The sequence below is a fragment of the Antarcticimicrobium luteum genome (assembly GCF_004358185.1).
Taxonomy (GTDB): Bacteria; Pseudomonadota; Alphaproteobacteria; order Rhodobacterales; family Rhodobacteraceae; genus Antarcticimicrobium; species Antarcticimicrobium luteum.
In genome coordinates this window covers 332708-387841 of sequence record NZ_SMUV01000074.1, presented here as the reverse complement: position 1 = coordinate 387841, position 55134 = coordinate 332708, and the positions used below count along the sequence as shown (strand labels likewise).

At 66.9% G+C, this 55134-nt stretch carries 54 protein-coding genes and 1 pseudogene (2 of these 55 only partly in view); 33 read left to right on the top strand and 22 right to left on the bottom strand.

Features of this window, described 5'->3' with window-relative positions:
- A protein-coding gene (locus tag E1832_RS21960; RefSeq protein ID WP_133361920.1) for a MarR family winged helix-turn-helix transcriptional regulator crosses the window boundary here: on the top strand, positions 1–192 show its 3' end. Its footprint begins 285 nt before the window's first position; only the last 192 of its 477 coding nucleotides appear in the window; the start codon falls outside the window, past its left edge; its stop codon occupies positions 190–192.
- A 10-nt stretch (positions 193–202) separates the two neighbouring features.
- Here E1832_RS21960 and arsJ read toward each other — a convergent pair whose 3' ends face one another.
- From arsJ to E1832_RS21945, 3 genes are all read right to left on the bottom strand, one after another.
- Positions 203–1393 (bottom strand): organoarsenical effux MFS transporter ArsJ, encoded by a 1191-nt coding sequence (arsJ, locus tag E1832_RS21955; RefSeq protein ID WP_425358991.1) that lies wholly within the window; start codon positions 1391–1393, stop codon positions 203–205.
- Positions 1394–1458: 65 nt separating this feature from the next.
- Positions 1459–2457 carry an ArsJ-associated glyceraldehyde-3-phosphate dehydrogenase gene (locus E1832_RS21950; RefSeq protein ID WP_133361918.1) on the bottom strand — a complete coding sequence of 333 codons (999 nt, stop codon included), beginning with the start codon at positions 2455–2457 and terminating at the stop codon, positions 1459–1461.
- Positions 2454–3302, bottom strand: coding sequence for an arsenate reductase/protein-tyrosine-phosphatase family protein (locus tag E1832_RS21945; RefSeq protein ID WP_133361917.1), 849 nt, complete (start codon positions 3300–3302; stop codon positions 2454–2456). Before E1832_RS21945 ends, E1832_RS21950 begins: the two co-directional genes overlap by 4 nt.
- 232 nt (positions 3303–3534) lie before the next feature.
- Here E1832_RS21945 and E1832_RS21940 point away from each other — a divergent pair, with 232 nt between their 5' ends.
- The 7 genes from E1832_RS21940 (at position 3535) to E1832_RS21910 (ending at position 12138) form a co-directional block, all read left to right on the top strand.
- Entirely contained in the window at positions 3535–4470 is a 936-nt protein-coding gene (locus E1832_RS21940) for a LysR family transcriptional regulator (protein WP_133361916.1), read from the top strand.
- 98 nt (positions 4471–4568) lie between these two features.
- On the top strand, positions 4569–5045 hold the full coding sequence (locus E1832_RS21935; protein ID WP_206021088.1) for a formate dehydrogenase subunit gamma: 477 nt from the start codon (positions 4569–4571) through the stop codon (positions 5043–5045).
- On the top strand, positions 5042–6559 hold the full coding sequence (locus E1832_RS21930; protein ID WP_133361915.1) for a formate dehydrogenase beta subunit: 1518 nt from the start codon (positions 5042–5044) through the stop codon (positions 6557–6559). The genes E1832_RS21935 and E1832_RS21930 overlap by 4 nt, the downstream gene beginning before the upstream one ends.
- 139 nt (positions 6560–6698) lie before the next feature.
- Complete coding sequence (fdhF, locus tag E1832_RS21925) at positions 6699–9599, top strand: formate dehydrogenase subunit alpha (protein ID WP_133361914.1); 2901 nt, start codon at positions 6699–6701, stop codon at positions 9597–9599.
- 2 nt (positions 9600–9601) lie between these two features.
- The gene (gene fdhD, locus E1832_RS21920) at positions 9602–10420 is read left to right on the top strand and encodes a formate dehydrogenase accessory sulfurtransferase FdhD (RefSeq protein WP_133361913.1); all 819 of its coding nucleotides are present in this window, start codon (positions 9602–9604) and stop codon (positions 10418–10420) included.
- Complete coding sequence (locus E1832_RS21915; RefSeq protein WP_133361912.1) at positions 10410–10628, top strand: formate dehydrogenase subunit delta; 219 nt, start codon at positions 10410–10412, stop codon at positions 10626–10628. Before fdhD ends, E1832_RS21915 begins: the two co-directional genes overlap by 11 nt.
- A 112-nt stretch (positions 10629–10740) precedes the next feature.
- Entirely contained in the window at positions 10741–12138 is a 1398-nt protein-coding gene (locus tag E1832_RS21910; protein WP_133361911.1) for a hypothetical protein, read from the top strand.
- A gap of 159 nt (positions 12139–12297) precedes the next feature.
- On the opposite strand, the gene E1832_RS21905 is transcribed toward E1832_RS21910, so the two are convergent.
- Positions 12298–13161, bottom strand: a complete 864-nt coding sequence (locus tag E1832_RS21905) for a MurR/RpiR family transcriptional regulator (protein ID WP_133361910.1) — start codon at positions 13159–13161, stop codon at positions 12298–12300.
- Positions 13162–13328: 167 nt separating this feature from the next.
- On the opposite strand from E1832_RS21905, the gene E1832_RS21900 reads away from it, so the two are divergent.
- The 7 genes from E1832_RS21900 (at position 13329) to E1832_RS21870 (ending at position 21219) form a co-directional block, all read left to right on the top strand.
- The gene (locus E1832_RS21900) at positions 13329–14120 is read left to right on the top strand and encodes an N-formylglutamate amidohydrolase (RefSeq protein ID WP_133361909.1); all 792 of its coding nucleotides are present in this window, start codon (positions 13329–13331) and stop codon (positions 14118–14120) included.
- The gene (locus E1832_RS21895) at positions 14113–14709 is read left to right on the top strand and encodes a TRAP transporter small permease subunit (protein WP_133361908.1); all 597 of its coding nucleotides are present in this window, start codon (positions 14113–14115) and stop codon (positions 14707–14709) included. The genes E1832_RS21900 and E1832_RS21895 overlap by 8 nt, the downstream gene beginning before the upstream one ends.
- Complete coding sequence (locus tag E1832_RS21890; RefSeq protein ID WP_133361907.1) at positions 14709–16031, top strand: TRAP transporter large permease; 1323 nt, start codon at positions 14709–14711, stop codon at positions 16029–16031. Before E1832_RS21895 ends, E1832_RS21890 begins: the two co-directional genes overlap by 1 nt.
- Positions 16032–16086: 55 nt before the next feature.
- Positions 16087–17121, top strand: a complete 1035-nt coding sequence (locus tag E1832_RS21885) for a TRAP transporter substrate-binding protein (RefSeq protein ID WP_133361906.1) — start codon at positions 16087–16089, stop codon at positions 17119–17121.
- Positions 17122–17195: 74 nt separating this feature from the next.
- A complete protein-coding gene (locus E1832_RS21880) occupies positions 17196–18557 on the top strand; it encodes a glutamine synthetase family protein (RefSeq protein ID WP_133361905.1) in 1362 nt (453 codons plus the stop codon).
- Between the two features lie 8 nt (positions 18558–18565).
- Entirely contained in the window at positions 18566–19948 is a 1383-nt protein-coding gene (locus tag E1832_RS21875) for an aldehyde dehydrogenase family protein (protein ID WP_133361904.1), read from the top strand.
- Positions 19949–20073: 125 nt separating this feature from the next.
- Positions 20074–21219, top strand: coding sequence for an iron-containing alcohol dehydrogenase (locus E1832_RS21870; protein ID WP_133361903.1), 1146 nt, complete (start codon positions 20074–20076; stop codon positions 21217–21219).
- A gap of 69 nt (positions 21220–21288) precedes the next feature.
- Here the strand turns inward: E1832_RS21870 and ubiV are convergent, their stop codons facing one another.
- The 5 genes from ubiV to E1832_RS21845 form a co-directional block, all read right to left on the bottom strand.
- Positions 21289–22200: a ubiquinone anaerobic biosynthesis protein UbiV gene (ubiV, locus tag E1832_RS21865; RefSeq protein WP_245514081.1), complete on the bottom strand. Its 912-nt coding sequence runs from the start codon at positions 22198–22200 to the stop codon at positions 21289–21291.
- A 5-nt stretch (positions 22201–22205) separates the two neighbouring features.
- The gene (gene ubiU / locus E1832_RS21860) at positions 22206–23207 is read right to left on the bottom strand and encodes a ubiquinone anaerobic biosynthesis protein UbiU (protein WP_133361901.1); all 1002 of its coding nucleotides are present in this window, start codon (positions 23205–23207) and stop codon (positions 22206–22208) included.
- On the bottom strand, positions 23207–23734 hold the full coding sequence (gene ubiT / locus E1832_RS21855; protein ID WP_133361900.1) for a ubiquinone anaerobic biosynthesis accessory factor UbiT: 528 nt from the start codon (positions 23732–23734) through the stop codon (positions 23207–23209). The genes ubiU and ubiT overlap by 1 nt, the downstream gene beginning before the upstream one ends.
- On the bottom strand, positions 23731–24432 hold the full coding sequence (locus E1832_RS21850; protein ID WP_133361899.1) for a 5-formyltetrahydrofolate cyclo-ligase: 702 nt from the start codon (positions 24430–24432) through the stop codon (positions 23731–23733). The genes ubiT and E1832_RS21850 overlap by 4 nt, the downstream gene beginning before the upstream one ends.
- A gap of 78 nt (positions 24433–24510) precedes the next feature.
- A complete protein-coding gene (locus E1832_RS21845; RefSeq protein WP_133361898.1) occupies positions 24511–24969 on the bottom strand; it encodes a group III truncated hemoglobin in 459 nt (152 codons plus the stop codon).
- Positions 24970–25056: 87 nt separating this feature from the next.
- Between E1832_RS21845 and E1832_RS21840 the strand changes: the two genes are divergently transcribed.
- Both E1832_RS21840 and E1832_RS21835 read left to right on the top strand, forming a co-directional pair.
- Entirely contained in the window at positions 25057–25473 is a 417-nt protein-coding gene (locus tag E1832_RS21840) for an RrF2 family transcriptional regulator (protein WP_133361897.1), read from the top strand.
- Between the two features lie 61 nt (positions 25474–25534).
- Complete coding sequence (locus E1832_RS21835) at positions 25535–25843, top strand: DUF6522 family protein (protein WP_206021087.1); 309 nt, start codon at positions 25535–25537, stop codon at positions 25841–25843.
- A gap of 110 nt (positions 25844–25953) precedes the next feature.
- Here E1832_RS21835 and E1832_RS21830 read toward each other — a convergent pair whose 3' ends face one another.
- Positions 25954–26535, bottom strand: a complete 582-nt coding sequence (locus E1832_RS21830; RefSeq protein ID WP_245514080.1) for a phospholipase D-like domain-containing protein — start codon at positions 26533–26535, stop codon at positions 25954–25956.
- A gap of 60 nt (positions 26536–26595) precedes the next feature.
- Positions 26596–26727, bottom strand: a pseudogene (locus E1832_RS23295) (XRE family transcriptional regulator); the annotation flags it as partial.
- Between the two features lie 136 nt (positions 26728–26863).
- Here E1832_RS23295 and E1832_RS21825 point away from each other — a divergent pair.
- Complete coding sequence (locus E1832_RS21825) at positions 26864–28903, top strand: amidohydrolase (RefSeq protein WP_280960213.1); 2040 nt, start codon at positions 26864–26866, stop codon at positions 28901–28903.
- Between the two features lie 105 nt (positions 28904–29008).
- Here the strand turns inward: E1832_RS21825 and E1832_RS21820 are convergent, their stop codons facing one another.
- The 6 genes from E1832_RS21820 to E1832_RS21795 all read right to left on the bottom strand — a co-directional run bounded on the left by E1832_RS21820 (position 29009) and on the right by E1832_RS21795 (position 34210).
- Positions 29009–29977, bottom strand: a complete 969-nt coding sequence (locus E1832_RS21820) for an FAD:protein FMN transferase (RefSeq protein WP_133361895.1) — start codon at positions 29975–29977, stop codon at positions 29009–29011.
- On the bottom strand, positions 29958–32165 hold the full coding sequence (locus E1832_RS21815; RefSeq protein ID WP_133361894.1) for a PepSY domain-containing protein: 2208 nt from the start codon (positions 32163–32165) through the stop codon (positions 29958–29960). The genes E1832_RS21820 and E1832_RS21815 overlap by 20 nt, the downstream gene beginning before the upstream one ends.
- A 12-nt stretch (positions 32166–32177) precedes the next feature.
- A complete protein-coding gene (locus tag E1832_RS21810; RefSeq protein ID WP_133361893.1) occupies positions 32178–32648 on the bottom strand; it encodes a DUF2271 domain-containing protein in 471 nt (156 codons plus the stop codon).
- A 58-nt stretch (positions 32649–32706) separates the two neighbouring features.
- On the bottom strand, positions 32707–33087 hold the full coding sequence (locus E1832_RS21805; RefSeq protein ID WP_133361892.1) for a hypothetical protein: 381 nt from the start codon (positions 33085–33087) through the stop codon (positions 32707–32709).
- Between the two features lie 177 nt (positions 33088–33264).
- Positions 33265–33900: a cytochrome b/b6 domain-containing protein gene (locus tag E1832_RS21800; protein WP_133361891.1), complete on the bottom strand. Its 636-nt coding sequence runs from the start codon at positions 33898–33900 to the stop codon at positions 33265–33267.
- Positions 33893–34210 carry a PepSY domain-containing protein gene (locus E1832_RS21795; protein ID WP_133361890.1) on the bottom strand — a complete coding sequence of 106 codons (318 nt, stop codon included), beginning with the start codon at positions 34208–34210 and terminating at the stop codon, positions 33893–33895. Before E1832_RS21795 ends, E1832_RS21800 begins: the two co-directional genes overlap by 8 nt.
- A 163-nt stretch (positions 34211–34373) precedes the next feature.
- Here E1832_RS21795 and E1832_RS21790 point away from each other — a divergent pair, with 163 nt between their 5' ends.
- The 3 genes from E1832_RS21790 to E1832_RS21780 all read left to right on the top strand — a co-directional run bounded on the left by E1832_RS21790 (position 34374) and on the right by E1832_RS21780 (position 37576).
- Positions 34374–35033 (top strand): response regulator transcription factor, encoded by a 660-nt coding sequence (locus tag E1832_RS21790; protein ID WP_133361889.1) that lies wholly within the window; start codon positions 34374–34376, stop codon positions 35031–35033.
- Positions 35030–36367 (top strand): ATP-binding protein, encoded by a 1338-nt coding sequence (locus E1832_RS21785; RefSeq protein WP_133361888.1) that lies wholly within the window; start codon positions 35030–35032, stop codon positions 36365–36367. The genes E1832_RS21790 and E1832_RS21785 overlap by 4 nt, the downstream gene beginning before the upstream one ends.
- Before the next feature lie 144 nt (positions 36368–36511).
- Complete coding sequence (locus E1832_RS21780; RefSeq protein WP_133361887.1) at positions 36512–37576, top strand: Hint domain-containing protein; 1065 nt, start codon at positions 36512–36514, stop codon at positions 37574–37576.
- Positions 37577–37607: 31 nt separating this feature from the next.
- Here the strand turns inward: E1832_RS21780 and E1832_RS21775 are convergent, their stop codons facing one another.
- Positions 37608–37895 carry a DUF1330 domain-containing protein gene (locus E1832_RS21775; protein ID WP_133361886.1) on the bottom strand — a complete coding sequence of 96 codons (288 nt, stop codon included), beginning with the start codon at positions 37893–37895 and terminating at the stop codon, positions 37608–37610.
- A 295-nt stretch (positions 37896–38190) separates the two neighbouring features.
- On the opposite strand from E1832_RS21775, the gene rpsD reads away from it, so the two are divergent.
- Positions 38191–38811 (top strand): 30S ribosomal protein S4, encoded by a 621-nt coding sequence (gene rpsD / locus E1832_RS21770; protein WP_133361885.1) that lies wholly within the window; start codon positions 38191–38193, stop codon positions 38809–38811.
- A gap of 85 nt (positions 38812–38896) precedes the next feature.
- On the opposite strand, the gene E1832_RS21765 is transcribed toward rpsD, so the two are convergent.
- Positions 38897–39358 carry an Lrp/AsnC family transcriptional regulator gene (locus E1832_RS21765; RefSeq protein ID WP_133361884.1) on the bottom strand — a complete coding sequence of 154 codons (462 nt, stop codon included), beginning with the start codon at positions 39356–39358 and terminating at the stop codon, positions 38897–38899.
- Between the two features lie 103 nt (positions 39359–39461).
- Here E1832_RS21765 and E1832_RS21760 point away from each other — a divergent pair, with 103 nt between their 5' ends.
- From E1832_RS21760 to E1832_RS21730, 7 genes are all read left to right on the top strand, one after another.
- Positions 39462–40895 carry an aminotransferase class V-fold PLP-dependent enzyme gene (locus tag E1832_RS21760; protein WP_133361883.1) on the top strand — a complete coding sequence of 478 codons (1434 nt, stop codon included), beginning with the start codon at positions 39462–39464 and terminating at the stop codon, positions 40893–40895.
- A 63-nt stretch (positions 40896–40958) separates the two neighbouring features.
- The gene (hisC, locus tag E1832_RS21755; RefSeq protein WP_133361882.1) at positions 40959–42041 is read left to right on the top strand and encodes a histidinol-phosphate transaminase; all 1083 of its coding nucleotides are present in this window, start codon (positions 40959–40961) and stop codon (positions 42039–42041) included.
- The gene (locus tag E1832_RS21750) at positions 42038–42964 is read left to right on the top strand and encodes a prephenate/arogenate dehydrogenase family protein (RefSeq protein WP_133361881.1); all 927 of its coding nucleotides are present in this window, start codon (positions 42038–42040) and stop codon (positions 42962–42964) included. The genes hisC and E1832_RS21750 overlap by 4 nt, the downstream gene beginning before the upstream one ends.
- Positions 42961–43884 carry an extensin-like domain-containing protein gene (locus E1832_RS21745; protein ID WP_133361880.1) on the top strand — a complete coding sequence of 308 codons (924 nt, stop codon included), beginning with the start codon at positions 42961–42963 and terminating at the stop codon, positions 43882–43884. The genes E1832_RS21750 and E1832_RS21745 overlap by 4 nt, the downstream gene beginning before the upstream one ends.
- Positions 43885–43963: 79 nt before the next feature.
- Positions 43964–44494, top strand: coding sequence for a gamma-glutamylcyclotransferase (locus tag E1832_RS21740; protein ID WP_133361879.1), 531 nt, complete (start codon positions 43964–43966; stop codon positions 44492–44494).
- A gap of 69 nt (positions 44495–44563) precedes the next feature.
- Positions 44564–45772: a biopolymer transporter ExbB gene (locus E1832_RS21735; protein WP_133361878.1), complete on the top strand. Its 1209-nt coding sequence runs from the start codon at positions 44564–44566 to the stop codon at positions 45770–45772.
- A 3-nt stretch (positions 45773–45775) separates the two neighbouring features.
- Positions 45776–47848 carry a peptidoglycan -binding protein gene (locus tag E1832_RS21730; RefSeq protein WP_133361877.1) on the top strand — a complete coding sequence of 691 codons (2073 nt, stop codon included), beginning with the start codon at positions 45776–45778 and terminating at the stop codon, positions 47846–47848.
- A gap of 216 nt (positions 47849–48064) precedes the next feature.
- Here the strand turns inward: E1832_RS21730 and E1832_RS21725 are convergent, their stop codons facing one another.
- Complete coding sequence (locus E1832_RS21725) at positions 48065–49027, bottom strand: M23 family metallopeptidase (protein WP_133361876.1); 963 nt, start codon at positions 49025–49027, stop codon at positions 48065–48067.
- Positions 49027–51351 (bottom strand): ATP-dependent Clp protease ATP-binding subunit ClpA, encoded by a 2325-nt coding sequence (clpA, locus tag E1832_RS21720; RefSeq protein WP_133361875.1) that lies wholly within the window; start codon positions 51349–51351, stop codon positions 49027–49029. The genes E1832_RS21725 and clpA overlap by 1 nt, the downstream gene beginning before the upstream one ends.
- 347 nt (positions 51352–51698) lie before the next feature.
- Here clpA and E1832_RS21715 point away from each other — a divergent pair, with 347 nt between their 5' ends.
- A complete protein-coding gene (locus tag E1832_RS21715) occupies positions 51699–51965 on the top strand; it encodes a hypothetical protein (RefSeq protein WP_133361874.1) in 267 nt (88 codons plus the stop codon).
- A 22-nt stretch (positions 51966–51987) separates the two neighbouring features.
- Here the strand turns inward: E1832_RS21715 and gloB are convergent, their stop codons facing one another.
- Positions 51988–52755, bottom strand: coding sequence for a hydroxyacylglutathione hydrolase (gene gloB, locus E1832_RS21710; RefSeq protein WP_133361873.1), 768 nt, complete (start codon positions 52753–52755; stop codon positions 51988–51990).
- A 74-nt stretch (positions 52756–52829) separates the two neighbouring features.
- Here gloB and E1832_RS21705 point away from each other — a divergent pair, with 74 nt between their 5' ends.
- The 3 genes from E1832_RS21705 to atpA form a co-directional block, all read left to right on the top strand.
- Positions 52830–53564 (top strand): methyltransferase domain-containing protein, encoded by a 735-nt coding sequence (locus tag E1832_RS21705; protein ID WP_133361872.1) that lies wholly within the window; start codon positions 52830–52832, stop codon positions 53562–53564.
- A gap of 283 nt (positions 53565–53847) precedes the next feature.
- Positions 53848–54408 carry a F0F1 ATP synthase subunit delta gene (locus E1832_RS21700; protein ID WP_133361871.1) on the top strand — a complete coding sequence of 187 codons (561 nt, stop codon included), beginning with the start codon at positions 53848–53850 and terminating at the stop codon, positions 54406–54408.
- Positions 54409–55134, top strand: the 5' end (the start) of a protein-coding gene (gene atpA, locus E1832_RS21695) for a F0F1 ATP synthase subunit alpha (protein WP_133361870.1). 813 nt of this gene lie beyond the right edge of the window; 726 of the gene's 1539 nt are visible here — the first part of the coding sequence; the start codon lies at positions 54409–54411; its stop codon lies beyond the right edge, outside the window.

The following is a 55134-nucleotide window of genomic DNA, read 5'->3' as shown; positions in this document are numbered from 1 at the left end:
AAGGGCCGGGCGGCGATCGAACGGGCGCCGGACGCGTTGCAACAGCGCTACGTCCGCAAGTTCGAGGCGCTGGAGGATTGGGAGCAGGCGATGCTGATTGCCGCGCTGGAGCGGGTGGCAACGATGCTCGATGCCGAGGATATTGATGCCTCGCCGGTTCTGGACACCGGCGATTTCTCCAACGCGGGCTAAGGCGGGCTCATCAGGGGCGCAGGGGCCGCAGCTTGCCGGCGCCGAGGGCGCTGAGCGCCACCATGGCCGCCGCCGTGGCCAGGCACAAGGCAACGCCGCCCAGTTGGTAGCTCAGCCCGGAAAGCAGCGTGCCCAGCAGCCGCCCGGTGGCGTTCGCCATGTAATAGAACCCCACATCCATCGTGACGCGGCTGTCCTCGGTAAAGGCCAGGATCAAATAGGAATGCAGGGCCGAGTTCACGGCAAAGACCGCGCCGAAGATCAGCAGCCCGGCGATCAGCGCGGCGGTGAGCCAGGGGGCGGGCGCGCCGGCGGTCAGGGTGAGCGCGGCCAGCAGCGCCGGCACCGCGATCAGCGCCGCCGCCCAGTGCCGGGCGCTTGTCACCATCGCGGCCTCGCCCCGCGACGCGGCGCGCAGCAGCCGTGGCGCGCTGGCCTGAACCGCGCCGTAAAGGATGATCCAGATCGCCATGAAGGTGCCGATGATGAAGAACGCGCTGCGGTTGCCCGCCTCGGTTCCGTCCGACAGCACCGCATAGAAATAGACCGGGATGCCGACCACGAACCACACGTCGCGCGCCCCGAACAGGAAGACGCGGGCAAAGCTGAGCCAGTTGATGTTGCGGTTCCCGGAAAAGACCTCGCGGAATTTGGCGTCCTTGCGGCCGGCGGGCAGACCGGCGGGCATGCCGATCAGCACGGCGATCAGGATCGCCGCCAGAACCCCTGCCATGCCCAGCACGGCAACATGGAACCCCGCCAGCGCCAGCAGCGCCGCGCCCAGCAGAAAGCCCAGCCCCTTGACCGCGTTCTTCGACCCGGTCAGCAGCGCCACCCAGCGGAACAGCACACCCTCGCCCTTGGGCGCCAGCAGTTTCACCGCCGATTTGGAGCTCATCTTGGCCAGATCCTTGGCCACGCCCGAGAGGCCCTGCACCAGCATCACATAGACCACCGAAAGCGTGACCGACCAACCGGGATCGAGCTGGGCCAACGCCAGCAATGCGGCCACCTGCAACCCCAGCCCGGCATAGAGCGTCGAGGTCAGACCGAAGCGCGCGGCGATCCAGCCGGCCGAAAGGTTGGTGACGCAGCCGGCGAACTCGTAAAGGACAAAGAGATAGGCCAGCTGCACCGGGGAAAACCCAAGCGTATGAAAGTGCAGCAGCACCAGCATCCGCAGCGCCCCGTCGGTCAACATGAAGGCCCAGTAGGCCGCCGTCACCGCGACATAGGCGGCCAGCCCCCGGTCGGTCGCGGCCAGGCTCACAGGCTGGCCCCGACCATCAGGGCGACATCGACCAGCCGGTTGGCATAGCCCCATTCGTTGTCGTACCAGGCATAGACCTTAACCTGGGTGCCGTTGATCACCATGGTCGAGGGCGCGTCCACGATCGAGGAGCGCGGATCGTTGGTGTAATCGGCGCTGACCAGCGGGCGGGTCTCGTATCCGAGGATGCCGTTCAACTCGCCCTCGGCGGCGGATTTGAACAGCGCGTTGACCTCCTGGGCCGTGGTTTCCCGCTCCACCTCGAACACGCAATCGGTGAGCGAGGCGTTCAGCAGCGGCACCCGCACGGCGTGGCCGTTCAGCTTGCCGGTCAGTTCGGGATAGATCAGCGTGATCGCCGTGGCGCTGCCGGTGGAGGTGGGTATCAGCGAATTCAGCGCCGAGCGGGCGCGGCGCAGATCCTTGGCCGGGCGGTCGACGATGGTCTGGGTGTTGGTTACATCGTGGATCGTGGTGATCGAGCCGTGTTTGATCCCCAGATTCTCGTGGATCACCTTGACCACCGGGGCGAGGCAGTTGGTGGTGCAGCTTGCCGCCGTCACGATCCGATGGGTCTCAGGGTCATAGATGTCGCCATTGACGCCATAGACGATATTGGCGGTCGGCCCGTCCTTGACCGGGGCCGAGACCACCACCTTTTTCACGCCCGCCTCGAAATAGGGGGCGAGCTTGGCCTCTGACTTGAAGGCGCCGGTGCAGTCGATCACCACGTCGATGCCGTCCAGCGGCAGATCCTCCAGCCGTTTGCGCTGGTGCACCGGCAGGCGGGTGCCGTCGATGGTGACGCTGCCGGCGTCATGGGAAAAATCGGCGGGCCAGCGGCCGTGCACGGAATCGAATTCCAGCAAATGGGCGTGCATCTCGGCATCGCCCACAGCGTCGTTGATCCAGGCCACCTGCGCGCCGCGTTCCAGCAGCGGGCGCAGCGCCAGCTTGCCCATGCGGCCAAGTCCGTTCAGGGCGTAAGTGGTCATTCCCCGGCCCCTTCCAGCGCGGTGTCGCCGATATCGTCCACCGCCGCCTGAAGCGAGATGCGGTCGAGCGTGTCGAAAGGCAGGGCGGCAAAGACCCGGATGCGGTTGCGGAGCGCACCATAGGCCTGCTGGAATGCCAGCCGTTTCTCGGCGTCGGTGCCGGTCGCCTTCACCGGATCGGGCATGCCCCAATGGGCGCTGACCGGCTGCCCCTCCCAGGTCGGGCATTCCTCGTTGGCGGCCTGGTTGCAGACGGTAAAGACGAAGTCCATCACCGGCGCGCCGGCCCCCTGGAATTCCGTGACGTGCTTTGCGCGCAGATCCGTGATGTCGTGTCCCTTGGAGGCCAGCATCTCGACGGCGAAGGGGTTCAGTTCGGAATGGGGGCTGGTGCCCGCCGAATAAACGTTGAACCGGTCGCCGGCCTCGGCGCGCAGCAGCGCCTCGGCAAAGATCGAGCGGGCGGAATTGCCGGTGCAGATGAACAGAACGTTGTATTTCCGGTCGGCCATGGGAGAGGCTCCGTCAGTGTGGGAGAAGGGGAGCGGCGGGCAAAGCTCGGGCCGCCCGCGGCAACAGTCGAGGAAAAGAAACCCCATCAGGTGCTGTACCTGGGGCATGTTGACCCGGTAGCGCAGAGAGGTGCCCTGACGCTGCTGCTCGGCCAGACCCGCCTCCTGCAGCGCGGAGAGATAGACGGAATTCGTGCTGGGCTTGAACCCGAGAGCCGCGGCGATTTCACCGGCGGGCACGGCGTCGGGATAGCGTCGCATCAGCAGGCGGAAGAGCTGCATGCGCTGCGGGTGGCTGAGCGTGGCGAGCTGGGTGAGTGATTCTTTTTCCATAATTCATGAATTAATGAAATAAAGGCTGTATGCAAGTGGAAAAGGCCGCGGCGTTGCCGATGGGGTGCCGCGCCAGGCCAGACTGGACGGGCAATGTAACAAGGGGGCGACAGGCGGGCGCGGTATTGGGGCGGGCAATCGCCGACGCGCGGGCCGGAGTTCGGGCACAAAGCGCCGAACCAAACGGTTAAAAGAGATTTTCTATCGTTCTGCACCGTGCGAATATCAATTCATGATCGGAAAACTCGAAATGTTCATCGCGCTGGTCAAGGAACAACACTTTGGCCGCGCCGCCACCAGCCTTGGCATCACCCAGCCCACGCTCTCCACCGGGATCCGTCAGCTTGAGGACCACCTGGGGGTCAAGCTGGTGTTGCGCGGATCGCGTTATGGCGGGCTGACGCCCGAGGGGCAGCGGGCGCTGGTCTGGGCGCGGCAGATCGTCGGCGATGCCCGGCGGCTGCGCGAAGAAATGCGCTATACCCGCGAGGGATTGTCCGGCCATCTGCGCATCGCGGTGATCCCGACCGCGTTGACCGCGGCCTCGCATCTGGCCGCAGCCTTCAACGCGGAGCACCCTAACGTCGGCTTTACCATCCGCTCCACCACCTCTGTTGATCTGCTCAAGATGCTGGAAAACCTGGATATCGACGCCGGCATCTCTTATCTCGACAACGAACCGCTGGGCCGGGTCTCCTCTGCGATGCTCTATCGCGAGACCTATTCGCTGGTCTGCGCCGAGACCCATCGGCTGGCGACGCGCGAGGCGGTGGATTGGGCCGATCTGGCCGACGAGGCGCTGAGCCTGTTGACCACGGACATGCAGAACCGGCGCATCATCAACGCCGCCTTCATGGAGGCGGGGGTGACGCCGACGGTGAAACTGGAATCCAATTCGACCGTGGTTCTGGTCTCGCAGGTGCTTCATGGCGGCACGGTGACCGTGCTGCCCGAGGATATCGCACTGTTCCTGACCTCCGGAAAGGGGCTGAAGGTGATCCCGATCCGGCGCCAGGGCAAGGGTCATGCGGTGGGTTTGGTGGCGCCGCATCAGGCACCGCATACGCCGGTGCTTCAGGCGCTGCTGGACATGGCCGCAAAACTGGCGGCGCGAAAGTCCGGACAGCGGCGGCTGACCGCGGCGCGGTCCGCGCGGCCCGGTAGGTGACGAATTGATAGCAATATGCTATCGTTCGACGAAATAACGATATTGAATGGAAATCTAGAATCCTCCACCCAGTCGAGAGACCAGCCATGGGAGGAGTCATGCCTCAGAGCGTGCCACAGCCGAGCGTCGAGGAGATCGCGGCCCTGATCGACAGCCAGATCGCGCTGGAGGGGCCGTTGCTGCCGATCCTGCATGCGATCCAGTCTGCCTGTGGGTATGTGCCGCAGATGGCGGTGCCGATGATTGCCGATGCCCTGAACATCACCGCCGCCGAGGTGCATGGGGTGATGTCCTTCTATCACGATTTCCGCGAGGTGCCCGCAGGGCGCCACGTGGTGCGGATCTGCCGGGCCGAGGCCTGCCAGGCGATGGGCGGCACCGCGCTGGCCGAGGCGACGCTGGCCAGGCTCGGGCTGGAATGGCACGGCACCACCGCCAATGGCGTGGTGACGATCGAGCCGGTCTATTGCCTGGGCCTCTGCGCCTGCGCGCCGGCGGCGATGGTCGATGACCGGGTCGTGGGCCGCGTCGACGCGGCGCGGATGGACGCGATCCTGACGGAGGCCGGCGCATGAAGGTCTATGTTCCCCGCGACAGTGCGGCCAAGGCGCTGGGCGCCGATACGGTGGCGGAGGCGATCCGGGCCGAGGCCGAAAAGCGCGGGCTGGAAATCGAGCTGATCCGCAACGGTACACGCGGCATGATCTGGCTGGAGCCGCTGGTGGAGATCGACCGCGGCGCTGGCCGCGAGGGCTTTGGCCCGGTGACGGTTGCGGAGGTTCCGGCGCTGCTCGACGGTACGCTGGAGGGGCTGGGGAAGGTCGAGGAGATCCCCTTTTTCGCCCGCCAGACCCGGCTGACCTTTGCCCGCTGCGGCGTGACCGATCCGCTGAGCCTGGCCGATTACGAGGCGCATGGCGGGCTCAGGGGTCTGCGCCGGGCGCTGGGGATGAGCGCCGAGGCGATTGTCGATGAGGTCAAGCTGTCGGGCCTGCGCGGCCGCGGCGGCGCGGGATTTCCGACGGGCATCAAGTGGGACACGGTGCGGCTGGCCCATGCCGAGCAGAAATATATCGTCTGCAACGCCGACGAGGGCGACAGTGGCACCTTTGCCGACCGGATGATCATCGAGGGCGATCCGTTCTGTCTGATCGAGGGGATGGCGATTGCCGGGCTCGGGGTGGGGGCCACCAAGGGCTATGTCTACCTGCGCTCGGAATATCCCGATGCCATCGCGGTGTTGAACCAGGTGGTGGAGATCGCCCGCAAGGACGGGCTCTTGGGCGGCGACGTGCTGGGCTCTGGCCGTGCCTTCGACATGGAGGTGCGGGTGGGCGCCGGCGCCTATGTCTGCGGCGAGGAGACCTCGCTGCTGAACTCGCTGGAGGGCAAGCGCGGCGTGGTGCGCGCCAAGCCGCCGCTGCCGGCGCTGGAGGGGTTCATGGGCCGCCCCACCGTGGTCAACAACGTCCTCTCGCTGGCCACCGTGCCGGTGGTCTTCGAGAAGGGGGCGGAATTCTATGCCGGCTTCGGGCTGGGCCGCTCCAAGGGCACCATGCCGATCCAGATCGCCGGCAATGTGAAGCGCGGCGGGCTCTATGAGACCGCCTTTGGCCTGCCGTTGGGCGAGCTGATCGAGGACGTCGCCGGCGGCACCGCCAGCGGCCGCCCGGTCAAGGCGGTGCAGGTGGGCGGGCCGCTTGGCGCCTATTTCGCGCCGTCGCAGTTCGACACGCCGTTCGGGTATGAGGAGTTCGACGGCGCCGGCGGGCTGATCGGCCACGCTGGCGTGGTGGTGTTCGACGACACGGCCGACATGCTGAAGATGGCCCGCTTCGCCATGGAGTTCTGCGCGGTGGAGAGCTGCGGCAAATGCACACCCTGCCGGATCGGCGCCGTGCGCGGCGTCGAGACCATCGACCGGATCGCGGCGGGCGACGGCTCGGCTGTGCCTTTGCTTACCGATCTCTGCGAGACGATGAAAGATGGCTCGCTCTGCGCGCTGGGCGGCTTCACCCCCTATCCGGTGATGTCGGCGCTGACACTGTTCCCCGAGGATTTCGCCACGGCGAAGGAGGCGGCGGAATGAGGGCTCTCTTCATCATTGCGCGCAACCGCGAAGCTTTGGTTCCTCCGGGGCGCGTAGCGTCCCGGATCGCGCCCGACCCCGCCCCCCCTCGGTGCCGGGTGCGATCCTCTGACTATCTCAATTTCATCGGAGGCGTGGCATGAAAGATTTCATCATCCCCTGGGACGACGACCGCGACATGGGAACGCCCGCCAAACAGGGCAAGCCGGTGACGCTGAGCATCGACGGCTTCGAGGTGACGGTGCCCGAGGGCACCTCGGTCATGCGCGCGGCCGCCGAGGCCGGGATGCAGATCCCCAAGCTCTGCGCCACCGACAGCCTCGACGCCTTCGGCTCCTGCCGGCTCTGCGTGGTCGAGATCGAGGGGCGGCGCGGCACGCCGGCCTCCTGCACCACGCCTGTGCATCCCGGCATGGTGGTGCATACCCAGTCCGAGAAAGTACGCCGCATCCGCAAGGGGGTGATGGAGCTCTATATCTCCGACCACCCGCTCGATTGCCTGACCTGCGCCGCGAACGGCGATTGCGAGCTGCAGGACATGGCCGGTGCGGTCGGTCTGCGCGACGTGCGTTACGAGGCGCCCGAGAACGCCCCGCTCGCCAATCATTTCGAGGCGCGCAACACCTCCGGCGCCACCAACCCGCAGTGGCTGCCGAAGGACGACAGCAACCCCTATTTCACCTACGACCCCTCCAAATGCATCGTCTGCTCCCGCTGCGTGCGCGCCTGTGAAGAGGTGCAGGGCACCTTTGCGCTGACGATTCAGGGGCGCGGTTTCGACAGCCGGGTCTCCCCCGGCATGGCGGCGGACGATTTCCTGTCGTCTGACTGTGTCAGCTGCGGCGCCTGCGTGCAGGCCTGCCCGACCGCCACACTGCAAGAGAAATCGGTGATCGAGTTGGGCACGCCCGACCGTTCGGTCGTCACCACCTGCGCCTATTGCGGCGTCGGCTGTTCCTTCAAGGCCGAGATGCAGGGCGACGAGCTGGTGCGCATGGTCCCCTACAAGCACGGCAAGGCCAACCGCGGCCATAGCTGCGTCAAGGGCCGCTTTGCCTATGGCTATGCCCATCACAAGGACCGCATCCTTCACCCGATGATCCGCGAGCGCATCGACCAGCCCTGGCGCGAGGTGAGCTGGGACGAGGCGCTGAGCTTTGCCGCCGACCGGATGCGCGGGCTGCAAGAGACATACGGCCGCCGGTCCATCGGCGTCATCACCTCCAGCCGCTGCACCAATGAAGAGACCTATCTGGTGCAGAAACTGGCCCGCGCGGTGTTCCGCAACAACAACACCGACACCTGCGCCCGGGTCTGCCATTCGCCGACCGGCTATGGCCTTGGCCAGACCTTCGGCACCTCGGCCGGCACCCAGGATTTCGACAGCGTCGAGAAGACCGATGTGGTGATCGTGATCGGCGCCAACCCGACCGATGCGCACCCGGTCTTTGCCAGCCGCCTGAAAAAACGGCTGCGGCAGGGTGCCCGGCTGATCGTGATCGATCCGCGCCGCATTGATCTGGTGAAATCGGCCCATGTCGAGGCCGCCCATCATCTGGCGCTGCGCCCCGGCACCAATGTGGCCGTCATCACCGCGCTGGCCCATGTCGTCGTCACCGAGGGGCTGATGGACGAGGACTATATCCGCACCCGCTGCGACTGGGACGAGTTCCAGGATTATGCGGCTTTCGTCTCCGACCCGCGCCACAGCCCCGAGGCGACCGAGATGCTCACCGGCGTTCCGGCCGGCGAGCTGCGCGCCGCCGCGCGCCTGTTCGCCACCGGGGGCAACGGGTCGATCTATTACGGGTTGGGCGTGACCGAGCACAGCCAGGGCTCGACCACCGTGATCGCCATCGCCAACCTTGCCATGCTGACCGGCAATGTCGGGCGCGAGGGGGTGGGGGTGAACCCGCTGCGGGGGCAAAACAACGTTCAGGGCTCGTGCGACATGGGCAGTTTTCCGCATGAGCTGCCGGGCTATCGTCATGTCAAGCTGCCCGAGGTCCGTGCCGTCTTCGAGGATGTCTGGGGCGTCGAGCTTGACCCCGAACCGGGGCTGCGCATTCCCAACATGCTGGACGCGGCGGTGGAGGGAACCTTCAGGGGCCTTTATTGCCAGGGCGAGGACATCCTGCAATCGGACCCGGACACCAAACATGTGGCGGCGGGCCTTGCCGCGATGGACTGCGTCATCGTGCATGATCTGTTCCTGAACGAGACGGCGAATTACGCCCATGTTTTCCTGCCCGGCTCGACCTTTCTGGAAAAGGACGGCACCTTCACCAATGCCGAACGCCGCATCAACCGCGTGCGCCGGGTGATGGCGCCCCGGAACGGCCATGCCGACTGGGAAGTGACCCAGAAACTGGCCAATGCCATGGGGGCGGGGTGGCACTATTCCCACCCGGCCCAGATCATGGAGGAGATCGCGGCGACCACACCCAGTTTTGCCGGCGTCACCTATGATCTTCTGGACGAAAAGGGTAGCGTCCAGTGGCCGTGCGACGCGGATCATCCCGATGGTACGCCACTGATGCATGTGGACGGTTTCATGCGCGGCAAGGGGCGCTTCATCGTCACCGAATACGTGGCGACGGATGAGAAGACCGGCCCGCGCTTTCCGCTGCTGCTGACCACCGGGCGGATCCTGAGTCAGTACAACGTCGGCGCCCAGACCCGGCGGACCGAGAATGTGGTCTGGCACGATCAGGACGTGCTGGAAATCCACGCCCATGACGCCGAGGTGCGCGGCATCAAGGACGGCGACTGGGTCCGGCTGGCCAGCCGCTGCGGCGAGACCTCGCTCAGGGCACAGGTCACCGACCGGGTCAGCACCGGCGTGGTCTACACCACCTTCCATCACCCGGACACGCAGGCCAACGTGATCACAACCGATTACAGCGACTGGGCCACCAACTGCCCGGAATACAAGGTGACCGCGGTGCAGGTCAGCCTGTCGAACGGGCCGACGGACTGGCAGGAGGATTACGCCGCGCAGGCCGAACTGTCGCGCCGCATCCTGCCGGCGGCGGAATAGAGATGGCACCGCGCCCCTCCCACAGCCTGCCCGGCCTGTCGGTCCGCCGCGACGGCGTCCGCGCCGTCACCCGCAGCCTGCCCGAGGAGTGGCCGGTGGCGCTGGTCTATGACGGCACCACCCAGGCGGTGATGATGGCCAGCCCCGCCGATCTGGAGGATTTCGCGCTGGGCTTTTCGCTGACCGAGGGGGTCATCGAGACCCCCGATCAGGTCGAGGATTTCGAGTTGGTCACCCATGAGGCCGGCTGCGAGGCGCGGTTCTGGCTGGCCCCCGGGCGGCGGGCTGCGTTGCAGCAGCGCCGCCGCCGGATGACCGGGCCGGTGGGCTGCGGCCTCTGCGGGATCGACAGTCTGGAACAGGCGCTGCGGCCGCTGCCGTGGGTCGCCTCCGGCCTGCGCCTCGACCAGGCGGAACTGGCGCATGCCACCGACGCGCTGCGCGCGCGCCAGCCGCTGCACGATCAAACCCACGCGGTTCATGCCGCCGGCTTTCTGCGGCCCGGCGCGGGCATCGTTTTGGCGCGCGAGGATGTCGGCCGTCACAACGCGCTCGACAAGTTGATCGGCGCCATGGCCCGGCAGGACATCGATCCGGCCGGCGGCGCCATCGTGATGACCAGCCGCATCTCGGTCGAGCTGGTGCAGAAATGCGCCATGGCCGGCTGCCCGGTCCTGATCGCCGTCTCCGCCCCAACCGCCCACGCGGTGCGGCTGGCCGATGGCGCCGGCCTCACCCTGGCCGCCTTCGCCCGCAGCGGTGCCTTCGATCTTTATTCCCATCCCGACCGCATCCAGACCGGAGCCAGCGATGTCGCCTGACAAGATGATCTATATGGCAAACCAGATCGCCACCTTCTTCAAGAGTCAGCCGGAGGCGGACAAGCCCGCGAAGGTGGCGGCGCATCTCAACGATTTCTGGGATCCGCGCATGCGCCGGAAACTGCTGGATCATGTGGCGCAGGGGGGGAAGGGGCTCGATCCGATCGTGATCGCGGCGGCGGCCCATGTGCATGAGCCGATCGCCTAGCCGGTCGCAGGGCCGGTTCGGACCGCGTGGGCGGCTTGCCGCCGCCGGCGGGTTGGAGTAGGCCGGTCGGGCATGCAGGCCCCGACGGCGGGGTGGCGAGGATGCCCGTTCGATGCGACCCGCGTTTGCCCTCTGGATCACCCCCAGCCTTCTGGTCGCGCTGACCGGGCTCGTCGCGCTGTCCGAATGGGGCGCGCGCTGGCCCGGCCCGCTGATCCCATGGGCGGTTCTGGCGGTTCTCGCGCTGCTGACGCTGCAGGTGCGGACCTCGCGCCGGGCCTTCGTGGCGGTGGGCGGGCTGCTGACCCTCTGGCTGGCGCTGAGTGATCCGTCCTGGCAGGCGGTGGTGCTACGCGGCTGTTATTCGGCCGGGTTCATCGGCGCCTTTTTCACCGCCCTGACGACATTGCGCAACGTTGCCGAAACCTCGCCCGCGATCGGCAGCGCCGGGCGGTTTCTGGCCCGGCAGCCACCGGGCCGCCGCTATGCCGCGCTGACGCTGGGCGGGCATCTTTTCGCGCTGTTGCTGAACTACGGCGCCATCACCCTGCTGGGCAGCCTGGCCACCGCCAGCGCCGCCGCCGAGGCCGACCCGGTGATCCGGCACCACCGCCGGCGGCGCATGTTGCTGGCGATCCAGCGCGGTTTCATCTCGTCGCTGCCGTGGTCGCCGCTGGCCTTCGCCATGGCGATCACCACCGCGCTGATCCCCGGTGCAAGCTGGGCGGCGGCGGTCGCGCCAGGGCTGGGTTCGGCGGCGATCATTGCCGGCACCGGCTGGGCGCTGGATACGATCTTCAAGCCGCGGGTGACGGTGCCGGCCGCCTCCCGCGCCCGGGGCGAGGGATCCTGGCGGCTGATTTCGCCGTTGATCCTGCTGCTGCTGCTGTTCGGGGTCACGGTGGGCGGGCTGCATGAGCTGACCGGCATCCGGATCGTCGGCATCGTCATGGTCGTGGTGCCGGTGATCGCGCTGGGATGGGCGGGGATCCAGCATGGCGGCGGCGGGCTCGGGTTTTCCATCGGCAAGCGTCTGCGCGATTACCTGGTGACCGACCTGACGGGCTATCGCGGCGAAATCACGCTGCTGATGATGGCGGGCTATATCGGTACGGTGGGCGCGCCGCTGCTGCTGCCGCTGGTCCTGCACTCGGGCCTCGATCCGGCGCAACTGCCGGCCTGGGCGGTTCTGGTCGCCCTGGTCTGGATCGTGCCGGTGCTGGGGCAGCTGGGGATGAACCCGATCCTGGCGGTCACTCTGCTAGCGCCGCTCATCCCCGGGGCATCGGCGATGGGGGTGGCCCCCTCGGCCATCGTCACGGCGATCACCGCGGGCTGGGCGATGAGCGGGACGACCTCTCCGTTCACCGCGACGACGCTGATGATCGGCTCGTTCGGGCAGGTCAGCGCGCTGCACGTGGGGTTCCGCTGGAACGGTTTCTACGTGCTGGCGACCGGCGCGTTGCTGACCGCCTGGGTGCTGACCTATGCCTTTGTTCTGGGGGCGTGAGCGCGAGAGGTGTCAGCCCGCCATCCCGCCTGTCGCCCCCGCCTTCGCGGGGATGACAGGGGTGCGAAAAACGCGGCGGGGTGACGGGATGACCGACCCCCGGGGAGAGCGGAAAGACAGTCTGCGCCGGGGGCGTCAGGCGGGCAGGGGGCAGGCCGCCTAGCGGAACAGCCGCGTCATGTCGAACAGCGCGTCCAGCCGATCATAGCGGTCCCGCGTCTCGGGCCAGCAGACCTCCTGGGTGGCGGCGATCAGCGCCTCCAGCAGCATCATGGTTGCGATGTTGGAATCCCAGGCCGAGGGCGCCTCGACCCAGCAATTGAAGCTGAACTGCGCCACCTGCGTGATCGGACTGGCCCATTGATCGGTGATCAGGATCACCCGAACGCCGCGCCCGGCGGCCAGTTCCGCCAGCCGCTCCAGATTGGCCTCATAGCGGCGGACATCGAACAGGAGCAGCGTGTCGCCCTCAGTCATGTCCAGCACGTAATGCGGCCAGGTCGCGGAGGAGGCGGTCATGTAGGTCACCCGCGGGCGCACCGCCTGGAAATGGGTGAAGGCATAGTCGGCCAGCGACCGGGTGATGCGCCCGCCCACCACGTAGAGCTGGCCGTCGGTGTCGGCCAGCTGGCGGACCGCGCCGTCAAAGCTTTCGGTGTCGATATTGGCAAAGGTCTGTTCGATGTTGCGGGTCACGGTCTGGGCGAACCGGTTGAGCAGATGCGATTCGGGCGCCTCGGAGGCCCATTTCGCCCGCCGCTGGGTGGGGCCGGAGCCCTTTGCCTCCAACTCCTTCAGCAGGGCCTGATGAAATTGCGGATAGCCCTTGAACCCCAGCTTTTGCACCATCCGTGCAACGGTGGGGGTGGAGACCTCGGCGTTGGCCGCGACGATGGTGATCGAGGCAAGGCCGGCCGCCGGGTAATTCTCCAGCAGGGCCTGAGCGAATTTTCGCTCTGATTGCGTCAGGGCGGCGTAATGCTTGCGGATCAGTTCGCGTACGGTTTGGGAGGGATTTGTCACAGTCCTATCCTGTCAGTTCTGCACGCCTGTATCTGCTGCACGCTTTGTGGGCAATCCTGCCGCCCCCGATACGGAGAGAGGAGAATTCCCTCCGCTCTCGTGTTGGACATATATTGACACAATGTGCGTCGGTGTGGAAAGATTTTTCCAAAGTCAGGGGAGTGTCCATGCCACAAGGCAAGTCAGATAACAGCTTGGACGCCGTCGAGGTGATCAATCCGGAGGGTGCCGGCGAGGTTGTGCTGCTGTGCGAGCATGCCTCGAACCACATACCGGCGCGCTATGACGGACTGGGCCTTGATGCCGCGGCGCGCGCCAGCCACGCGGCCTGGGATCCCGGTGCGCGGGACGTGGCGCTGCAGTTGTCGCGCGCCCTCGATGCGCCGCTGGTGGCCGGGCGGGTGTCGCGGCTGGTCTATGACTGCAACCGCCCGCCCGAGGCCGAAAGCGCGATGCCCGGGACATCCGAGCTGATCGAGGTGCCGGGCAACCGGACCCTGACGCCCGAACAGCGCGCCGAACGGGTCGGAACCGTCTATCGCCCGTTTTGCGCGGCGGTGACCGATACGATCGCCGCCCGCCGCGACCGGGGACAGCGCAGCGTCCTGATCACCGTGCACAGTTTCACGCCAGTTTACTTCGGCCAGCGGCGCGAGACCGAGGTCGGCATTCTGCATGACGCCGACAGCCGCCTGGCCGACGCGATGCTGTCCGAGGCCCATCGCCTGCCGCACCGGCGCATCGCGCGCAACGATCCCTACGGACCGGATGACGGCGTGACCCATTCGCTGAAACTGTACGGAATTGCCGGGGGATTGCTCAATGTGATGATCGAGTTGCGCAACGACCTGCTGACCGATGCGGCCGGCACCGGAATGCTGGCGCAGGAACTGCTGACCCTGATCGGTCCGGCGCTGGCGTCCCGGGCGGCGCAGGACGGGGAGGCGAGCGATGCCTAAGGTCATCCGAGGCTATGTCCGGGCCATCGACCGGCTCAATCGGATCATCGGGCGCATTGCGATGTACCTGATTTTTGCGCTGGTGGGTGTGCTGATCTGGTCGTCGGTGTCCAAGACCTTCTTTACCCCCACGATCTGGACGCTGGAGACCGCGCAATTCGTCATGGTGGCCTATTATGTTCTGGGTGGGCCCTATTCGATCCAGCTTGGCTCGAATGTGCGGATGGATCTGTTCTATGGCAACTGGTCGATCCGGACCAAGGCCTGGGTGGATTCCTTTACCGTGCTGTTCCTGATGTTTTATCTGGGCATCCTTTTCTATGGCGCGGTCGGCTCGCTTGCCTACGCGTTGGGCTATTTCGGGATGGAGCCGTTCTCGTTCTTCTGGGATCTGTTCACCGCGCTGATCACCGGCGGGCCTGACGCGGCGGGCGAAAAGCTGGGCTTTCTGGAGCGCAGCCCGACCGCATGGCGGCCCTGGCTGTGGCCGGTGAAGGTGCTGCTGAGTGTCGGCGTGCTGCTGATGCTGCTGCAGGCGCTGGCCGAACTGTTCCGCGACATCGCGATCATTCGCGGGGAAGACATCTGATGCCTTATGAAATGATCGCCCTTCTGATGTTCAGCTCGATGATGCTGATGCTGATCACCGGCCAGCGGGTGTTCGGCGCCATTGGTTTTGTCGGCGCCGCCGCGGCGCTGCTGCTCTGGGGCACCGGCGGGGCCGAGATTCCGTTCTCGGCGGCGATGAAGCTGATGAAATGGTATCCGCTGCTGACGCTGCCGATGTTCATCTTCATGGGCTATGTGCTGTCCGAATCGAAGATCGCGGACGACCTTTACCGGATGTTCCATGTCTGGATGGGGCCGGTGCGCGGCGGGCTGGCAATCGGAACGATCGGGCTGATGGTGCTGATCTCGGCGATGAACGGGCTCAGCGTGGCCGGCATGGCGATCGGCGCCACCATCGCGCTGCCCGAGCTGCTCAAACGGCGCTATGACAAGATCATGGTGACCGGGGTGATCCAGGCCGGCTCCAGCCTCGGCATCCTGGTTCCGCCCTCGGTGGTGCTGGTGCTCTATGCGATGATCGCGCGCCAGCCGGTGGGGCAGCTCTGGCTTGCCGGGGTGATCCCGGGCCTGATGATGGCGGCGATGTTCGTCATCTACATCTATGTCCGTTGCCGGCTGCAGCCCGACCTGGGCCCGGCCCTGCCGGAGGAGGAGCGCAATGTTTCAACCGCGGAAAAGCTGCGCCTGCTGCGCGCGGGCATCCTGCCGCTGGTGATCTTCGCGGTGATGATGGTGCCCTTCGTCAACGGCTGGACATCGCTGGTCGAAAGCTCGGCCATCGGGGCGATGGCGGCCTTTGTCGCCGCCGTGCTCAAGGGCCGGATGACCAAAGAGGTTTTCGAAACCTCGCTGCGCGAGACCCTGGCGATTTCCTGCATGTTCATGTGGATCATCCTGGCCGCGCTGGGCTTCGGCGCGGTGTTCGACGGTCTGGGCGCGGTCAAGGCGATCGAGGATCTGTTCACCCAGCAATGGGGGCTGAGCCCCTGGATGATCCTGGTGCTGATGCAGCTCAGCTTTATCGTGATGGGAACCTTTCTGGACGATACCGCGATGCTGGTGATCGTGGCGCCGCTGTACGTGCCGCTGGTGGGCGAGATGGGGTTCGATCTGATCTGGTATGGCGTTCTTTACACCATCACCACGCAGATCGCCTATATGACGCCGCCCTTCGGCTATAACCTGTTTCTGATGCGGGCGATGGCCCCGCCCGAGATTGGGCTGCGGGACATCTATATCTCGATCATCCCCTTCGCGCTGGTCATGGTCCTGGCGCTGGTGCTGGTGATGGTCTTTCCCGGGATCGCCCTGTGGCTGCCTGATACGGTTTACGGAAAATAACCAGAGAGAAGAGCCCCGGCAGGGGGCCAGCACAACCATCAAGGAGTAAACAAAGATGACCACAAGACGCAAATTCCTGAAAACCGCTGGCGTGGGGATGGCCGCCGCGCCGCTCGCCACCCCGGCGCTCGCGCAATCCACCATCAAATGGCGGATGCAGACCTATGCCGGTGCCGCGCTGGCCGAGCACGTGGTGAAACCCGCGATCGACACCTTCAACAAGATCGCGGGCGACCGGATGCAGATCGAGCTTTACTATGCCGATCAGCTGGTGCCGACGGGCGAGCTGTTCCGCGCCATGCAGCGCGGCACCATCGACGCGGTGCAGTCCGACGACGACTCCATGGCCTCGCCCACCGAGGTGACCGTGTTCGGCGGCTACTTCCCCTTCGCGTCGCGCTACTCGCTCGACGTGCCGGTGCTGTTCAACAAGTACGGGCTGAACGAGATCTGGGCCGAGGAATACGCCAAGGTCGGGGTCAAGCATATCAGCGCCGGCAGCTGGGATCCCTGCCACTTTGCCACCAAGGATCCGATCAACAGCCTGGCCGATCTGAAGGGCAAGCGGGTCTTTACCTTCCCGACCGCCGGCCGGTTCCTGAGCCAGTTCGGCGTGGTGCCGGTGACCCTGCCGTGGGAGGATATCGAGGTCGCGGTGCAGACCGGCGAGCTGGACGGTATCGCCTGGTCGGGCATCACCGAGGACTACACGGTCGGCTGGGCCGATGTGACCAACTATTTCCTCACCAACAACATCTCGGGCGCCTGGATCGGCCATTTCTTTGCCAACATGGGCCGCTGGGAAGAGTTGCCCGAGGATCTGAAACTGCTGCTGGCCACCTGCATGGAGCAGTCGCACTATTACCGCCAGTGGTGGTACTGGGGCGGCGAGGCCGGCCTGCGCGTGGACGGCACCAAGATGCGGCTCACCTCGATCCCCGATGCCGAATGGGATCAGGTCGAGACGGCTGCCCATACCTTCTGGGACGAGATCGCGGCGGAAAGCCCGACCAAGGCAAAAGTCGTCGAGATCTTCAAGAAGTACAATGCCGACATGCAGAAGGCAGGGCGCCCCTATCGCTACGGCTGAGACCGCGATACGTGACGGAAAAGGATCCCGGCGGAGACGCCGGGGCCCCAACACTGAGAACAGGATAGCTGCCGATGTCTGGTACACTGAGTTTCGAGGATCTGAAGGCCCGGGTCGAGGCCGGCGAGGTGGACACGGTCCTGGCCTGCCTGGTCGACATGCAGGGCCGCCTGATGGGCAAGCGGTTCCATGCCCGGCATTTCATCGCCAGCGCCTGGGAAGAGACCCATTGCTGCAACTACCTGCTGGCCACCGATCTGGCCATGGCCACCCCCGAGGGCTATGCCTCCACCTCGTGGAGCGCGGGCTATGGCGACTACGTGATGAAGCCCGACCTGACCACCATCCGCCCGATGCCCTGGCTCGAGGGCACGGCGATGGTGCTGTGCGATCTGCTCGACCACCGCACCCACGCGGAAATCGCCCATTCGCCGCGCGCGATCCTGAAAAAGCAGCTGCGGCGGCTTGATGCGCTGGGCTATGACGCGATGATGGCGACCGAGCTGGAGTTCTTTCTGTTCGAGCAAAGCTTTGATGATCTGCGTAAGCAAGGATACCGCGAGCTGGCGCCGCTGTCGGGCTACAACGAGGATTACCACATCCTGCAGACCACCAAGGAAGAGCATGTGATGCGCCCGCTGCGCAATCACCTGTGGAATGCCGGCATCCCGGTGGAGAACACCAAGGGCGAGGCCGAGGCGGGGCAGGAAGAGCTGAACATCAAATACGCCCCGGCGCTGGACACCGCCGACTATCACACCATCGCCAAGCACGCGACCAAGGAGATCGCCTGGCAGCAGGGCCGCGCCGTGACCTTCCTGCCGAAGTGGCACCAGGACAAGGTCGGCTCGTCCAGCCATGTGCACCAGTCGCTGTGGAAGGACGGCGCGCCGGCCTTCTTTGATCCCGAGGATGAACTGGGGATGTCGGCGCTGATGAAGAGCTATGTCGCCGGGCTGCTGAAATACGCCGCCGATTACACGTATTTCCTGGCGCCCTATATCAACAGCTACAAGCGGTTCCAGAAGGGCACCTTTGCCCCCACCCGCATCATCTGGTCGATCGACAATCGCACCGCGGGATTCCGCCTTTGCGGCGACGGCACAAAGGCGGTGCGGATCGAATGCCGGGTCGGTGGATCGGACATCAATCCCTATCTGGCGATGGCCGCGATGCTGGCCGCCGGGATCAGGGGCATCGAAGAGGGACTGGAGTTGCAGCCGCCGTTCAAGGGCGACGCCTATGAGGGCGAGAGCCGCCAGATCCCCTATACCCTGCGCGACGCGCGCGAGGCGCTTCTGGCCTCGGACATGCTGCGCGCGGCGCTGGGCGACGAGGTGATCACCCATTACGCCCGTGCCGCCGAGTGGGAGATCGAGGAATTCAATCGCGTGGTCACCGATTACGAGGTGGCGCGCGGGTTCGAACTGGCCTGAGGACAGACATGACCCAAACCCTGACCTGCATCTCGCCGATCGACGGATCGGTTTTCGCCACCCGTGAGACCCTGACGCCGGAGGCCGCGCGCGCCGCCGCCGACCGGGCGCGGGCGGCGCAGTCCGCCTGGGCCGCGCGCCCGTTGCAAGAGCGGATCGACCTGGTCCTGGCCGGCGTCGCCGCCGTCGGCGATATGAACGAGGAAATCGTGCCGGAGCTGGCTCATATGATGGGCCGTCCGATCCGCTATGGCGGCGAATTCGGCGGGTTCGAGGAACGCGCCACCTATATGGCCGGGATCGCCCGCGAGGCGCTGGCGAATATCGAGGTGGGCGAGGACGCGAGTTTCAAACGCTATATCCGCCGCGTGCCGCTGGGCGTCGTGCTGGTGGTGGCGCCGTGGAATTATCCCTATATGACCGCGATCAACACGGTGGCGCCGGCGCTGATCGCGGGCAACACGGTGATGTTGAAACACGCGACGCAAACCCTGCTGGTGGGCGAGCGGATGGCGCAGGCCTTCCTGTCCGTCGGGGTGCCGGAGGATGTGTTCCAGAACGTGTTTCTGGATCACGACACCACCTCGGGGCTGATCGCGGACCGGGCTTTCGATTTCGTCAACTTCACCGGCTCGGTCGGCGGGGGGCGCGCGATGGAACGCGCCGCGGCCGGCACCTTTACCGGTGTCGGGCTGGAACTGGGCGGCAAGGATCCGGGTTACGTGATGGAGGATGCCGATCTCGACGCGGCGGTTGCCACGCTGATCGACGCGGCGATGTTCAATTCCGGCCAGTGCTGCTGCGGGATGGAGCGGCTTTATGTCCATGAAAGCCTGTTCGACGCCTTCGTCGAAAAGGCGGTGGCGATCGTGAAAAGCTACAAGCTGGGCAATCCGCTGGAGCCCGAAACCTCGATCGGGCCGATGGCCAACATCCGCTTTGCCAACCAGGTGCGCGCCCAGATCGACGAGGCCGTCGCTGCCGGCGCCGTGGCCCATATCGACACCATGCCCGGGGACGATGGCGGCACCTATCTGACGCCGCAGATCCTGACAGGCGTCACCCACGAGATGCGGGTGATGCGCGAGGAAAGCTTTGGGCCCGTGGTCGGCATCATGCCGGTCAAGGACGACGAAGAGGCGATCGCGCTGATGAACGACAGCGATTTCGGCCTGACCGCCAGCCTCTGGACCAGCGATCTGGACCGCGCCGAGCGGGTCGGCGACCGGATCGAGACCGGAACCGTGTTCCTGAACCGGGCCGACTACCTCGATCCGGGGCTGTGCTGGACCGGCTGCAAGCAGACCGGGCGCGGCGGCGGGCTGTCGGTGATCGGCTATCACAACCTGACGCGCCCGAAATCCTATCACCTGAAGAAGGTGACGGGCTGAGCATGTCCGTCCCGTCCTTCTCTCCCATACAGAGGGCGGGCGCAGCCCGGGACGCAAGCGCCCTGGGCGGAATTTTCGAAGCGCATGACCGGTTTCAACCGGTGAAACCCTGGAAAGGCAAACACATGTCTCTCGTTGGAAACTGGTCCTATCCGACCACCATCAAATTCGGCCCCGGCCGGATCACCGAACTGCCCGAGGCCTGCGCGGCGGCGGGCATCAAGAAACCGCTGCTGGTCACCGACAAGGGGCTTGCGAGCCTGCCGGTGACGCAGGCCACGCTCGACATTCTCGAGGCCGCCGGGCTGGGCCGCGCCATCTTTTCCGAGGTCGATCCGAACCCGAATGAAAAGAACCTCGCCGCGGGCGTCGCCGCCTATACCGCCGGCGGCCATGACGGCGTGATCGCCTTTGGCGGCGGCTCGGGGCTGGACCTTGGCAAGATGGTGGCCTTTATGTCGGGGCAAACCCGGCCGGTCTGGGATTTCGAGGATATCGGCGATTGGTGGACCCGCGCCGATGCGGAGGCCATCGCGCCGATCATCGCGGTGCCCACCACCGCCGGCACTGGCTCGGAAGTGGGCCGCGCCAGCGTCATCACCAATTCCGAAACCCACGCGAAAAAGATCATCTTTCACCCCAAGGTGCTGCCGACCGTGGTGATCTGCGATCCGGAACTGACCGTGGGCATGCCCAAGTTCATCACCGCCGGGACGGGCCTCGATGCCTTTGCCCATTGCGTCGAGGCCTTCTCCTCGCCGTTCTACCACCCGATGTCCCAGGGTATCGCGCTGGAGGGGATGCGGCTGGTCAAGGACTACCTGCCGCGCGCCTATGCCGATGGCACCGACATCGAGGCGCGCGCCCAGATGATGAGTGCGGCGGCGATGGGCGCCACCGCGTTCCAGAAGGGGTTGGGCGCGATCCACGCCATGAGCCATCCGATCGGGGCGCATTTCAACACCCATCACGGCACCACCAATGCGGTTTGCATGCCCGCCGTGCTTGCGTTCAACGCCCCGGTCATTGCCGATCGGTTCGACAGCGCGGCCGCCTATCTGGGGATTCCCGGTGGCTTTGAGGGGTTCCGCGCCTTTGTGCAGGAGTTCAACGACAGCATGGGCATCCCGCGCAAGCTGGCGGATCTGGGCGTGACCGCGGACAGAATCCCCGAGCTGGTCAAGGGCGCGATCATCGACCCGTCCTGCGGCGGCAACCCGATCGAGCTGACCGAAGAGAACCTGACGCAGCTTTTCAACGCCGCGCTCTGAAGCCACGCTGAAGGCCGCATGCCTTGATGGGCGTGCGGTCTTCCCGGGAAAACTGGTCGTCCTTGCGGATCAGGCCGGCGCCGCCGCCTCGATACGCCGGTATCCGGCGGTGCCGAAATAGAACCCGTTGCTGAGGCCGGTTGCGCCGCACAGCGCGCGCAGCCGCGCATCGGCGTCCGCGACCGTGCAGGCGCCGTCGAGGACATCGCGGAAGGCCCAGGCCACCTCGACCATGTCCACCGCCTGCGGCATCAGGCGCAGATGGGTCACGCCCATCGCCGAGATTTCCCCGGCCTCGGGCAACAGATCGACATAGCTTTCCGACTGGGTCTGTATGCCGTTCACCCGCAGGATCGGATGGTCGTCGCGGGTGGCCAGCGGCATCCCGTCGGGGTCCTGCTCGCAGACGAACTGACAATTGTCCTTGGTGCGGCCATGGGCGCGCGCGTGATAGCAGCGCGCCGACACCGCCAGCGGGGCGCGGCCGAAGACCTGCAGTTCCACCCCCAGCCCAAGATCGCGCGCCGCACCGGCGGCCACGGCAATGGCCGCGCGCGGCAGTTCGGCCGGCAGGGTCACATGGGTTGCCCCTTGCCCTGCCATCCAGGCGATGGTGGCCTCGTTATAGGCGTTCAGGAACGGTCCGACCCGGTGCGGGCGCTTGCCGCGCGCGAACAGCCCGGCGGCGTTGTTGAGTTCGATCTCGGGGCTGTCCATTTCGGCCAGATCGGCGGTGGCCTTGCGTTCCCGCGCCAGCATCACCTCGGCCAGCGAAGAGACGATCACCGTCTTTCCGGCCCGCTCCAGCCGCTCGATCGTGTCGGGCAGGTCCGCCTCGTGGAAGGGCGCGCGCTTGGAGCAGATCACTTCGCCCAGATAGACCTCGTCCACCGGGGCCTCATCGGCGATTCGGGCATAGAAATCGCGCCGCTCCTCGCCGCTCCAGTGATAGGCGATCGGTCCGAGTGTGAGTTTCGTCATGTCTGTCACCGCCATTTCTTGGTCTCAAAGGCGCCTTGCGTCTGTTTCTGGCCCTCGGTCAGCGCCACGAGGTCCTCGATATTCGCCGCGCGCCCGGCGCGGATGTCGTCGACCGCGCGGCGAAACGCCGAGACCACGCTGCGCACATAGGCTTTCGAGCGTTGGCGCCCCTCGATCTTGAAGGCATGAACGCCGGCGCCGATCAGGTCCGGCAACAGGCGCGAAAGATTGAGGCTGACCGGCTCTTCGAACGCGTAATAGCCTTCGGGCCGGTGCGGGGCGGTGTAGCGCCCCTTGCAGATCGTGGGATAGCCGGCCTTTTCCTCGGGGCCGAAGCGGTCGATGGTGAAGCCGCCCAGGCAGCTCGACATCGTCCCGGTGGCCTCGTCGCGGATGTATTCCACCTCCGAGGCGGGCGAGCAGACCCCGTCCATGTTGGTCGACTGCCCGGTGAGGTAATTGGTCAGGCTGCACCGCCCCTCGACCATCAGGCCGTGGTTGCCAAAGATGAAGGTCTCGATCTCGCAGGGGATTTCCTGGCGGATCTTGCGGATTTCGGGGATGGTCAGGATGCGGGGCAGGACCACCCGCTTGACCCCGAAATGCTGCGCGTAATAGCGGATCGCCTCGGGGCTGGAGGCCGCTGCCTGCACCGACAGGTGCAGCCGGACGCCGGGGTGGTTGCGCGCGATGTAATCGGCCACGCCCATGTCGGCCACGATAAAGGCGTCGACCCCGAACCGGGCCCCGGAATCGGCGGCCTGCCGCCACAGATCCACCTTGCCCGCCGGCGGGTAGGTGTTGAGCGCCAGCAGAACCTTGGCGCCGCGCGCATGGGCATAGGCCACGGCCTCTTCCAGTTCTTCGGGGGTGAAGTTCAGGCCCGGAAAGTTGCGCGCGTTGGTCGCGTCCTGGAACCCGCAATAGACGGCATCGGCGCCGGCATCGACCGCGGTACGCAGCGCCGCCGGAGTTCCGGCCGGACAGATCAGTTCAGCAAGGCTCATCATTCACCTCTTGGCATGGCGTCATCGGAATACTTGCGGCGCAGGTGGCCCAGGATCGCGCGTCCCGGCGGGCCGAACATCGCGGCGGCCTCCTCGGCGATGGAACCGTCCACATCGTCGAGCGCGTTGCGCAGCCGCACCACCGCCTCGGTGTCGCCGGTGATCTCCAGATCGCGCGAGAAGAAGGCGGCGTCGCCATCCACCTCGGCATCGAGCAGTTCCAGCAGCATCAGGAATCGGCCGCGGATGGTTGCCCCCGCCGCGGGCAGCGCATCGCGCGGCACCGCGCGAAACAGCAGCGCCTGCGGGTCCGGGCGCAGGTGCAGCGCAAAGGGCAGTTCGACCGGGTCGATCACATAGTCGGTGTTCTGATGCGCCCCCAGGCGCGCGAAAAGCGAGGCGTGACGCGCCGCGACACGGCGGGCGATCCGGCCCAGGATCGGCTGGGCCATGGACGAGGCGAGGCGCGCGAGGGCGCCCGCGCCGGGTGGCCGGGGCGGCAGCGTCGCCCCATGTTCGACGGTCATCGGCGGCTCTCCTTCGGGAACTGGACCCCGGCCTCGGTCAAGATGGTGTCGAGCGGGATGTCGTGGGGTTGAGGGTAGATGGTGGCGAGGCGCGCGGCCTGCAGTCCGATCCCTATGGTGAAGGGGCGGGGCCTGCGCGCGGCCAGTGTGCGGTCGAAATAGCCGCCGCCGTAGCCGAGGCGATACCCCGCCGCGTCCCATCCCATCAGCGGCGCGAGCGAGATGTCCGGGGCGAGCGGGTCGGCCCCGGGCGGGGGCACGGGGATGTTCCAGTCGCCCCGTGCCATCCTGGTCTCGGGGGTCCAGCGGCGAAAGATCAGCGGCGCGGCCTTCACCTCGACCACCGGCAGGGCGACGATCACACCGGCGGCGTGCAACTCGGCCATCAGCGGGCGCAGGTCCGGCTCTCCCTTGATCGGCCAGTAGGCGGAAAAGACCCTGCCGCGCGCGCGCTCGAACCGGCTGGCCAGCAGATCGCGCAGATGGCCGCACAGCGCCTGCGCCACGGTGCGCCGCATCTCCAGGCTTTGGGCTTGCCGCGCGGCGCGCAGCCGCGCGCGCTCGGCCCGCCGCCAGCGCGCCACGTCGCGGGCCTGCCCGGGGTCCACTGCCAGCGGGTCGAAGTAATCCGGCGCCACCTCTCCGGCCAAGCAGGGCGGCGAGGCATAGCGGCCCGTTTCCCCGGGGTCATGGGTCATCCGTGGCCTCCTCTCATCCTGGCCGCCCTGGCGGCGTCTCGGGGGAAAAGCGGTTGGGTCACCCGGATGGTCCTCCGATCAGCGCAGCGTGGGCGCCGAGGTGCGCTGGTCCCCGGCGGCATCCTCGATCGCCATGTGCAGCGAGCGGGCGATGCGTTCGGCCCGTTCGATGACGTGGTCGGCGCCCTCGGGCGTGCAAATCTCGCGCGCGGTTTCGCGGAACAGCGCCAGCCAGCGGTCGAAATGCGCCCATCTGACCGGAAGGTGCATGTGGGCGGGGACCGGCGCGCCGTGATACCGCCCGGTCATCAGCGCCACCGAGGACCAGAAGGCGACCATGCGCTCCAGATGCGGCTGCCAGTCGGCGATCCGCGCCTCGAAGATCGGCCCCAGAACCGCATCGCCGCGCACCTTGTCATAGAACCGGTGCACGAGGTCGCTGAGCATCTCCTCGTCAAGACCCGTCTGCGCCATCAGCGCGGCAGTCAATTCGGGCCGGGCAGAGGCGATGCGCGGTGCCGTTTCAGAACTGTTCATTTTCGGCCTCCCGGATTCGGCTTGAAATCCTGCCTATCCCCGCTAATAGGTATTGTAAATGCCGATTCAAACGGATTACCTGCGATCATGCGTCTCACCTCCTTCACCGACTATGGACTGCGTATGCTCATGCGTATGGCCAGCGCCCCGGAGCGCGCCTTTTCCAGCGCCGAACTGGCAGAGGAATTCCAGCTTTCGCGCAACCACCTGGCCAAGATCATGCAACGCCTGTCGCGCGCGGGTTTCATCGAAACGCGCCGGGGCGGCGGTGGCGGGGCCATCCTGGCACGCCCGGCCGAAGAGATCCGCCTCGGATCGGTGGTCCGGCTGCTGGAGCAGGATCAGCCGCTGGTCGAATGCCTGGGCGCGGACGGGGGAAATTGCGTGATCGACGGACAATGCAGGCTGAAGGTGCGGTTCCGCAGCGCCGAGGCGGCCTTTCTGGCCGATCTCGACCGCTCGACGCTTGCCGATGTCGCACTGGTAGCGGTGGCGAGGCCATGAGAGCGGCCGGGGCGCCGGGCGGAACCCGGACCGTTGCGAACATCTGCCGGAGGAGCGAGCGATGACAGGGATCGAGCGCGACGGCGACGGGTTCGCGGTGGATGCGGCGCTGCTGGCCGAGGCCTTTGGCCTGACGCCGGCGCAGGTCAGGGACAGGATGCAGGACGGTGGCATCACCTCGCGCTGCGAGGCGGGTGTCGACGCGGACCAGGGCCGGTGGCGCCTGACCTTCCATCACGGATCGCGCGCCTGCCGGTTCATCGTCGACGGCGGCGGCAGAATCCTGACCCGCGCCAGCTTTCCAATACGCCCGCGCGAGACCGGTTCAGGGCCACAGGCGCGCCCCGCTGATCCGGGCGGATCCCGGTAGGACCGGCGCGCCGGGAGGCTGGGCGACGGGAGTGTGGCCTTGCGCCAGGGATGGATGCGGCGCGGCCGGTCAGGACGGCTCTGGCTGGTTGGCAGGGATCTCGTCCGGCGTCATCTGCGGCCGATGAGGGTCGCGGCGACGGCGTCCGGGAGGCCGGTTGCCTCCGCCGGGTATGGGCCGCATTGCCGCAATGCCTGACGCAGATCCGGTTTCTCGCCGATGAACCGCCAAATGACCCGGAAACTGGTAATTTCATTCCCGCTTTCCGGCTCGGTGCCGGTGACGATCCCGTCCAGAAAGACCGGCGTGTCGAAATCCCCCAGCGACAGCACGATGCAGGAGGCGGACCGCCGGCGTCTGCGCTCCTGCATCAGACAGAACAGCTTGCCGGCCTGTTCAAAGGCGGTTCCCTCGAAGGTCAGCCGGCGGGGCAGGTTGATCAGATCGTCGGGGAACCGCGCGACGAGTTTCACCGTCGTGCCCTGACCGCTCCAGCCGATGCGGATCAGGTGGACATAGACCACGGGCACATCGGGCTCGGGCATGATGTAACCGTGATAATACCCCGGTTGCGCCGCCGGGGTGCGTTGAGCGAGGAACAGGCGCTGCACGAAACGCGCCGCCTTGTCGTCGGTCATCGCCATCTGCGGCGGGCGCAACCGGATGATGGCACGGAAAGCGTCCGGCGGCATCAGGATCTCATGTTCATCGACGCCGAAGAAATCGCAGATGCGGCGAAGGGTCTGCAGGGACGGTTGTGCGGTGCCACCGAGATAGCGGTTGAACTGCGTACGGTTGACGCCGGCCCGGCGGCAGATCTCGGAGACTGATTTTCCGTACCCCGCAAGGGTTCGCAGATTTTCGGCTAGGTGTCTGTTGACCATCGGGGGCCTCAACTGATGCTAATTGACGCGGATTGCGTACAAATAGCGTCAGAATATGCGCGCGGGAAGCGTTGTTTGGGCAAACGGCGGATGCCTATGCTGCGCTACCAACAGACACATTCTCAAGGTAGACCCAATGACACCAACGAAGCTTTTCACCCGCGCCGGCGGGGTCTGCGCGCTTGCCTGCGGTCTGGCCGCGGCGGTTCAGGCAGAGACCGCCGACCTGATCATCACCAATGGGCGCGTCATCACGATGGACGCCGGTCGCAGCCGCGCCTCGGCCGTGGCGACCCGGGGCAGGGACATCCTGTTCGTCGGCACCGCCGAAGAGGCCGCGGCGCTGGCCGGCCCGGAAACCAGGGTGATCGATGCGGGGGGCCGGATCGTTCTTCCGGGGCTGCACGACGTTCATATCCACCCGCTGCACACGATCGAGCCGGAGTACAACGGCGAAAGATATGACTGCAATTTCCAGGGTGCCTCGGTCACCATGGACGAAACCGTGGCCAGGCTGCGATCCTGCCTGCAAGAGGCCGATCTGACGACCGACGGCTGGCTGGTCGGCCAGTTCTTCAACCCGCCCTCGCTGCTCAGCGTGACCGAAACCTATCCGACGGTCCGCGCGGCGCTGGATGCGGTTTCGAGCAATATCCCGATTCAGCTGGAGGGGTCCGATGGCCATGCCTTCGGGCTGAACACCGCCGCCTACCGGATGGCCCGACATCCCGAAACCGGAGAGAGGCTGCCGCTGACGGCGGACTCGCTGACCGGGGCCTATGCCGCCTATGCGGAGTATTTCAACACCGATGCCGGGGGCGCCCCGGATGGCACCGCCAAGGATTTCGCCCGCCATATCATCGGCGCCCCGGTGGCGGGGCTGGAGAATTTCAAACCCGTGCTCGGCCAGTTGACGGACCTGATGGCCGCGAATGGCATCACCTCGCTGCAGGATGCCATGGTGGGCGAGGATCTGGCCGATGTTTATGCCTATATGGACGCTGAGGGTCTGCTCGATTTCCGGGTTCGGCTGAACACCCATATCGACAGCAACCTGTTCGGCGGCCGCACCCGCCCGCTGGACATGCAGGCGGCGCTGAAGGCCGCGCAGAGCATGCGCGCCCGGTTCAGCGGATCGGAATACGTCAGGGGCGATGGGGTCAAGCTGTTTGTCGATGGCGTGGTCGAGCATCCGACCCAGACCGCAGCGATGCTGAACCCCTATCTGGAGCCGGTTTTCGGCGCGGACGGGGACATCTCCGGATACGTCGATCTTGATGGCGCGGACTGCCGGCAGGCGCGCGCCGACACGCGGATGCGATCCGGCCCCGCCGCCGCCGCCTTTCAGGCCGAGCATGGGTTCGCAGCGGTACGCTGCGACAAGCGGTATGGGCTGCTGGAGTTCACCCCGGACAACCTGAGCCGCGCGGTCACCGGGTTCGACAAGGCAGGCTTCACCGTTCACATGCATGCGCTGGGCGACAAGGCCGTGCAGGTGGCGCTGGACGCGGTCGAGGCCGCCCGCCGCAGCAATGGCCTCTCAGGACTGCCTCATAACCTGGCGCATATCCAGTTCGTCGCCCCGGAGGATGTCGCCCGCATCGGCGAGATGGGGATCGCGGTCACCCCGACACTGGCCTGGGCGGTGCCGTTCTGGGAATACGACACCACCGTGAACCCCTATATCAACGAGGTGGACTCGCTGTTCGACATGGCAAAGCTTTACCGGCAGGACGGAATCTGGGGCAGCCGCGTCTACCCGTTCCGCAGCATCAAGGCGGCTGGCGGCCTGCTGGCGGCGGGCAGCGATGCGCCGGTGGACGTCCCCTCGCCGCAGCCCTTTGTCAACATGGCGGCCGGGCTGATCCGCGGCGATCTCTTGCCGGCCGATCCCCGCGCCGAAGCGCAAGATCCCGAACTGGTGCCGGTCATGGTCAATCCCGACGAGGTGCTGAGCCTGGACGACGTGCTGGCCGCCTATACGATCAACGGGGCGATCGCGATGGGGCAGCAGGAGCTGACCGGCTCGATCGAGCCGGGCAAGCGGGCCGACCTGATCATGATCGACACCGATATCGAGAGGCTGTCGCAGGACATCTCGACGATCTGGGACATTGCGCAGACCGGGGTTCTGCTGACCGTCTTTGACGGGCGGATCGTCCGCGACAAACTCTAGGGCGCGACACCGGATCGCGGCCGGGCGCCTGTCCTGCGGGACAGGTGCCCGGACCTTGCCGGCGCGGAACGCCGGCGTGACAGCCCCGGTCCAATTGCCCGGCTGCTACCCCGGCGACATCGCAGAAGGGGCGAACAGCGGCCCGATCCCATGGGTGCGGATCGCGGCGCCCTCGCGGGTCAGAAACAGGGCGTCCAGCCCTTGCGCGCGCGCCAGCGCCGCCCCTTTGTCCAGCCCCAGAACCATCAGCGCGGTGGCCCAGGCGTCGGCCTTGGCGCAGGTCGGGGCCAGCACGGTGACCGAGGCGGGCGAGGCGGCCAGCGGCGCGCCGCGGGCCGGGTCCATGCTGTGCGACAGGCGGCGGCCCTGAACCTCGACCCAGTGGCGGTAATCGCCCGAGGTGGCGATGGCGGCCACTTCCAGCGCCAGCACCGAATGGGGCGCGCGGCGGCTGGGGTCGGGCGCCTCGACGGCGATGGTCCAGGGGGCGCCGTCCGGCGGCAGACCCATCGCGCGCATCTCGCCGTCGATGCCGACAAGCGCCGAGCTGATGCCGAACGCGCTCAGGGTTTCCGCCAGCCGATCGGTGCCATAGCCCTTGGCGATGCCGTTCAGGTCAAGCGTCAGCGGCGCCATCTTGCGCACGCGCCCGACGGCGGGGTCGAGGTCCAGCGCCTCATGCGCCGGGGCGCGCTGGGCGGCGATCGCGGCGCGGATACCGCCGGGATCGGCCGGGCCGGGGCCGAACCCCCAGGCGGCGACCGCGTCGCCCATGCCGATGTCGAAGGCCCCGCCGGAGGCGCGCCCGATCTCCAGCGCCAGGCCGAGCACCTGCATCAGACGAGCGGGCACCGGCACCCAATCGCCCACCGGCGCCGCATTGAGGCGCATCAGGTCGCTGTCAGGCTTCCAGGTGGACATCTGGTCGTCGACCTCTTCCACCGCCGCCTGAAGTGCGGCGCGGATCGGCTCGGGATTCCGGCCCGGCGCGGTGTGGAACAGCGCCGTCCAGCGGGTGCCCATGGTGGGTCCGTTCAGCGCGTGACGTTGCAGATCAGTAGACATCTTCGACATATCGTCCCTCCGCTTTCAGCAGCGCCGGAGTGAGGCCGGTCGGGCGTAGGATCTCGGCCAGCGCCTCGGATACGCCGGCGGCCATCTCGCGGCCGCCGCAGACCATGACGCGCGCGCCTTGCCCAATCAGCCGGGCGAGGTCGGCCCCTTCAGCGCGCAGGGCATCCTGCACGTAATACGGGCGCTTGCCGCGCGAGACCGCGGTGACAAGCCGGGCAAGGCGGCCATCGGTCTGCCAGCCGGGGATCTCCGCGTCATAGAGGAAATCGCTGTCCGGATGGCGCAGGCCAAAGAACAGGTGGATGGGGCGCCGCCGGGCATTGGACCGGATGAACCCCGCCAGCGGCCCGATCCCGGTGCCGGCGCCGATCAGGATCAGCGGCGCGCGGCCCGCTGCCGGGCGAAAGCCGGGATTGCGCCGGATAAAGGCCTGCATCCGGTCGCCGGGGCGCAGCGCCAGAAGTCGGCCGGAACAGAGGCCGCCGGGATGTTTGCGCACCGCGATCTCGACAAAGCCGTCGCGGCGCGCCGAGGCCAGCGAATAGAACCTTGGCGGCGCGGAGTCCCCGGGCAGAATGCCCAGCAGATCCCCGGCGGAAAAACCGCCAAAGCCATGCCCGGTGATCCGGCGCCAGAGCGGGACGCGCGGCAGCGAAAAGCGCAGGATCGCGGTGGGGGCCTGAACCTCGGCGCCGTAGTCGCGGCGCGACAGGAGTGTCAGCGTCGCGGCCTGCGGCAGCACCGGCTGATGCGCCAGTTCCAGATCCATCCCGAGCGCCTGGCCGAGGTGACGGCCCCAGCGCGCGAAATCCTGCGGCGACTGCCGGTCGACGGTGTCGAAGGGCCGCAGGACCGGCCAGCCCTTGGCCGTCGCCGCCTCCGCCACCTGCCCGGCGAATCCGCAATAGTCCGGGAAGCTGCGGTCGCCGAACCCCAGCACGGCGACCGGCGCCTCAGGGGCGGTTTCCAGCCCTTCCAGCCGGTCGAGGAATTTCTGCGCAGAGGCCGGGGCCGCGCCGTCGCCATAAGTTGCGGCAAGGATGAGAATGCGTTTCGCCGCCGCATAGCGGGCCGGATCGAAGGCCGACATCGGCGCGACATGCACGCTTTGTCCGGCCTGCGTCAGCGCGGCATGGAGCGTCGCGGCAAAGCCCCAGGTGCTGCCGCCTTCACTGCCGACGAGAACGATGGTCTCGGCCCGCCGCGCCGGAATGTTGCCGTGGAGGCGCGGCCGTCCGCGCCGGGCCTTGGCCCAGAGCGCGACGCCGGTCCCCGCCATCGCCGGCACGCCAAGCGCCATCAGGCCGAGAACCAGACCCAACAGGGCCGCGCCCTGGCCGGTGTGCAGCATGTAGATGGTTTCCGACACCCGGGCCCAGCCGCTCAGGTCGGCCCAGGCCAGCAGCGCGCCGGTGCCCTGATCGAGATACCCGCTGCCGGTCTCGGTCTTCAGCGTGAAGACATCGGTCGCGTCGCCCGGATAGGGAAAGGTCAGCTCGCGCAGCGTGGCGACCGGGGTTGCATCCAGCCCCTCCAGCGCGGCGAGCGGCACGCCGGTCTGGCCGCTGACCTCGGCGGGAAAGCCGGGCGCGCGCGCCTCATCCGGCAAGACCCCGAACGTCGAGGCGGTCATCCACAGCGCCGTCGCTGAGGAAAGCGTCAGTCCCAGAACCGTGACGCGGGCAATCTCCGCATGCCACCGTCCCGCGGCCGGCCCGCGCAACGGTCCGAACCAGCGCCGCCAGCCGCCGGTGCGCCGTGCCACCAGTGCCGCGCCGGACAGCGCCAGCGCCAGCATCGCGGCGGCACCGGCGGCCATCGCGATCCGGCCGCCGTCGCCCAGGAACAGCGACCGGTGCAGATTGGTCAGCCAGCGTTCCATCCGGTTCGGGTCGGCCGAGGCGACGGCCCGTCCGCTGGCCGGGTCGATCACCCCGGCCTTGGGTGTGCCGTCCTCGAACCAATAGGCGGTGATCCGGCCCGAGGGCGCGCGCCGGATCTGTTCGAGGCCGGGATATTCCGCAAGGATGCGCGGCGCGAGGTCGGCCACGGTCAGCGCGGCCTCCGCCTGCGGCGCCGCCAGCCGGTCACGGGCGGGAAAGACCGACAGCGCCGCTCCGCTGAGGCTCAGCACGGTCAGCAGGAGCGCGGCCAGCAGGCCCGGCCAGCGGTGGAGTGCACGGATCATGGCCGCCTCCCGTCACATGTCGTAGGTGAAATCGGCGATGTAGCGGCGCCCGCGCACCGGCGCACCGGCCCCCTCGGTGGTCAGCGGGACCGCCACCTCGTTGGGGCTGTCGCGCATGTCCTCGACCGCGGCGTCGATGTGCAGCGTATACCCCGCGTCGAATAGCGCATCGGCCAGATCGAGGGTGATCTCCAGCGTCCGGCCGGCGCCGACGCTGGCGCCGGTGATGCCGTTGATCTGGGCCGTGTCGCCGCCGGTGGCGCGATACCAGTCCGAAAGATGCTCATAATATTTCGATTTGCCGCCGGCCATCCAGAGGCTGCCGACATAGGCGCCCTGGGCATCGGTGACATACAGCGCGAGATAGGCGCCGTCGCCGCCATAGGTATTCATCTGGGTGGTCAGGGTGACCGGGCGCGCCAGCGCCAGGCCGGGGACGGTGAGCGCGGTGGTCAGCGCCAGTGTTGCAAGAACGGATTTCATCTGTCTGCCTTTCCTTGGAAAACGGGTGGGCGCCCCCGGGGCGGGGGCGGGACCGGGATCAGTTCTGTTTGACGGTTGGGGCGGCGCCAGTGCCGAAGAGGCCATTTTTCGGCGGCGCGACGGTGCCGGCGCGGGCCGGGTTCTTCATGCCGCGGCCATAGCCGTCATCGTCGTCATCATCATCATCGTCGTCGTCGTCGTCGTCGTCGTCCCGGTCGTGGCCGCGGCGGCGATCGTCGTCCTTGCGGTATTTCGCCCGGCGGTCGTCATCGTCGTCGCTTGCCTGCCAGAGGCGGGCGGTGTCCGGCGCGCCGTTGAGGACGGCGGCGAAGATGCCGTCGGCGTCCCCGGAATGGTTGCGCAGCGCTGCCACCGCCGGAAAGCCGATGGCGGCGCTCAGCGCGGTCGAGGCGGCAAGCAGGGCAAGGGTCTTTTTCATGGGACATCTCCTTTGTCTCGATGCTGTCAATCTGGGGCGCCTGCCTGAGGCCTTCCTGACGCCGGAGCGGAAACCGCTTCAGCTTGTCGTCAGAAAAAAAGCCCCGCGCCGAGGCGCGGGGCTTTCCCGAGGTTGGGGCCGGGACAGGGCCCGTCCCTCTGGGGATACGCGATGCGATTACGCGATGTCGCCGGGTCCGGGGGCGCGTTTGCGCCCGGTGACCATGGCGCGGGCAAGATTTTCGCGGTGACGGAACGAGGCCAGGACCACGCCGCCCACATGCAGCAGGACCAGGAACAGGGTGAGATTGGCAAAGACCTCGTGCACCTCGCTGAGGTATCCCTCGCCGCCTTCGCCGCGTTCGCCGTATTCCCCCTCCTCGTCGGCATAGGCGGGGGCGACGATCTGCGGCAGCGCCGGCAGCATCGCCATCCGCGCCGGCTCTTGCATCAGCCAGCCGGTCAATGCGGTGCCCGAGAGCGTGACCAACAGCGCCACGATCATCGCCGCGCCGGCCGGGTTGTGGCCGAGAAAGCGGGGCTCGCGCCCCGTGAGCATATCGCGCAGATAGGCCAGCGTCGCGCCGGGGCCGCGGATGAACTGGGCGAACCGCGCATAGCGCGACCCGACCAGCCCCCAGACCAGCCGAAAGGCGATCAGCCCGGCCACGGTGTAACCGGCGATCTCATGCACGCTGTCCAGTTCTTCGGCGGTCAGCCAGGCGATCGCGTAGGCGGCCACCAGTCCCCAGTGGAACAGCCGGATCAGCGGATCCCAGATGCGGCGCGTCTGGCCCATTTCGGTTTCAGTCATTGCGGTCGCTCTCCCGGTTTTGGCGCGAACGGTCGTCATCCGCGTCCTCAAATTCGATTTCGATGACGGCGAGCGTGGCCGGATGCACGGTAACCTCGATCCGGCGCCCCTCGGCATCGCGTCCCTTGATCTCGTAACAGCCGTCGTCGATCTTGATACGGCTGACCGACCAGCCCTTTTCCTCGGCGAACCGGGCCACGTTTTCGCGCGGCTGCCAGTCCTTCATCGGAACAAAACAGTCGTCATCCGCCAGGGCGGCGCCCGCCGGAAAGACGGCGAGAAAAGTCAGAATTGTCAACGCTCTCTTCATGGGTCAAACTCCGCATTGCGGCCATCATTGCCCGTTTGTGACCTGCCAAGCTGACGTCAGCCTGAAGCGGGCGGCGGCGGGTCTTCAGTTTCGCGTCAGCAGGCACGCATAGCAAAAGACCATCGCGTCCCCCGGCGATGCAGGACAAGGATTTGAACGGTTCATGCGCATTCTGCTGATCGAAGACGACACCGTGCTGGGCGCCGCCGTGCGCGACCAGATCGACGCCGACGGCCATTCGGTGGACTGGGTGACGCGGCTCGATTCGGCCGCCGATGCGATGGCCGGGGCCGCCTATGACCTGATCCTGCTCGACCTGATGCTGCCCGACGGACGCGGCATTCCCTTTCTCAAGGGGCTCAGGGCGCGCGGCGACGTGACGCCGGTGATTATCCTGACCGCGCTCGATCAGGTCTCGGACCGGATCGAGGGGCTGAACGCGGGGGCCGACGACTACATGACCAAACCCTTCGAGCTGGCCGAGCTGTCGGCGCGCATCGGTTCGGTCGCGCGGCGCTATACCGGCAATCCGAATCCCATCGTCGGCCTGGGGCCGCTGGAGATCGACCTGGCGGCGCGCAGCGTCCACAGGGACGGCAGGCCGGTGCAGCTGACTGCGCGGGAATGGGCGCTGTTCGAGGCCTTGCTGGCCCGGCCCGGGCAATTGCTGTCCAAGGCGCAGCTTGAGGACAAGCTCTATGCCTTCGGGGCCGAGATCGAGAGCAACACGATCGAGGTGCATGTGAGCCGACTGCGCAAGAAGCTGGGCGCCAGTGTGATCGAGACCGAGCGCGGCCTCGGCTACCGCTTGGGGCGGGGATGAGGGCGCCGCGCAGTCTTCAGGCGCGGGTGGGGCTCAGCCTGGGGCTGCTGCTGGTGGTGCTGTGGATCGCGGTGGCCTCGGTCACCCTGCTGATGCTGCGCGACGAGATGGACGAGGTGTTCGACGCCGCGCTGATGGAGACGGCGCAGCGCATCCTGCCGGTCGCCGTGCTTGATGTGGTCGGGCGCGAAGAGGCCGGGGTGACCCAGCGGCTGGGCGCGATCCGCGAGCACGAGGAGTATTTCACCTATATCGTGCGCGACGAGGCGGACCGGATCCTGTTGCAGTCGCACCGCGCCGATTCTTCGGTGTTTCCGGCCTATGACGGGCCGGGCTTTCAGGAAACGGCGACGCACCGGTTTTACAGTGACGCCGCCCTGCAGGGGAGCATTCGCATCACTGTGGCCGAGCCGCTGTCACATCGCGCCCGCGTCGCGCGGGAGCTGCAATGGGCGCTGGGCCTGCCGATTCTGGTGGTGGTGCCGATCGCGCTGATCGCCGTGGTCTTCGCCCTGCGGCTCAGCCTGGCGCCGCTGCGGCGCTTCCGCGATGCGCTGGCGGCGCGGCACGGGCGGGATCTCTCGCCGGTGCCGCTGCGCGAACTGCCGTCCGAAATCGTCCCGGTCGCCGAGACGGTCAACGCGCTGCTGTCCCGTCTCAACGCCGCCTTCGAGGCCGAACGCAGCTTTGCCGCCAATGCCGCGCATGAGCTGCGCACACCGCTCGCGGGTGCCATCGCCCAGCTCCAGCGGCTGCGGGCCGAGACCGGCGATGCGGCGGTCCTGCAGCGGGCCGGAGATATCGAGGCGACGCTCAAACGCCTGACCCGGCTGTCTGAACGGCTGATGCAGCTGGCCCGTGCCGAAGGCGGCAGGCTGCGGATGAACCATCCTTCCGACCTGCGTCCGGTGGCGCGGGTCATGGCCGAGGATATCGGCCGCGGCGCCGGGGCGGGGCGGATCGCGCTGACCCTGCCGGCGCGGCCGGTGTTGTCCGATCTCGATCCCGATGCCTTCGGCATTCTCTGCCGCAACCTGATCGAGAACGCGCTGCGTCACGGCGCGCCGGAGGGGCGGGTGGAGGTGACCCTGACCGGGACCGGGCGTTTCAGCGTCGCCAACGACGGTCCGGTGGTGCCGCCGGAGATTCTGGCCCGGCTCACCGGCCGGTTCGAGCGCGCCGGGGCCATCGGCGACGGCAGCGGACTGGGCCTTGCCATCGTTCAGGCGATCGCCGAGCGCAGCGGCAGCCGCCTGACCCTCCATTCGCCGCGCATCGGTCAGTCCGCGGGGTTCGAGGCCATCGTGCACCTTCCGGTGCAGGGGGACGACTGATCTGGGGGGGCTGCGCGCGTCTTGCGCGCGCGGCTGACACTTAAAGATCACACTCTAAACCTCGGAAATCAAATCTTCTTCCTTCCTTCGTTTCGGTTTGTTAACGTTTGGCAAAACAAGAAACCAAGGCAGGCATACAGGCAGATGAAAACGGGCTTTCGCGGCACGTTTGTCATTTCTTGGTCGCAGACAGAGATCGACGGGCTTGAAGATGCGCCCGTGGAGGCCCTGGAAACAGGTGCGGCGTGGTCCTGGCGCGGGGATACCGTGCGGGTGGATGGGCCGAACGGGCTGTTGCGACTGGACGGGGCGGACGGAGAGGCCGAGATACGCAAGCGCGCCGCGCGAACGGTGCGGCGCCTGGTCGGCGCGGCGGTGCGCAAGACGACCGATTTGTCGGCGGTGGACGTCGACGATCCGCTGATGGAGCGGTATTTTGTCGTCACCGACGGCGCCCGCAGCTATACCGTTACCGTGATAGCGGCCGGGCCGGAACGGCCGCCGCTGCTGATGTTCCTGGACATGTTGCCGCCACGGCATTGCGATCTCTGGGTGGTGCGGCATACGTTGAGCGATCCCGCGCCGCGCCTGTCGGATGAGACGCGCGGAGGGGTGATCTGTTTTACACCGGGCACCCGGCTGGAGACGCCGAAGGGTCTGCGCCGGGTCGAGGATCTGCGGCAGGGCGATTATGTCCAGACCCGCGACAGCGGTGCGCAGCCGGTGCTGTGGCTCGGCAGCCGGCGGATCACCGGGGCTCGGCTCAAGGTGACGCCGCATCTGCGGCCGGTGCGACTGCGGCCCGGATCGCTGGGCATCGAACGCCCGGACCAGTCGCTGCTGGTCTCGCCCGAGCACCGGATGCTGGTGCGGGGCAGGGCGGCCCACGCGCTGTTCAACACCGACGAGGTGCTGGTCGCGGCGCGCGATCTGATCAACGGCAACACGGTGATCCAGGATCACGCCATGCGCGAGGTGACCTATGTGCACCTGCTGTTGCCCAATCACGAGATCCTGGTGGCCAACGGGGTGGAGACCGAAAGCTTCCATCCCGCCAATGCCGACCTGGGCACCTTGGGCGAGCGGGACCGTGCCCGTCTGCTGGACCATCTGCCCGGGCTGGAGGCCGATCCGCACGTTTACGGCCCCTTCGCGCGGCGCAACCTGTCCCGGTCGGAGGCCGCGATCTTGATGCATGAGGCGGCCTAGGGCGGCTGGTCCGCCTGAGGGGCGGCGGTTGCTAGAGACCTTCAACTCCGACAAGGCGTGCGGAACTGCAGGCATCCCTGATGGCCTTCAGATCCTGATAGGTCTTGCCGTTATAGAACTCCTCCCAGTGCGAAAGCGACGGAAACTCAATCAGGACGATTCTGCGAGGCTCCCAGTCGCCTTCGTAGACCTTATGCGCGCCGCCGCGAGAGAGGTACTTCGCGCCGGCGGCTTCCAACGCCGGTTTCACCCCAAGCATGAAGTCCTGGTATCGGTCGGGATCGGTAATCTCGACATCAAAAATCACATAGGCTGGCATGGGCTTCACTTTCGATAGAACAAAGGCCAGACACGTCCGGTCGGAAGATCGCCTGGGCGTGGCCGATTGTAGCAGAAGATTACCGCGGGTCATGCAGCGAAGAGCCGGTCGCATCCGAACCGGGGCAGCCATTCGCGCAGAGTGCTGTTGACTCTCGCCGCGCCGCCGATATAAGCGCGGCTTCATTGGTGTTGGTGGCCCCCGCGAGGGGATGCCTGTCATGGGGGAAACCTCAAGAGGACAACGCCCTTCATAGCCGCCCCCGGGCGGCGCCACAAACGAAGGAGATCAGACGGTGACCAAACGCACCTCTGCCAAGTACAAAATTGACCGCCGGATGGGTGAAAACATCTGGGGTCGTCCGAAATCCCCGGTCAACCGCCGCGAATACGGCCCCGGCCAGCACGGCCAGCGCCGCAAGGGCAAACTGTCCGACTTCGGTATCCAGTTGCGCGCCAAGCAGAAGCTGAAAGGCTACTATGGCGACCTGACCGAAAAGCAGTTCCGCCGCATCTACGGCGAAGCCGAGCGGGTCAAGGGCGATACCGGTGAAAACCTGATCGGCCTGCTGGAGCGCCGCCTGGACGCCGTCGTCTACCGCGCCAAATTCGTGCCGACCGTCTTCGCCGCCCGTCAGTTCGTGAACCACGGCCACGTGCTGGTGAACGGCAAGCGCGTCAACATCCCCTCCTACCGCGTGAAAGAGGGTGACGTGATCGAGGTCCGTGAAAAGTCCAAGCAGATGGCGGCGCTGCTCGAAGCGACCCAACTGGCCGAGCGCGACGTGCCCGACTATATCGAGGCCGACCACTCCAAGATGACCGCGACCTTTGTGCGCACCCCGGCGCTGGGCGATGTGCCCTATCCGGTGATGATGGAACCGCATCTGGTCATCGAATTCTACGCGCAGAACTGATCCGGGACGGCCCGGTTTCCGGGCCTCCGATCTTCTGCATATCTCTGGAAAGCCGCTCCGCCGGGGCGGCTTTTCCCGTTTTCACTCACAGCGGCAGCGATCGGCCCTCGGCGATCGCCTCCATGGCGAAATACGAGGTCACGCTGTCCAGCTCGACCCCTTCGATCAGCCGCCGGTAGACCCGGTCATAGCTGGCCATGTCCTGCGTCACCACCTTCAGCTGATAGTCGTAGTCTCCGCCGATGCGGTGGAAATCGACCACCTCGGGGATGGTCAGCACGTGGCGGCGAAAGGTCCGCAGCCAGTCGGCAGAGTGGTGCCGCGTGCGCAGCATGACGAAGACCACCAGATCCAGCCCCAGCGCCTGACGGTTCAACCGGGCCGCCGAGCCCTGAAGGATGCCTTGGGCCGTCAGCTGTTTCAGCCGCCGCCAGCAGGCGTTCTGCGAAATGCCCACCCGGTCGGCAAGATCGCGCTGGGACAGGCTGGCGTCGGCCTGAAGGGCGCGCAGCAGGGCGCGGTCTATATGATCTGTATTTTTTTTCATATCGGGTCATATGACACAAAAAATCCGGGAAATCAGCAAAAATAGGTGATCCCGCCGCGCTGTGGCCGGGTAATCATCCCGGAGCAGACGCAGGAGACCACAGATGATCCTTGATCAGTTCCAGTCCGAAATCGAGGCCCAGGCCCGGGACGGAACCCTGCGCGAAGGCGTGATCGGAGAGGGCATCCGCATCCCCGCCCTGGGGGGCGATGTTCCGCTGGTCTACGCCGATTACGTGGCCTCGGGCCGCGCCATGCGCCAGGTCGAGGATTTCGTCGCCAGGCGGGTTTTGCCGTTCTACGCGAACAGCCATACCGAAGCGTCCTATTGCGGTTCCTACATCACCCGGCTGCGGGCCGGGGCCCGGACCCGGATTGCCCGCCTTGTCGGCGCCACGGAAGACGATGCGGTGATCTTCACCGGGTCGGGCGCCACCGCGGGTCTCAACCGGCTGGTCAGCCTCTGGGGAGTGAACGAGGCTGACCGGCCGGTTGTTTTCATCGGGCCGTATGAGCACCACTCGAACATCCTGCCCTGGCGCGAAAGCCGCGCCGAGGTGGTCGAGATCGCCGAGGCGCCGGGGGGCGGTGTCGACCTTGGCGATCTGCGCGCGCGGCTGCAGGATCATGCCGGCAGCGATCTGAAGATCGGCAGCTTTTCGGCCGCTTCCAATGTCACCGGCCTTCTGACCGACCCCGATCCGGTCACCCGCCTGTTGCAGGAGCATGGGGCGCTTTCCGCCTGGGATTATGCTGGCGGCGGACCCTACCTGCCCATCGACATGGGGGGCAACGGCGCGGTGGCCAAGGCTGCCATCGTGGTCTCGCCGCACAAGTTTCCGGGCGGACCGGGTGCCTCGGGCGTGCTGGTGGTAAACCGGGGATCGGTGCGGCGGCGCGCGCCCAGCTGGCCGGGCGGCGGCACCGTCAGTTTCGTCTCGCCCTGGGGGCACGGCTATTTCGATGATCTGGCCGCGCGCGAAGAGGCCGGAACGCCCAACGTGATCGGCGACATTCGTGCCGCGCTGGCCTTTCTGGTCAAGGCGGCGGTGGGTGAGGATGAGATCCGGGCGCGCGAGGCCCGCTATGCCGCCATGGCCTGGGCCGGATGGGACGGCAACCCGCAGATCGACATTCTGGGTCCGCGCCGGGCGCCGCGCCTGCCGATCTTTTCCTTCCGGGTGACCGGGCCGGACGGCGCGCCGGTGCATCAGCAGCTCTTTACCCGGATGCTCAGTGACATCTACGGCATTCAGGCGCGCGGCGGCTGCGCCTGTGCGGGGCCCTATGCGCACCGGCTGCTCGGGATAGGCCAGGCCGAGTCCGAGACGCTGCATGCCGATCTGCGCGCCGGCAGGGAGCTTTTGAAACCCGGCTGGGTGCGGCTGAACCTGTCCTACATGATGACGCAGGCGACGGTGCGCTATATCATCGACAGCGTCGCCGAACTGGCCGCGCAGGCGCCGCGTTACGCCGCGCTCTATGACGTCGACCCGGAGACGGCGCAGTTCCGGCTGCGCAAGGCCGCCGCGGCGTGAGCTTTGCCGCTTTTCTCTGACCGGCGGGGACGATAGAACGGGGCCCAGCAAGGAGCCCCGAGAATGCGCAAGATCACACCGCAGCCCGGTATCATGGACATTGCCCTCTACGAGGGCGGCAAGGCCACCATCGGCGGGCGGACGGATGTGCTCAAGCTGTCCTCCAACGAGAATCCGCTGGGCGCGCCGCCCTCGGCCCAGGCCGCCCTGGCCGAGGCGGCGAAGACCCTGCATCGCTATCCCTCCACCGACCATGCCGATCTGCGCCAGGCGATCGGCGAGGTGCACGGCCTCGACCCGGCGCGGATCATCTGCGGCGTCGGCTCGGACGAGGTGCTGCAATTCGTCTGCCAGGCGTTTGCCGGCCCCGGGGATGAGATCATCCACACCGAACACGGGTTTTCCATGTATCCGGTGCTGATCCATATGGCCGGGGCGACGCCGGTCTGCGTCCCCGAGGCCGAGCGGCGGGTGGACGTCGACGCCATTCTGGCAGCGGTGACCGACAAGACCCGGATCGTGCTGCTGACAAACCCGGGAAACCCGACCGGTACGATCCTGCCCGCGGGCGAACTTGACCGGCTGGCCGATGGCCTGCCCGCGCATGTGCTGCTGGTGATCGACGGCGCCTATACCGAATATGCCGAGGGGTTCGACGGCGGCGCGGCGCTGGCCGGGGCGCGGCCCAACGTGATCATGACCCGCACCTTCTCCAAGGTCTATGGGTTGGGCGGGCTGCGGATCGGCTGGGGCTATGGACCCAGGGAGCTGATCGAGGTGATGACCCGGATTCGCCAGCCCTTCAACCTGTCCGGGGTGCAGCTGGCGGTGGCCGAGGCCGCGGTGCGCGACCGCGACTGGGTCGAAACCTGCACCGCGCTCAACGCGCAGCAACGGGCGCGGCTGGTCGGCGCGATCCGGCAGCTTGGGGTGGCCTGCGACGACAGCCATACCAATTTCGTTCTGGCCCGTTTTGCCGACGCCGAGGAGGCGACGGCGGTCGATCAGATGTTTCAAGACGACGGCATCATCCTGCGCCGGGTCACCGGCTATGGTTTCCCCGAGGCGCTGCGCATCACCGTGGGCGATGAGGAACAGACCGGCCGGGTGATCGAGACCCTGACCAGATGGCGGGAGCAGGCATGAGCGCCCCGATCTATGATCGTGTCGCCCTGATCGGACTGGGGCTGATCGCCTCGTCGATGTTCTGGGCGATGAAACGCGGCGGGCTGGCGGGCGAGGTGACCGGCTATGCCCGCAGCGAGGCAACCCGCGAGACCGCCCGCCGCATCGGCCTCTGCGACCGGGTCTGCGACAGCGCCGCCGAGGCCGTCGCGGACGCCGATCTGGTGGTGCTGGCGGTGCCGGTCGGCGCCATGGGCGCGGTTGCGCGCGAGATCGCCGCGGCACTGAAGCCCGGCTGCACGGTCACCGACGTGGGGTCGGTCAAGAAACACGTGATTGACGCGGTGGCGCCGGAACTGCCCGAGGGTGTGCATTTCATCCCCGGCCACCCGCTGGCGGGCACCGAGCATTCCGGCCCCGAAAGCGGCTTTGCCGAGCTGTTCGACAACCGCTGGTGCCTGCTGGTTCCGGTGGACTGCCGCTCGTCCGGGCAGGTGGCGCGGCTGCGGTCCCTGTGGGAGGGGATGGGCGCCCATGTCGACGAGATGGACGCCGAGCATCACGATCTGGTCCTCGCGGTCACCAGCCACGCGCCGCACCTCATTGCCTATACGATGGTGGGTGTCGCTGACGATCTGCGCCGGGTCACCGACAGCGAGGTGATCAAGTACTCCGCCGCGGGTTTCCGCGATTTCACCCGCATTGCGGCCTCGGACCCGACCATGTGGCGCGACGTGTTCCTGACCAACAAGGACGCGACGCTGGAGATCCTCGGCCGCTTCACCGAAGAGCTGTTCGCGCTGCAACGCGCCATCCGCACCGGCGACGGCCAGCATCTGTTCGATTATTTCACCCGCACCCGCGCCATCCGCCGGGGCATCATCGAGGCCGGGCAGGATACCGATGCCCCCGATTTCGGTCGCGCCAAAAGGGCCGGGAAATGACCGGCCGCCGGCTGGCGGCGGCGCTGGGCCTGACTCTGACGCTCGGCCTGTCGCTGCTGGCGCAGCAGCCTGCGTTCGCCCGCGCGCCGGACCAGTCGCCGCGCCCGCCGCTGCGCGGATCCGCTGAGGCGGCGCCGAACGAGGCGGCTCCGGACGAGGCGGCCCTGCCGGCACTGCGCCCGCACCCGCGTCCCGAAGAGACGGCGCCGGTGGCTGGCGCGGCGCCGGTGCCGCCACCGCAGCGGTCGCCAAGGCTGCGCCCGCCCTCGGCCCAGGTGACCAGCGCGGCGGTGCGCCCGGCCAGCCTGCCGTTTCTGAGTCCCGACCGCTCTCCGCTGCCGCTGTCGCGTCCCGACGGGCTGGAGGAAAAGGTGTTTTTCAAACGGCTCAAGCGGCGCAAGGGATCGGTCTGCGGCGACATCGACATCCAGGGCGACAAGCTGGGCGCGGTGAAGGGCAAACTGCGCGGCTGCGGAGCCACCGATACGGTGCGCGTGCGCGAGGTGGCCGGCGTGCGACTGAGCCAGCAGGCGATCATGACCTGCGACACCGCTCGCGCGCTGAAAACCTGGGTGGAGCGGGGGGTAAAGCCCGCCTTCCGCCGTCGCGGTCCGGTGGTCGAAATGCGCGTCGCCGCCCATTACGCCTGCCGCACCCGCAACAACCGCCCCGGCGCAAAGATCTCGGAACACGGCCGGGCGCAGGCGATCGACATCTCGGCCTTTACCATGCGCGACGGCGAGGTGATCACCGTGCTCAAGGGCTGGGGCCGGGGCACCACGCTGCGACCTCTTCGAGAGGTCTGGAAAACGGCCTGCGGCCCGTTCGGTACCGTGCTGGGACCAAAGGCCGACGGGTATCACCGCGATCATTTCCACGTCGATGTCGCCCGCTATCGCAGCGGCCCCTATTGCCGCTGACGGACCCTGGCGCGGCCCCCTTTTTCCCGCCCCGGTTCTGGTGTTTACAGGGGGGCGGGAACAGTCAGGGGAAAGCCGCATGACGATGTGGGTGTTCGGATACGGATCGCTGCTCTGGAACCCGGGCTTTGACGTGGCCCGGCGCGAGGTGGCGCAGCTTCGGGACTTTCACCGGTCGTTCTGCATGCGTTCGATCCACCATCGCGGCACCGAGGCCGAGCCTGGCCTTGTGCTGGCGCTCGACGCCGCCCCGGGCGCGCGCTGTGCCGGGCTCGCGCTGGCCGTGGCCGAGGGACAGGAAGAGCGAACGCTGGCCTATCTGCGCGAGCGCGAGCTGATTTCCTCGGCCTATCTCGAAAAACGCGTTGAGGTCCAGATGCCCGGCGGCCCCGCCGTCGAGGCGGTGACCTATGTGGTCGACCCGGATCACGACCAGTATTGCGGCGGGCTGGAACTGGAGGATCAGGCGCGGATCATCGCCCGCGCGGTGGGCGGGCGCGGGCCGAATACCGAGTACCTTTACAACACCGCCCGCCATCTGACCGAGATCGGTCTGAGTGACCCGGATCTGGACTGGCTGGCGCGGCGAGTCCGCGCGCTGACGGCATAAAGCCTTGGCCTTGCCTGTGATTTTTCTATAGGCTTGCCGCAGAGCAGAGAAAGTCAGGACGCCCGCCAGATGGTGCAGCGAGACCGCGAAGCCCGGCCGCAGTTTTCACAGCCGGTGCGCCAGATTATGTTGATGCTGATCGCTTTCGGGCTCGCCGGGTTCGGGGCGTTCGTCGCGCTTCCGCGGGTCTTGCCGGTATTTCTGGCCAACCTCTATCTCAACGGGTTTATCGCCGCGGTCTTCCTCATCGGTGTGCTGGCCTGTTTCTGGCAGGTGTTCCAGTTGGTCGGTTCGGTGCGCTGGATCGAACTCTTCGTCGCCGGCGAGGCTGGAGAGGACATGCGCCCGCCGCAGCTTCTGGCGCCTCTGGCCTCGCTGTTGCGCGCGCGGGGCGCCCGGATGCAGCTCAATTCCAGCTCGACCCGCTCGATCCTGGATTCCGTCGCCGAGCGGATCGACGAAGAGCGCGAGATCACCCGATATATTGTCAACCTGCTGATTTTCCTTGGTCTTTTGGGCACGTTCTATGGGTTGGCCACAACCGTTCCGGCGGTGGTCGACACCATCCGCAGCCTTGCCCCGAAAGAGGGCGAGGAGGGGATCGCGGTGTTCAACCGCCTTATGACCGGGCTGGAGGCGCAGCTGGGCGGCATGGGGGTGGCGTTCTCCTCCTCGCTGCTGGGGCTGGCCGGCTCGCTGCTGGTCGGGCTGCTGGAGCTGTTCGCGGGCCATGGCCAGAACCGGTTCTACCGCGAGCTCGAGGAATGGCTGTCTTCGATCACGCGCCTCGGCTTCTCCTCGGGCGACGAGGGGGAAAGCGCCCCGAACGTGCTTGAGGGGGTGCTGGAGCACATGTCCGAGCAGATGGAGGCGCTGCAGCAGATGTTCACCCGGTCCGACGAAAGCCGCGCCGCAGTGGACCGCAAGCTGGGCGATCTGGTCGACACCATCGGGCAGATGAACGACCGGCTCGATCAGACCGAAAGCACCGCCGCCGCGCTGGAGCGGGTTGCGCTGGGACAGGAGACCCTGATCGAGATGATGCGCGACCAGGGCCCGGGCGAGGGGATCGACGCCGAAAGCCGGATGCGCCTGCGCTCGATCGACGTGCAGATGCTGCGCATCCTCGAAGAGATTTCCGCCGGCCGGCAGGAAAGCATGGCCGAATTGCGCAAGGATATCGACATCCTGATCAAGGCGCTGGCGCCGTCCCGGGCCGCCGCCGCCCGACCCGGCCGCCCGGGCCGGCCGGCCAAACCAGATGAGGCAGGAGAGTAGGGCATGGCCCTGTCGCGCCGCACCGGCCAACGCTTCCAGGGGTCGATCTGGCCCGGTTTCGTCGATGCGATGACCGGGCTTTTGCTGGTGCTGATGTTCGTGCTGACCATCTTCATGGTGGTCATGTTCGTGCTGCGCGAGACCATCTCGGGCCAGGAGAGCGAACTGGACGCGCTGTCGGCCGAGGTCAACGCGCTGGCCACGGCGCTGGGCCTGGAAGAGCGGCGCAATGCCCAGCTTTCGGCGCGGATGGGCGCCCTGAGCGCGACCCTCAACGAGGCTCGGGACGATCTGGAGCAGACCCGCAATGAGCTGGACCAGCGCACCGCGATGATCGCCACGCTCACCGCCGAACGCGATCGCCAGACCGCGGCGCTGGCGGCGGCGCAGGGCCGTATCGCCAGTTTCGAGGAACAGGTCGCGGCGCTGCTGGCGGACAAGACCCGGGCCGAGGGCCAGGTCGCCGCGCTGGAGGGGGAAAAGGCCGAGCTGTTGTCGCAGCAGGAGGCGCTGAACCTTGCGCTGGCCAGCCACCGCGCGGAGATCGACGCTCAGGCCGAGGCGGCGCGGCTGGCCGCCGCCCGGCGCGAGGCGCTGGAGGCGCTAGTCGCCGATCTGCGCAAAGATGGCGCCGACAAGACGGCTGCGGCGCAGGCGTTGAGCGCGCGGGTGGAGGATCTTGAAAGCCGGCTCAGCGCCGAGGAACAGGCCCGCCTGACCGAGGCGGCGGCGGCCGAGGCGCTGCGCGAGCGGCTGAAGAATTCCGACGCCGAGCTGACCGCGATGACGATGGAACTGGAACGTCAGCGCAAGGACGCCGAGGATACCCTGACCCTGCTGGCCGCCGCCGAGGCCGCCCGCGACGCGCTGGACGAAAAGCTGGGCGCGATGCTCGCCGATCTGGAAACCGCACGGGCCGGGGCTGCCGACCGGGACGAGCTTGCCATGCGGCTGGAGCGGGTTCTGGCGCAGATGGAAACGGTCCGGGCCGAAGGCGCCGGAAAGGTCGGCGCGCTCGAGGCCGAGTTGGCCCAGGCGCGCGCCGATCTCGGCGCCGCGCAGGCTGCCCTCAACGCGGCCCGGGCCGGGGTTGATCAGGCCGACCAGAACCGCGCCGAGACCGAGGCGCGGCTGGCCCGGGCACTGGAGGCGTTGGAACAGGCGCAGGCCGCCGGCAGCGACCGCGACGCGTTGCAGCGTCGGCTTCTGGCGGCATTGGCCGCCCGCGACGCGGCCGAACAACAGGCGGCCGAACGCCTCTCCGAGGCAGAGGCCCGCGACATCCTGCTGGCCAGGGCGCGCGAGTCGCTGGCCAAACAGGAAGAGATTTCAAACTCGGCGCAGCGGCAGACCGCGCTGCTCAACCAGCAGGTCGCGGCGCTGCGCGGCCAGCTTGGCGAGCTTCAGGCGCTGCTGGACGACTACAAGGACCGAGACGCGGTGCAGCAGGTGCAGTTGCAGAACCTGGGCCAGGATCTGAACACCGCGCTGGCCCGCGCCGCCTCGGAAGAGCGTAAGCGGCGCCTGCTGGAAGAGGCCGAGCGCAAGCGGCTGGAGGCCGAGGCCAAACTGCGCGCCGAAGAGGCCGAGCAGCTCAAGCAACAGGCCAAGGATCTTGAGCGCTATCGCTCGGAATTCTTCGGCCGGCTGCGCGAGGTGCTGGGCACGCAGGAGGGGGTGCGGATTCAGGGCGACCGGTTCGTCTTCTCCTCCGAGGTGCTGTTCGCCCCGGGCGAGGCGGAACTCTCTGCCGCCGGCAACGCCGAGATCGACAAGATCGCCCGCATTCTGCGCAGCATCTCCGGTGAAATCCCCGATGAGATCGACTGGGTGATCCGCGTCGACGGTCATACCGACGATGTGCCGATACGGCCCGGCGCCGAATTCGCCGACAACTGGGAACTGAGCCAGGCCCGCGCGCTGTCTGTGGTGCGCTATCTGGTCGATGCCCATGGCATCCCGCCGGGCCGGCTCTCGGCCAACGGGTTCGGGGAATACCAGCCTGTCAATCCCGCCGACACGCCCGAGGCGCGGGCGCAGAACCGGCGGATCGAGCTGAAACTGACCGAGAAATAGGGGGCATCAGGCCCTTTTCCGGATGCGGCGATGATTGCGCCGCCCGCCCGGTGCGATCCCCTCGCGAAAGGCGACGTCGAACCCTTTGCGCACATCCGCCAAAAGGCGCTGCCCGGCGGCGCAACGCGCCTTTATTCCGGGCCGGGCAAGACGTTACCCCCAACGTCCTCTCCGTCCGGCACGGCTGTCAGCCATGCGCGGTCATCCGCACCAGCTTTATTCGATGGTAATCCCGACCTCTTCGCGGTCGATCTCCTGCCCGTCGCGCAGCAGCTGAACGCTGCCGTTATAGCGCCCCACAGGCCAGCCACCCTGTGGCTGATGCTTGCCCGCGGCGCGGAACAACTGCGCCTGATCTTTCTCCAGCTCGGCGCTTTGGTCGGTGACTGTCCCTTCGGGGCCGTCGATCACGATCCGGATCACATCGCCGGCCTGCCCGCCGAAGGCATACCCGTAGAGCACCAGCGCCGGCGCATCCGGCGCCAGCCCGTCGACCGCCGCGCGGCCCGCCTTGATCGCGTCATAGCTGGGCATGCCGGCCGCAAACCCGACCGCGAGCAGCCCGCCGGGTTCATAGGCCGGCGCCTGGTGCCACAGACCCGGCCCGGCCGGCAGCCCGCAGCCGGTTTGCCCCGGCGAGAACGGATCGACCACCACGCCGTCGCGCCGCACCGAAAGGTGGACATGGGGAAACTGGCTCTTGCCGCTCAGCCCGACCGCGCCCAGTACCGCGCCGCGGGCGACGCGGTTGCCTTTGGTCACCCGAACCGAGCCGCGCCGCATATGGCAATACTGGGTCTCCCAGCCGTTGCCATGGTCGATCACAACGCCGTTGCCGCATTCGCGGTCGGCCACCGCGGTCTCGTCGCCCTGGTAAAAGGCGCCATCGACCATGCCATCGCGGAGCGCGGTCACCACCCCCGGCGCGGCGGCCAGAACATCGACGCCGGCCACCATCGCCGACAGATCCGTCAGCGCGAAATCGGTGCCCTTGTGGCCCTCATAGCTGAGTGTGCCGCAGCGATAGTCCTGCGCCCCCGGCCCGGGATCGGCATCGACATATTGCTGAATATGGCAGGTTTCGCCCGGATCGCAGGCGATCGGCAGGCCCAATGCGAAATCGCCCGCCGCGACGGGCGCGGCGAGCGAAAGGCAAAGGGCGGTCAGCGCCGCCCGCATCACTCAGCGGTCAGCAGCGGCGGCTTGTTGCCCGACAGGCGCGGCTTTCCGGGGCCTTCGATCCGCAGATCCAGCGCGCCGTTCTTCAGGCCGACCTTGACCACGCCGCCCTTGGACAGCTTGCCGAACAGCAGTTCCTCGGCCAGCGGCTTTTTGATGTATTCCTGGATCACCCGGCCCAGCGGCCGCGCGCCCATCTTGTCATCATAGCCCTTGTCCGCCAGCCACTCAGCCGCCGGACGGGTCAGCTCGATCGCCACGCCGCGGTCCAGAAGCTGCGCCTCCAGTTGCAGCACGAACTTCTCGACCACCTGCAGGATCACCTCTTTGGGCAGAGGCGCAAAGGAGATCACCGCGTCCAGACGGTTGCGGAACTCCGGCGTGAAGGTCCGCTCGATGGCGGCCGTATCCTCGCCCTCGCGGCGGTCGCGGCCAAACCCGATTGCGCTCTTGGCCTGTTCGGTGGCCCCTGCGTTCGAGGTCATGATCAGGATCACGTTGCGGAAATCCACCGTCCGGCCGTTGTGGTCGGTCAGCTTGCCGTGGTCCATCACCTGCAGCAGGATATTGTAGACGTCCGGGTGCGCCTTTTCCATCTCGTCCAGCAGCAGCACACAATGCGGGTGCTGGTCGACCCCGTCGGTCAGCATGCCGCCCTGATCGAACCCGACATAGCCCGGCGGCGCGCCGATCAGGCGGCTGACCGCGTGTTTCTCCATGTATTCCGACATGTCGAAGCGCAGCAGCTCCACCCCGAGCGTATCGGCCAGCTGTTTGGCCACCTCGGTCTTGCCCACGCCGGTCGGCCCGGCAAAGAGATAGTTGCCGATCGGTTTTTCCGGCTCGCGCAGACCGGCGCGGGCCAGCTTGATCGCGCTGGACAGCGCCACGATCGCCTGGTCCTGGCCGAACACCACGCGCTTGAGCGATTTTTCCAGATCCTTGAGCACCTCGGCATCGTCCTTGGAGACGTTCTTGGGCGGAATGCGGGCGATCTTGGCGACCACCGCCTCGATCTCCTTGGTCCCGATGGTCTTGCGCCGCTTGCTCTCGGCCAGCAGATGCTGCGCCGCGCCTGCCTCGTCGATCACGTCGATCGCCTTGTCGGGCAGCTTGCGGTCGTTGATGTAGCGTGCCGACAGCTCCACCGCCGTCTTGATCGCGTCGCCGGTATATTTTACCCCGTGATGCTCCTCGAAATAGGGCTTCAAGCCTTTGAGGATCTTTACCGTGTCGTCCACGCTGGGCTCGGTCACATCGATCTTCTGGAACCGGCGCGACAGCGCGCGGTCCTTCTCGAAGTGCTGGCGGAACTCCTTGTAGGTGGTGGATCCCATGGTGCGCAGCTTGCCGCCCTGCAACGCCGGTTTCAGCAGGTTCGAGGCGTCCATCGCCCCGCCCGAGGTGGCGCCGGCGCCGATCACCGTATGGATCTCGTCGATGAACAGCACCGCGTCGGGATGTTCTTCAAGCTCGTTCACCACCGCCTTCAGCCGCTCCTCGAAATCGCCGCGATAGCGGGTTCCGGCCAGCAGCGCGCCCATGTCGAGCGAATAGATCGTGGCATGGGCCAGCACCCCCGGCACCTCGCCCTTGACGATCTTGCGCGCCAGCCCCTCGGCGATGGCGGTCTTGCCAACGCCGGGGTCGCCCACCAGCAGCGGATTGTTCTTGCGGCGGCGGCACAGCACCTGGATACAGCGTTCCACCTCCTGGTCGCGGCCGATCAGCGGGTCGATCGCCCCCTCGCGCGATTTGGCGTTCAGATCGACACAGTACTTGCCCAGCGCGCTTTCCTTCTGGTCGGCTTCGGGCATGGCGCTGTGAACATCATCTTCGGACTCGGTCGAGCCCTGGATCGGGCGGGATTCGCCAAAGGCGGGATCCTTGGCCACGCCGTGGGCGATGTAGTTTACCGCGTCGTAACGGGTCATGTCCTGTTCCTGCAGGAAATAGGCGGCGTTCGATTCCCGCTCGGCAAAGATGGCGACCAGAACGTTGGCGCCCGTCACCTCGGTGCGGCCCGAGCTTTGCACATGGATCGCGGCGCGCTGGATCACGCGCTGGAAGGCGGCGGTCGGCACCGCCTCGGAGCCGTCGATATCGGTGACAAGATTGGACAGATCCTCGTCGATGAACTCGACAAGGGTGCTGCGCAACTCGCCCAGATCGACGCTGCAGGCCTTCATGACGCGGGTGGCGTCGGGTTCGTCCAGCAACGCCAGCAGCAGATGCTCCAGCGTGGCGAATTCGTGGCGCCGCTCGTTGGCGAGTGCCAAAGCAGCGTGGATGGCCTGTTCAAGGGTGCTCGAGAATGAAGGCACGTTGGTGCTCCTCTGATCTGGGTCGGGAGGGAGAAGGCGTCAGGCGCCGATGCCCCGGGCCAACCATGTCTTTATACCATTAGAGTTTGGTTGATCAGGGCGCAGCTTCAAGGTTTTTCTGCATTTTCTGTATCACTTTTGATGCCATTCGGGCCCAAAGGGCCGTTGCGTGGCACTGGCGAACGGCCCCGGTGGCGGGCACACGCGGAGGATCGCCACCCCGACCACGTGGGAAATCACCTGTCGGATCCGCGCGATAGGCCCGCGCGCCAGAGGTTTGCCGCGCCGGACCGGTCTGTGTTCGTCTGCGGCACTTTTTCACAGTTGGTGTTGTAAAGTGTGATTTCATGGCGGTTGCTTCAGACGCGCTTTCTGTTTTTTTCTCCGATCTCGATACAATTTCCCGCCTTGGCCCCGATCTCGACGCCGCACGCAACGACGTCCTGCGCGGCTTCGAGCACGGGCTTGACCGCATCGAGATTGCCGGCACGGCCTTCGCGGATCTCTCGATCGCTCAACGGAGCGGCCATACCTTCATCGACTACGGCCGCGCCTCGGACCTGATCAAGATCGCGGATTTCACCGGTGTCCTGACGGCCGATGATTTCCTCTGATCAGGCGTCTCTGTGCCCGGCGTCAGAACCGGTCCTTGCGGCCGCGGATCTCGGCGAACACCGCGGCCGGGTCGGCCCCGTCCATGCCCAGGTGTTTCTGTATCCCGGGATCGCCCGCGCGCAGGAAGGGGTTGGTCGCAAGTTCCAGCGCCAGCGTTGAGGGCACCGTGGGCCGCCCGGCCGCGCGCGCCGCTGCGATGTCGCGCAGGCGCTGGCTCAGGGCGGGGTTGTCCGGGTCGACGGTCTCGGCGAACCGGCCGTTGGCTTGGGTGTATTCGTGGCCGGAATAGACCACCGTTTCGGGGGGCAGGGCGGCCAGTTTCGACAGCGAGTCCCACATCTGCGCCATGGTGCCCTCGAACACCCGGCCGCATCCCAGCGCCATCAGGCTGTCGGCGGTAAAGACCGCGCGGCTGTCGGCGAAGTAATAGGCGATATGCCCCACGGTGTGGCCGGGCACGTCGATGACCTGTCCGGTTTCGCCGCCGATCTGTACGGAATCCCCCTCGGACACCTGAACGTCGAGCGGCGGCAGCCGGTGCGCGTCGGCGGCGGCCCCAGTCACCCTGGCGGGGTGGGCGGCCAGAATCTCGGCCAGACCCTCGACATGGTCCCAGTGGTGATGGGTCAGCAGCACCTGGCTGAGCCTCCATCCCTTGTCCGCCAGCGCCGCAAGAATCGGGCCTGCCTCGGGCGCGTCGATCAGCGCAGTCTCGCCGCGCACCGCGTCATGGGCCAGAAAGGCGTAATTGTCCGACAGGCAGGGAACGGTGAGGATCTCCAGAGGCATGGTCTTTCGCCCTTTCAATGCGGGGTGTCATTGTTAAACTGCCCCCAGCTTGGCCGATCAAACGGGCGCCCGCAATGCATCTCGATGTGCAGGATCTGCGCAATTTCTATTACCGCAGTACGCTGGGCCGGGCGGCGCAGGGCTCGATCCGTGGGGCCATGCTGGATCTGTGGCCCGAGGCCAAGGGGCGATCCGTCGCCGGATTCGGATTCGCGGTGCCGCTGCTGCGTCCCTATCTCGCCGATGCGCGCCGGGTGGTGGCGCTGATGCCGGGGCCGCAGGGGGTGATGCCCTGGCCGGCGGGGATGCCCAATGTCTCGGTCATGTGCGAAGAGACGCTCTGGCCGATCGAGACCGGCCATGTGGACAAACTGGTGGTGATGCACGGGCTGGAAACCTCCGAACGCCCCTCGCATCTGCTGGACGAATGTTTCCGGGTGCTGGGGCCGGGGGGCAAGGCGCTGTTCATCGTACCCAATAGGGGCGGGCTGTGGTCACGCAGCGACCGCACGCCCTTTGGCTACGGGCGGCCCTATTCGCTGGGTCAGCTCGAATCCCAGCTCAAGCAGCATCAGTTCCTGCCCGAACGTCACAGCGCGGCGCTGTATCAGCCGCCCTCGGCCCGTCGCTTCTGGCTGCGCTCCGGCGCGCTGATGGAGCGGATGGGGCGGCATCTGCCGACGGTTCTGGTCGGTGGGGTGCTGATGGTCGAGGCCTCGAAACGGGTGCAGCCGCCGCACGGCTCGGTGGTCAAGGATCTTGCCAAACGCCCGATCAAGGCGCTGGACGGGCTGGCCAAACCGGCCTGATCGACCGCCGTCGCGCGGTAATTGTCCCGCCCGTGCCGTCAGGAATCGCCCAAAAACGCCGTTTTTTTTCGCCCGGATTTCGTGCAAACCGTCGCAGTTCGGCTAACGGCATGAAAACAGGGGGATAATGGGGATGGCTGTTATCGCTATAGGTTGTTGCGGGGCTGGGTGCGCTCTGCTATCTCCACGCTGATTTTGATGACCTGCCGAAAGGCGGGTCGTTTTTCACGCCCCCGGACGCTCGTCTTGCGGCCAGCCGGGGCCAAATGTCGGAAGGGTGGACGTGTCCGAACCAGCTTCGATTTCCGCGGGCATCGCCGAGCGCTATGCCACCGCGATCTTTGAGATCGCGAAAGAGAATAACGACCTTGCCGGTCTCGAGACCGGCCTCAACGATCTGGCCGCCGCGCTGGACGGCAGCGCCGAACTGCGCGATCTGATGTCTTCGCCGATCTACTCGCGCGCCGAACAGGAGCGCGCGATCACCGCCGTGGCCGAAAAGATGGGGATCGCAGAAGTCTTGCGCAAGTCCCTCGCGCTGATGGCTCAGAAACGCCGCCTCTTCGTCGTGCCTCAGCTGATCGCCGCCCTGCGCGCGCTGATCGCCGAGGACCGCGGCGAAGTGACCGCCGACGTGGTCTCGGCCAAGGCCCTGACCAAGGCGCAGACCGAGAAGCTGGCCAAGACGCTGACTGCCCGCGTGGGCAAGACCGTGAATGTGAATGCGACCGTCGATGAAAGCCTCATTGGCGGTCTTGTCGTTAAAGTCGGCTCGAAGATGATCGACACCTCGATCCGCTCCAAGCTCGACTCCCTCCAGAATGCAATGAAAGAGGTCGGATAAATGGGTATCCAAGCTGCAGAGATTTCTGCGATCCTGAAGGACCAGATCAAGAATTTTGGTCAAGACGCCGAGGTGGCCGAGATCGGCCGCGTGCTCAGCGTCGGTGACGGTATCGCCCGTGTGTATGGCCTCGACAACGTTCAGGCCGGCGAGATGGTCGAGTTCCCGGGCGGCATCATGGGTATGGCGCTGAACCTCGAGGCCGACAACGTCGGCATCGTGATCTTCGGCTCCGACCGCGCCATCAAGGAAGGCGACACCGTCAAGCGCACCAACTCGATCGTTGACGTGCCGATCGGCCCCGAGCTGCTGGGCCGCGTCGTTGACGGTCTCGGCAACCCGCTGGACGGCAAGGGCCCGATCGCCTCGACCCAGCGCGGCGTGGCCGACGTCAAGGCCCCCGGCATCATCCCGCGTAAATCGGTGCACGAGCCGATGGCGACCGGCCTGAAATCGGTCGACGCGATGATCCCGATCGGCCGTGGCCAGCGCGAGCTGATCATCGGCGACCGTCAGACCGGCAAGACCGCCGTGGCGCTCGACGCCATTCTGAACCAGAAGGTCTATAACGACGCCGCGGGCGACGACGAGAGCAAGAAGCTTTACTGCGTCTACGTCGCCATCGGTCAGAAGCGCTCGACCGTCGCCCAGCTGGTGAAGAAGCTGGAAGAGACCGGCGCCATCGACTATTCGATCGTCGTGGCCGCGACCGCGTCCGAGCCGGCG

Coding starts and splice junctions, on each gene's coding strand:
- arsJ (WP_425358991.1), bottom strand. CDS start 1,393: ATGTTGACCGACGGGGCGCTGCGGATGCTGGTGCTGCTGCACTTTCAT.
- E1832_RS21950 (WP_133361918.1), bottom strand. CDS start 2,457: ATGACCACTTACGCCCTGAACGGACTTGGCCGCATGGGCAAGCTGGCG.
- E1832_RS21945 (WP_133361917.1), bottom strand. CDS start 3,302: ATGGAAAAAGAATCACTCACCCAGCTCGCCACGCTCAGCCACCCGCAG.
- E1832_RS21940 (WP_133361916.1), top strand. CDS start 3,535: ATGATCGGAAAACTCGAAATGTTCATCGCGCTGGTCAAGGAACAACAC.
- E1832_RS21935 (WP_206021088.1), top strand. CDS start 4,569: ATGCCTCAGAGCGTGCCACAGCCGAGCGTCGAGGAGATCGCGGCCCTG.
- E1832_RS21930 (WP_133361915.1), top strand. CDS start 5,042: ATGAAGGTCTATGTTCCCCGCGACAGTGCGGCCAAGGCGCTGGGCGCC.
- fdhF (WP_133361914.1), top strand. CDS start 6,699: ATGAAAGATTTCATCATCCCCTGGGACGACGACCGCGACATGGGAACG.
- fdhD (WP_133361913.1), top strand. CDS start 9,602: ATGGCACCGCGCCCCTCCCACAGCCTGCCCGGCCTGTCGGTCCGCCGC.
- E1832_RS21915 (WP_133361912.1), top strand. CDS start 10,410: ATGTCGCCTGACAAGATGATCTATATGGCAAACCAGATCGCCACCTTC.
- E1832_RS21910 (WP_133361911.1), top strand. CDS start 10,741: ATGCGACCCGCGTTTGCCCTCTGGATCACCCCCAGCCTTCTGGTCGCG.
- E1832_RS21900 (WP_133361909.1), top strand. CDS start 13,329: ATGCCACAAGGCAAGTCAGATAACAGCTTGGACGCCGTCGAGGTGATC.
- E1832_RS21895 (WP_133361908.1), top strand. CDS start 14,113: ATGCCTAAGGTCATCCGAGGCTATGTCCGGGCCATCGACCGGCTCAAT.
- E1832_RS21890 (WP_133361907.1), top strand. CDS start 14,709: ATGCCTTATGAAATGATCGCCCTTCTGATGTTCAGCTCGATGATGCTG.
- E1832_RS21885 (WP_133361906.1), top strand. CDS start 16,087: ATGACCACAAGACGCAAATTCCTGAAAACCGCTGGCGTGGGGATGGCC.
- E1832_RS21880 (WP_133361905.1), top strand. CDS start 17,196: ATGTCTGGTACACTGAGTTTCGAGGATCTGAAGGCCCGGGTCGAGGCC.
- E1832_RS21875 (WP_133361904.1), top strand. CDS start 18,566: ATGACCCAAACCCTGACCTGCATCTCGCCGATCGACGGATCGGTTTTC.
- E1832_RS21870 (WP_133361903.1), top strand. CDS start 20,074: ATGTCTCTCGTTGGAAACTGGTCCTATCCGACCACCATCAAATTCGGC.
- ubiV (WP_245514081.1), bottom strand. CDS start 22,200: ATGACGAAACTCACACTCGGACCGATCGCCTATCACTGGAGCGGCGAG.
- ubiU (WP_133361901.1), bottom strand. CDS start 23,207: ATGAGCCTTGCTGAACTGATCTGTCCGGCCGGAACTCCGGCGGCGCTG.
- ubiT (WP_133361900.1), bottom strand. CDS start 23,734: ATGACCGTCGAACATGGGGCGACGCTGCCGCCCCGGCCACCCGGCGCG.
- E1832_RS21850 (WP_133361899.1), bottom strand. CDS start 24,432: ATGACCCATGACCCCGGGGAAACGGGCCGCTATGCCTCGCCGCCCTGC.
- E1832_RS21845 (WP_133361898.1), bottom strand. CDS start 24,969: ATGAACAGTTCTGAAACGGCACCGCGCATCGCCTCTGCCCGGCCCGAA.
- E1832_RS21840 (WP_133361897.1), top strand. CDS start 25,057: ATGCGTCTCACCTCCTTCACCGACTATGGACTGCGTATGCTCATGCGT.
- E1832_RS21835 (WP_206021087.1), top strand. CDS start 25,535: ATGACAGGGATCGAGCGCGACGGCGACGGGTTCGCGGTGGATGCGGCG.
- E1832_RS21830 (WP_245514080.1), bottom strand. CDS start 26,535: ATGCCGCCGGACGCTTTCCGTGCCATCATCCGGTTGCGCCCGCCGCAG.
- E1832_RS21825 (WP_280960213.1), top strand. CDS start 26,864: ATGACACCAACGAAGCTTTTCACCCGCGCCGGCGGGGTCTGCGCGCTT.
- E1832_RS21820 (WP_133361895.1), bottom strand. CDS start 29,977: ATGTCGAAGATGTCTACTGATCTGCAACGTCACGCGCTGAACGGACCC.
- E1832_RS21815 (WP_133361894.1), bottom strand. CDS start 32,165: ATGATCCGTGCACTCCACCGCTGGCCGGGCCTGCTGGCCGCGCTCCTG.
- E1832_RS21810 (WP_133361893.1), bottom strand. CDS start 32,648: ATGAAATCCGTTCTTGCAACACTGGCGCTGACCACCGCGCTCACCGTC.
- E1832_RS21805 (WP_133361892.1), bottom strand. CDS start 33,087: ATGAAAAAGACCCTTGCCCTGCTTGCCGCCTCGACCGCGCTGAGCGCC.
- E1832_RS21800 (WP_133361891.1), bottom strand. CDS start 33,900: ATGACTGAAACCGAAATGGGCCAGACGCGCCGCATCTGGGATCCGCTG.
- E1832_RS21795 (WP_133361890.1), bottom strand. CDS start 34,210: ATGAAGAGAGCGTTGACAATTCTGACTTTTCTCGCCGTCTTTCCGGCG.
- E1832_RS21790 (WP_133361889.1), top strand. CDS start 34,374: ATGCGCATTCTGCTGATCGAAGACGACACCGTGCTGGGCGCCGCCGTG.
- E1832_RS21785 (WP_133361888.1), top strand. CDS start 35,030: ATGAGGGCGCCGCGCAGTCTTCAGGCGCGGGTGGGGCTCAGCCTGGGG.
- E1832_RS21780 (WP_133361887.1), top strand. CDS start 36,512: ATGAAAACGGGCTTTCGCGGCACGTTTGTCATTTCTTGGTCGCAGACA.
- E1832_RS21775 (WP_133361886.1), bottom strand. CDS start 37,895: ATGCCAGCCTATGTGATTTTTGATGTCGAGATTACCGATCCCGACCGA.
- E1832_RS21765 (WP_133361884.1), bottom strand. CDS start 39,358: ATGAAAAAAAATACAGATCATATAGACCGCGCCCTGCTGCGCGCCCTT.
- E1832_RS21760 (WP_133361883.1), top strand. CDS start 39,462: ATGATCCTTGATCAGTTCCAGTCCGAAATCGAGGCCCAGGCCCGGGAC.
- hisC (WP_133361882.1), top strand. CDS start 40,959: ATGCGCAAGATCACACCGCAGCCCGGTATCATGGACATTGCCCTCTAC.
- E1832_RS21750 (WP_133361881.1), top strand. CDS start 42,038: ATGAGCGCCCCGATCTATGATCGTGTCGCCCTGATCGGACTGGGGCTG.
- E1832_RS21745 (WP_133361880.1), top strand. CDS start 42,961: ATGACCGGCCGCCGGCTGGCGGCGGCGCTGGGCCTGACTCTGACGCTC.
- E1832_RS21740 (WP_133361879.1), top strand. CDS start 43,964: ATGACGATGTGGGTGTTCGGATACGGATCGCTGCTCTGGAACCCGGGC.
- E1832_RS21735 (WP_133361878.1), top strand. CDS start 44,564: ATGGTGCAGCGAGACCGCGAAGCCCGGCCGCAGTTTTCACAGCCGGTG.
- E1832_RS21730 (WP_133361877.1), top strand. CDS start 45,776: ATGGCCCTGTCGCGCCGCACCGGCCAACGCTTCCAGGGGTCGATCTGG.
- E1832_RS21725 (WP_133361876.1), bottom strand. CDS start 49,027: ATGCGGGCGGCGCTGACCGCCCTTTGCCTTTCGCTCGCCGCGCCCGTC.
- E1832_RS21715 (WP_133361874.1), top strand. CDS start 51,699: ATGGCGGTTGCTTCAGACGCGCTTTCTGTTTTTTTCTCCGATCTCGAT.
- gloB (WP_133361873.1), bottom strand. CDS start 52,755: ATGCCTCTGGAGATCCTCACCGTTCCCTGCCTGTCGGACAATTACGCC.
- E1832_RS21705 (WP_133361872.1), top strand. CDS start 52,830: ATGCATCTCGATGTGCAGGATCTGCGCAATTTCTATTACCGCAGTACG.